This is a genomic window from Mammaliicoccus sp. J-M40 (assembly GCF_022386395.1).
GTDB classification, from domain to species: Bacteria; Bacillota; Bacilli; order Staphylococcales; family Staphylococcaceae; genus Mammaliicoccus; species Mammaliicoccus lentus.
Genome location: NZ_JAJNIQ010000009.1, coordinates 57672 through 100448, shown reverse-complemented (window position 1 = coordinate 100448; position 42777 = coordinate 57672). Strand labels below are relative to the sequence as shown.

Sequence of the window (42777 nt, the reverse complement as noted above, 5' to 3'; positions counted from 1 at the left end):
ATTAAAAATGGCCAAATCCATAGCTTAGCTATGAATTTGACCAAAAAGACATTTTTATTATTTAGTTGTCTACTTGACAGGGTTCACTTCAAAAGTTGGGACACGGCTTTTATTTTTTGAAGAAAATTATTTGTATTAGCGAACGTTGTTGACACGTTTAATAAGAATAGTCAACAAGGATAGCGTTATTGACACGATTGCTAAGAATAGTCATTAAGAGCACTAACAATAAAGGTTCTTTTCGCCATTCATGACGAAAAGAACCTTTATTTAATTATTCAATTTCATCTGTTAATGTTTCTAATTCGTCAATCAAACTACCGATATAAGCTATTGTTTCTTTTAACGGCTTATCTGTAGTAACATCAATTCCAGCTAACTCTGCTAATTCAACTGGAGATTTTGAACCACCTGATTTCAATACATTTAACCAATCATCAACAGCAGGTTGTCCTTCATTTTCTATTCTTTGACTCATTACTGTACCAATTGTTAATCCAGCAGAGTAAGTATATGGGTATAATCCCATATAATAATGAGGTTGGCGCATCCAAGTTAATTCAGCACCGTCAGTTATTTCGACTTCGTCACCCCAAAAATCTGAAATAACTTTCTTTTTAATTTCATTAAGCAGTGGGGCAGTTAAAGCTTCACCTTCGTCTACTTTTCTATAAACTTCTCTTTGGTACTTAGCTTCTAATAAGTGCGTAACCATATTATGATAATAAGTTCTTGAAATAATTGAACTTATCACCCAACGTTTGAATTTTGGATCATTTGATTTTTTTAATAAGCTATTTGCCATTAACATTTCATTCATTGTAGATGGTGCTTCCACAAAATACATAGAACAATCAGCTTGGTATACATTTTGATATTTATTCGCTAAATTAAAATGACCAGCATGACCTAATTCGTGGGCTAATACAAATACTTCAGTCATTTTACTTGTCCATGAAATGAATATAAATGGATTTACGCCATATGGGCTCGCACAATAAGCACCTGTTTGTTTACCTTTATTTTGAGGAAAATCAATCCAGCGTTTGTCATAACTATCATTTACCATTTGCATATAATCATCGCCAAGCACACTTAATGCGTCTTTAATATATTCTTTTGATCCTTCAATTGATACATCAGGTTCATAAGTTGGATCTAGCGGAATTCTTAAATCTTCAAAACGTATTTCATCTAAATTATTTGTTCGCTTTAGCAATTTAGCATAACGTCTCATATGTGGTGCTAATTCTTCAGAAATCACATCTATTTGTCTATCGTACATTTCTCTCGTAACATCTTGAGGTTCAAGCAAGAAATCTATAACAGAATCATATCCACGAAGTTCGGATTCTATTTTTTCTTTTTGAACATGAGCGTTGTATGTTGCAGCAGTCGTATTTTCATAGCGACGCAATGCTTCGCTGAATTTCTTAAACGCATTTCTTCTCACTTCAGTATTTGAGTGAACTTCAAAATCTCCTTCGAATGATACATAATCTAATGCAATTTCTTCGTTATTTGCTTCAAACGTACCAAACTCAATATCTAACATTTTCGTAATTCCATACAATTCAAACGGTGCACTAAAAGTAGGTGAGAACGTCGCTAAAGTTTTTTCAACTTCAGGATGTAACGTATGTGGTTTTTGTCGTTTTAGTAATGATAAATATTTAGGGTATTCTGATTGTTTAATTAAAGCATTAAATGTTTCCTCTTCTAATTGTAAGATTTCCGATTCTAAAAATGATAATAAACCTGCAATCTTCCCGTATGTAGTAGAAAATTGTGCTGCTACTTTTTGACTATCAGCGTCAGTCGTATCAGTAGAATACAATAGTTCTGCATATGTACTTAAATGTATTACATCAATAATAAGATCAGCTTGTTCATGTAAAGCTGATTCAATAGTCGATACATCCTTTAATTGATTGAGATACTTTTCATTAAAATCAGTCACTCTTTGAACTAAGTCAGTTAACGTTGAATAAAATGCGTTGTTATTTTCGTATAAACTCGATAAGTCCCATGTTTCGTTAATAGGTATTTCACTACGTAATTTTTGTCCCATTGTCTCATCCCTTTTTAAAATATTTGCAATGTTCACATAATTGCTCATTTTCATTATAATATTAATCATTTTAGAGTACAAATTTGCTAGGTTATAAAACATTTGTTAAATTCAATTATTTTTATAAAAATACTGCAAAACTTAATTAATATATTAATAATCGGGTATAATATTAGATATAGTTGTAAAGGAGGCGTAATAGTTTGAATATATTTGATTTCCCAAATTACTTATGGATATCATTTGTGATTGTCGTCGTTTTCTCAATATTGTCTTCATTAATATTAAAAAAATATGTTATTAGCGCAATATTAACATTTATAATATTAGGCATTATTGCTTTTATCTTACCTAATTTTTATGATATTACATACGAACCATTATTAGGTTACGCTGCCTTTATGGCCATTATTAGTTTATGCTTCAGTCTTTTAACATGGTATTTAGTCAAAAAGAATAGACAAAGAAGACTAGAAAAGTTAAGCGAAAAAGAAGGTATAGATAGCGGGCATCAATTTGAAAAATTAAAAAGACGAGAAAAATAATGATAAACAACATAATATAGAATAAAACATCGACCTGAATTTACATTTCAAGTCGATGTTTTATTTTATTATTTAAAATAAACTGGTGTAGCTACAGCATATAATACTTCATTTATTAGCTTACTACCATCTGAACTTAAATCTGAATTCTTTAATGTTCCTTCTAATTCATATCCACAACGCTCGATAGTTTCTATACTTTTAGTGTTTTGAACATCTATATAAGCTTCAATTCTAACAAAGCCATGTTCTTCAACTAAATATTTTGTAACATATTTTATAGCTTCAGTAGCAAATCCTTTTCCTAAACCAGAATTAACCATCCAATAGCCAATTTCACATGAGGGTAATCTTAAATTAATATCTTGTAAAACGATTGATCCAACGAAAGCTTCAGTTTCTTTATCGAAAATAAAATATCTTAAAAATTGTTTATTTAAGTTTATATCAGTAGTTTTATTAATAAAATCTGTAACTTTAAAATCGTCAAAATTATGATTAAAAAAGGAAACCCATTCTTTTAAGCGATCAACCGAATTAAGCATGCCTTGTTTAATAGTATCTTTATATGTATAAACACGTTCTCCAGCTAGTAAAAATAAACGATCAGTTTCTAGCTTTAAATCAAATTTTATGTTGTGACTCATAATAATGCTCCTATCTGATTCAATTTTTCTTATTTCTATAGTATATCAACTATAACATTATCTATATGACCAAAAATAATATTTTTTAATATTTGTTGTTGACCCTTACGTTACGTTAGACTTTATAGTAATAAGTAGGAGGAGGTCAGAGAAATGGAAATGACTGTAAAAGAAGTTGCAGATTTAGTAGGAATAAGCGTGCGCACGCTCCATCATTACGACTCAATAAACTTATTAAAACCAGATAATACAACTGAAGCTGGGTACAGGTTATATAACGATAAAAGTCTCGAAAAATTACAGCAAATTCTATTTTTTAAAGAACTAGATTTTCCTCTCAAAAAAATAAAAGAAATTCTCAATGATCCATCATTCGATACAAAAGAAGCATTAAGGTTACACAAAGAAATGCTTTTAGAAAAAAGATTGCGTATAGACAAAATGATAGAAACCATTGATAAAACAAATCTACATTTAAAAGGAGAGATTAATATGACAAAAGAAGAAAGATTCGAAGGTTTTGATTTTAGTCAAAATCCTTATGAACAAGAAGCTAAAGAAAAGTGGGGCGAAAAGACAGTTGATAAAGCTAATGAACAATTAGCAATTATGCCTAAGCAAGAAAGATTCGAAAAAGAAGATGAAATGAACACTATATTTAGAGAACTAGCTTCAGTTAATGATAAAGAAAAATCACCAGCATCAGAAGAAGCACAACAACTTATTCAAAATTGGTATGATTTCTTAAATGATAACATCAATTATGAGTATTCATTAGAAATATTTAAAGGTTTAGGTGAAATGTATGTAGCTGACGAACGTTTTACTAAAAATATAAACCGATTTGGTGATGGATTAGCACAATTTATGCATGAAGCTATTAATATATATGTAGAAAATCATCAATAAGAAAAACACCAATGATTTAAATCTGAATAATTACGATTTAAACTCATTGGTGTTTTATATTATGTTTATGTTATTGTAGCTTAATATTAAATTTTAAGGAGAATCATAATGATATACATACTTAGACATTGCAAAGCTATCGGTCAAGATAAACATGCAAATTTAACTGAAGATGGCCAATTATGTGCAGAACAATTAGTACAAGTATTAGCAAACCTTAATATTGATCAAATATACATTAGTAATATGAAGCGTACATATGAAACAATCAAACCATATATAAGTAAATATCAAGTAAATGTTATTACAGATTCAAGGCTCAATGAACGTCAATTAAGCGACATATCATTAGATAATTGGTTAAATGAGCTTAAATACACATTTGAAGACTTTGATTATCGTATACATAATGGCGAATCAAGTTCAGAAGCTCAAAAAAGAATTTTAAGCGTATATGAATCCATTAATCAATCATATAACAGCTTAATCGTTACACACGGTAATATAATGACATTGCTATTAAATCATTTTAATCACGAGATTGGATTTGAAGAATGGAAAGCATTAAAAAATCCAGATTTATATAGCATAGATAAATATAACAACGTTAAACATATAAGTATGTCGTTAAACGAATAGAAAAGGGTCCCCTAATCACAATATACATAACTTCCTATAATATATATTATGTAAACTAATATGTAGAAAATATATAGTTAACACGAATATCTGTGTTTATTACGTTTTTATATAGTTTTAACTCGATACTTAATATTATCAATTCTCATTCATTTAACTCATGCAATTATTAAACTTATGATTATAGAAATTACAACCATTACGACACTCCAAATTATTGATGCTTTTCCTGATAATCTGCTTGTTTCATATAACAAGATTGCTATTAAATATCCTTCTATTAATATTCCGAGATCAAATACGCCTAGATAAATGTTGTCTTGGTCAAATACTGCTAAGCTCGTTATTGAATATTGTTCCGGATCCAGCTTGAATAATGCTTGTATGCTTACTACAATTAAATCAATGATTGTAAAGATCAATGTGATAAATGTTGTCGCTGCAAACAAGCTTGATACTTTTACATCTGATTTCATTAATTTAGAAATGATTAAAAATATAATGGATGACATTACAATGCCTAAAATAACGCTTAATCCCGGAATTATGTATTCTAGTACTTTAACAAAATTTGTTAACATTTCATTATTTGGATTACTTATACCTTGTTCTTCAGTTAATGTGCCTGATTCTGATGTTGTCGACATCAATATCCATACTATGATTAATTCTAATACAATACATAATATCATGTTTACTAGCCACTTTGGTTTTTCTCTAAATTTATAAAAATTTTCAGCTAAGATCCCCTATTTAAATAAATTTATATTTATATAATATCACCATTTGCCTCGAATTCCATATATTTTTTTACAATATATGTTATTATTTTGGGGTAGACATTTTTAATATAGGAGTGAAAAATTTTGAAAAAGAAACTCATTTGGATAATCGGTATCATCGTTATTCTCTTATTAGTCTTGACTGCATATATTGTAAAACAGACTAGTAATGATAATGACAAGAAAAGTGACGGTTATGATACATATCAAGTTAAGGAAGAATCGCCTTTAAACATTTCTGGGAAAGCTTCCCCATCTAAAATAAAAACATATAATAACAATGATCAGTTAGGTGATTTAGTGAGTACTTTGGTTGAAGACGGAGAAAAAGTAAAGCAAGGCGATACTTTAATCAACTACAATATCAACGATCAAAAAAGACAGGACTTATCAAGTAAGGTTAACGACGCGCAAAATGTAGTTAATCAAGACTATCAAAATATTAATCAGCAACCGAACAACAACGATTTACAAAAGAAGTTAAATCAAGATTTAAACGCATTGAATGAAGCACAAAAAGAACTATCTCAGTATACTAAACAAATTAATGATAGTACTTATGCATCATTTGACGGTGTAATTGAAATGGACAATGATACAGATGCTGCAAGCGGAGAATCTATATTAAAATTGATAGCAAATGAAACTCAAATTAAATCTTCTGTTTCTGAATTCGATGTGAACAAAATAAAACTCGGAGATTCAGTTAACATCAAGGTTAATAGTACTGGCGAAAAAGGTCATGGTAAAATCACGAAAATATCTGAACTACCTAGTAACTATGAAGAAAAAGGTGCTACTGGTGCTGGTATGAGTCAAGGCGATAGCGAAGAAGGAAGTTCCCAGGCTTCAAATCCTGTGTCCAATAACCCTACTTTAAATAAGGACAACTCAAAATACCAAGTCACAATAGGAAAAATCGACTTACCTATTCGCAGTGGTTTTTCTACAGAAGCAGAAATCCCTATAGATGCTATTAAACTACCTAAAAGTGTATTAACTAGAAATAATGATGTTTTCGTATTAAAAAAAGATAATAAAGTTGAAAAACGTCATCTTAATATCGAACGTCAAAATGGTGAAATATTTGTTAAAAAAGGTCTTAAAAAAGGAGAGAAACTGATTGTTTCACCTAAAAAATCATTAAATAATGGTGATAAAGTTGAGGTATCCTCATGATTAATTTAGTAAATGTTAATCGACACTTTAAGAATGGCGAAGAAACAAACCATATTTTGAAAGATATTAATATTTCGATTGATACTGGTGAGTTTATTGCAATAATGGGACCTTCTGGTTCAGGAAAAAGTACATTGATTAATATTTTAGGCTTTATAGATCGAGGCTATACTGGTGAATATTTATTTAATCAAGAAAACTACCAAAATGTTTCGGATAATAAGCTTGCTGCTGTAAGAAATAAAACAGTCGGATTTGTCTTTCAAAACTTTAAATTAATACAAAATAATACGATATTAGAAAATGTGAGCATCCCCCTACTTTATTCAGGTATGTCCACAAAAGAAAGAAAGCGTCATGTAGAATCCGTTTTAAGAGAAGTTGGCATTGAAGATAAAAAGAATTTAGTACCTAGTAAATTATCAGGTGGACAACAACAACGTGTTGCTATAGCACGTTCGATTGTAAACCAACCGAAATTTATTATTGCCGATGAACCTACCGGCGCACTAGATTCTCAAACATCTAAAGATATTATGGATTTATTCGTACGGTTAAATCGTGATAAAAACACAACTATGATTATCGTCACACATGACCGCAAAGTTGCAGAACAAGCAGATCGGATCATACACATTTTAGATGGTCGTGTTCAACGAGAAGAGGTGGTTGAATGAAAAACTTACCTAACATTATATCAATATCTCTTAAATCGATTATGAAAAATAAACGTCGGAATATCTTCACGATGATTGGTATCATTATTGGTATCGCTGCAGTAATAACAATCATGTCATTAGGTAATGGCTTTAAAAAGACAGCTTCAGAAGAATTCGAAGATACTGGTGCAAGTAAAGGTCAAGCAGTGATAAGCTATATGCCTAGTAATCCAGATAACGCCACTAAAAATCCTTTTGATAAAGAAGATATGGATATGGTAAGTCAAATTAAAGGCGTTAAAAGCGTGAAAATTAAAGAAGACAAAAATCAAAGTTATTCAGCGAAATTAACAAATGCTCAAAAACAACAAAACGTTAACATTATTAAAAAAGAACAGTTTTCAAATACAACAGAAGGTCATGGATTTTCGAAAACAGATAATGAATTAAATGAAAAAGTTGTCACGGTAGATAAAACAATAGCGAAAGAAGTATTTAATAATGACGCTATAGGACAAACATTATTCATTGATGATCAAGGCTTTAAAATAGTCGGCATTGCTAATGATGAAATGAATGATTCAGCAGTGCATATGCCTAGCCAAACATTTAGTAAATACATGGGTAACTTAAATCAAAAGTTTCCAGAACTTGAGATTAAAGTAAACGATGATAGCGAAAAGAAAGAAATAGCGAATAAAGCTGCTAAACAATTAAATAAAAGCGGTTCTGGTAGTAGCGATGGCAATTACGAATATACAGACTTAGAAGAAGTTATGAAAAGCATTACACAAGTATTCGATGCCATTACGTACTTCGTAGCTGCAGTAGCTGGTATCTCCCTATTCATTGCAGGTATCGGTGTAATGAATGTGATGTATATTTCAGTAGCAGAACGAACAGAAGAAATCGCAATTAGAAGAGCATTTGGTGCCAAAGGAAGAGATATAGAAGTACAATTCTTAGTTGAAAGTATTGTATTATGTCTCATAGGCGGAATTATAGGATTGATACTCGGTATATTAATATCAAAACTAGTAGAAGCAGTAACACCTGATATGGTACAAAGTGTTGTCAGTCTAGGATCTGTAATTTTAGCAGTTGGCGTATCAACATTAATCGGAATAGTATTCGGTTGGATACCAGCACGCTCAGCATCGAAAAAAGAATTAATAGACATTATTAAATAGAATTGAAACAGGTTGAGACATTTATTTATGCCTCAACCTGTTTTTTATATAATTGAGGCTATGAATGTCGCACGTGCACCTCGTCTTGCAACATTCAGACAAATTACAAGTTGTGACAATATAGATATCCTTGTTGACACGCTTTACGAGTTGTGACAATATGACTACTCTTGTTGACACGTTTTACTAGTTATGACAATATAGCTATCCTTATTGACACGTTTCGCAAGTTGTGACAATATGACTACTCTTGTTGACACGTTTTACAAGTTGTGACAATAAGGACATTACACCTATAATGAAAGAAGCTGAGACATGTATTTATGTCCCAGCTTCTATATATTTTCTATCTTTTAATTTTTGAGCGCACTTTTTGTAATGTATTGTATAAGAAATACTTTTTCTTATTGATTGGTTTGTAGAAATCACCTATAAGTTCTTCGATTTGTACATTAAATCCTCGTTTGAATCGATATACACCGTAGTCTTCACTGTTTTCAGTAAAGTCTCCTGATAAACCGTAGAAGTTATATCTATCGAAGCCATTATCGAAACAATAGTTAATCATATACCAATGCATCATATATGGGCCCATGAAGTGATTGTATTTTTCGCTTGAACCACCTGAGAAATAGTTGATTTCATATGCGTTTTCAAAGAATACACCTGCAGAGAGATTTAATACTTCTCCATCTGTCTTCATTAACTCACTTGTTTCTAGTAATTCTTTTTGAGCATGGTCAATCTGTCTATCGGTTTCAGCGATTTTCTTAAGTTGCTTTTCTGATTTATTTTCTTTAGCCATCATTTGATCGCGTTTCGTTTCTAATTCAGTTAAGTTTTCTTGAGTAGATTGTATATATTCATTTAAATCTATATACGCTAATGGTACTAATGCTTTAGAACCGTATGTATTGATAAAGTTCATAAAGTATTCGTCTGTTTTAGATATAAAGCCTGCTCTCTCTTCAGTCTCTCTATATAATTTGAAGAATATATCTAATTCGTCTTCTTCTAGAAATCGAACTTTCACAACGTAGTTATGAGCTTTATTAACGTTACGTTTTCTCTGGCTATCGAACCCTTTTTTAACTTCTGCTAAAGTCTTGTCTTTTAAGTTTAGTACGCCCATCCATCTTACTTGGCTTGATGGATCATATTGTGTAGTAAAACCATGGTGTTGATATCCTAATGATTTTATTAAGTCGACAATTTGGTCGTTCGGGCCATCTTCTTTTATTGGATTAAGGTCTTTATCATAGATGTTATAAATCCAGTAAGGGTCTACTTTAACATATAAACATTGATGTTGTTTTAAATATTTTTCAAGCGATTTAAAATAGTATTCTACTAATTGTAAATCACTGTAATCCATCACTGGACCACGGTTTGAATAATAAACATAACTGCCTAATGTTGGTATTTTAGAGAACAAACTTGCTGCAACAACTTGGTTGCTCTCATCTTTAACACCTAATAATACGACTTGGAAGCCATCATTTTCTCTTGTTTTGATATTTTCTTTCACTTGGAAATAATGACTTTCATATTGACTATCAGATACAAAATCGTCGTATTCAGTAACGGTTAATTCTGTAAATTTCATATTATCTAAATTCCTCTCTTACTGAAAATCGTTTATTTTTTTAATACTTTTTTTAACACTTTATAAGCGGTATATGCTGGTTTATTAATTGGTTTCACAAAGTCACCAATGTATTCATAAACATCTGCATTATAACCCTTTTTAAATTTAATAACGCCAGCATCTGGTGCATCTTCAGAGAAATCTCCACTAATTCCATAGAAGTTGTAGCGATTAATATTGTGTTCTAATGCGTATTTAATCATTTCCCATTGTATTGCATAACTTCCTGCAAAATGACGATATTCATTTGATGAACCGCCTGCATAGTAAACAACTTCGAATGGATTAATGATGAAGAATCCTGCTGCGATTGGTAAAGTATCACCGTACTCTGCCTGTAATTGTTTAGCTTCGTCTAATTTAGCTTCGTTAGCTTCTCTTTGCTGTTTCAAGTTATTAATTTTATTGATTGCTTTTTGGTTGTCTGGTTTCTTTTCTAATTCTTTTTCAGCTTTTTCAATTTCTTTATTATGTTCCTCAAAGTCTTTTTCTAATTGAGGTATATACGTTTCGAAATCTATATATGCTAACGGTATTTTAACATTATCAAAGTATTTTAATCTGTTGTAGTAGAAGTCGTCACCACGGTCGTCGAAATCTTTCTTCTCTGTTGTATCTTCCATAAACCTTCTAAATATAGGCATTTCATCTTTAGTTAAAAAGCGAACTTTAACACCATTTTTTTGAACTTTTTTAGTGTTACGTTTTCTCAAGTTATCCATGTTTTTAATTAATGACTTTTCGTCCATACCTTCTAAGTCCAGTACAGAATGCCATCTAATTTGATGTATTGGGTGGAAACCAGTTGTAAAACCTTGATGTTCATATCCTAAAGATTCAAATTGCTGAATTAAATTATCACGTTCAAAGCTCTTTAGAACGTTACCGTCATGATCTCTTAATTGATATGGTAAATAAGGATCAATTCTAAAGAATAATGCTTTGTTCTTTTTTAAATACGGTACGATTTTTTTAAAAAAGAAGTCAACAAGTTCTTTATTATCAAAGTCCATTACTGGCCCTCGATTCGAATAAAAATAATTAAACTTTTTCATTACTGGCACACTTGTAAGCAAACATGCAGCCAACACCTCATCTTGGTCATTCTTTACACCAACTAAATGTGTTGAAGTGCCCTCTGATGTCTTTAGTTCATAGTTACCCACTGTCTGAGTAAAATGAGCATATGGCATGTTATTAGTAAATGTTTCAAATTCACCAGTCGTTAAATTTGTAAATTTCATTTATACAATACTCCCAATCTAATATTTATGTATTTAATACAATTATACATTATTTTACCTTTATTCTAAAACAATACTCATTACTATACCATTATTTTACTTCGCACTATAGAGTTTTATGACACAAATGTATAACTAATTGGTTATGAATAAAAAGGAATAGAACTTAACTTTATACATTTACACGTTAGAGATCTTCTAAAACAAACAGAGCTGAGACATTTATGTATGTCCCAGCCTGCTTTTTCCATCACTTTATTATTTTAAAACATTTACAATTTTTTCTGCTACTTCTTCACTTGAATTAGGATTTTGTCCGGTTACAAAATTACGATCTACTACTGTATGTGAGTCGAAATCACTACCTTTGACGAATCTTGCACCTTGTTTTTCTAGTTCAGTTTGTAATAAGAATGGAACGTCTTTTTCTAATCCCATTGATTGTTCTTCACTATCTGTGAACGATGTTAATTTAACGTCATTAACTAAATAATCGCCACTAGGTAGTTTGGCACCAATAAATGCGCTTGGTCCATGACAAACTGAACCAATCACCTTATTTTTCTCTTTATAATAAGCTAACATATTCTCTAAATCAGGATTGTTAGGGAAATCAAATACTGTCCCGTGACCACCTGGTAAGAATATGCCATCATAATTTTCAAATACGATATCTTTAATTCCGTAAGTTTGTTGAAGTTTTTCTAAAACATCATGATATTCTTTCGTTTCATCATTTTGTGTTGAGTTTGGATCGATTGGCACACTACCACCACTAACTGATGCGATGTCCACTTCTATTCCATTTTTGATGAAAACTTTGTAAGGAATTGCTGCTTCTTCTAGCCATAATCCAGTTGGTTTACCATCTTTAAATTGAGATGTATTTGTTACAACCATAAGTAATTTTTTGCTCATTAGAAACACTCCTTTTCTTTTGTTACATCCGATTATACATGATGTTAACTTCTATTTCTTGTTTGAAGGGTTTGTAAACTTTATTTTTCGTCTAAAGCATTTCTAATAGACTTTATATATTCGATTGTGTCCGTAGTTGGATCTTGTTCTAACCTTTTTACGATTTCACTACCTATAACAACCCCATCGCTAAACGATTTAATTTCTTTAACATGTTCCTCTGTTTTAATACCAAATCCACAAACAACAGGTACTTGAGAATGTTGTTGTATAAATTTTATTTTATCTTTAAGTGATTCATGGAATCCTCTACCATCACCTGTAGTTGCGTTCATCGTAACTGTGTAAATAAAACCTTCTGCATGTTCTGCAATTTGTTTAATTCGTTCATCACTTGATGTCATCGCAATTAAAGGTATTAATTTCACATTTGTTTTTGCTAATTTTTCTTTGAATCGTTGACCCAATTCAAATGGTAAGTCTGGAATAATTAATCCATATACATTAGCTTCATCTATACGCTCGATGAAACGTTCTACACCATAAGCATCAATTAAATTATAATAAGTCATAAATAGATATGGTGTATGTATGTCGTTTTTATGTTCGATTAATTCATCGATGATTTTATTTACATTCATACCTTGTTTAATTGCCTCTTGGCCAGCTTTCATAATTGTTGGTCCATCTGCTACAGGATCAGAAAATGGCAATCCTATTTCAATGTAGTTAGCTCCATACTTATCCATTAATTTCACATTTCCAATAAAATCTTTGTTAGCCATTATATATGGTATAAATAATTTACTCATTTTGTTCACCCTTTTGATTTTGCATATATTTTCTAATCGTTTCCATATCTTTATCACCACGTCCTGAAACTGTAACAACAATAATTTCATCTTTATCCATAGTTGGAGCTAGTTTTTCCACGTAACTTAACGCGTGAGCACTTTCGATCGCTGGAATAATGCCTTCAAGTTGAGTAAATTTAATCAATGAGTCCATCGCTTCTTTATCACTTGCATTCGGATATTCTACTCGACCAATATTGTTATAATAACTATGCTCTGGTCCTACACCAGGGTAATCAAGCCCTGCTGAAATAGAGTGCGCTAATTCTATTTGTCCATTTTCATCTTGTACGAGATACATTCTTGAGCCATGTAGTACACCAGGCTTACCTTTGTTGATTGCAAGTGCGTGTTTCTTAGTATCGACACCTTTACCTGCAGCTTCTACACCATACAATTTAACTTCTTCGTCATTAACGAACGGATAGAATGTTCCAATTGCATTTGAACCTCCCCCTATACAAGCTACAACTGCATCAGGTAAACGAGATTCTTTCTCTAAAATTTGCGTTTTAATCTCTTTACCAATAACGCTTTGTAAGTCTCTTACTATAGTAGGAAATGGATGTGGTCCTAATGCTGAGCCAAGTAAATAATGTGTATCCTCAACGTTTGAAACCCAATATTGTAAAGCTTTGTTAACAGCATCTGATAAAGTACCTTGACCATCAGTAACAGGTACCACTTTAGCGCCTAGTAGTTCCATTCTAAATACGTTTAACGCTTGGCGTTCAATATCTTCTTCACCCATAAATACTATAAGTTCCATGTCAAACAAAGCAGCGATTGTTGCGCTTGCCACACCGTGTTGTCCTGCACCTGTTTCTGCAACTAATTTTCTTTTGCCCATTTTTTGAGCGATTAAAGCTTGTCCTAATGCGTTATTAATTTTATGAGCACCAGTATGGTTTAAATCTTCTCTTTTTAAATAAATTTTTGCGCCACCTAATGCTTCTGTATATCTTTTTGCATAAGTTAAAGGTGTTTCTCGACCTACATAATCTTTTAAATAAGCATTCAATGTTTTATGAAATTCTGGATCATTTTTTAATTTTTGATAAGTTTCATTTAATTCTTGAATTGCTGGCATTAGTGTTTCTGGTACATATTGCCCACCAAATTCACCAAAAAATCCTAAATCGTCAGCTTCTAATTGTATTTCATCAGCCATTTTTATCATCCCTTCAATTGTGTTAATAATGTTTTAATTTTTGAGTTGTCTTTTTTACCTTCTGTTTCAATGCCGCTAGATATGTCATACCCTATATTAGATAATTCACGTTTTTCAATTTGTTGTATCTTTTCTAAATCTAAACCACCAGCTATTAAATATGGCACATCTTCTATATGCTCCAATATAGACCAATCATAAGATTTTCCTGTCCCACCATAATCTTTCGAAGGTGTATCAATTAAAAATAAATCAACTTGTCCTTTAAATAATTGAATATTGTCTTCTAAAGAATCATTGGCTGGCAATGCTTTAAAAATTTTTATATTTGGATATTTTATTTTCACTTTTTCAATGAAATCAACTGTTTCATCACCATGAAATTGTATTGTGTTTATGGAAGTACTTTCTACTAATGCTTCTATATCTTTAATTGTTGGATTTACAACAATTGCGACTTTATCGACTTTATCATCGATATCTTTACTTAAAGTGCTGATTTCTTCCACCGTTACATAGCGTTTACTTTTAGGAAAAGTGATAAAACCTATTGCATCAGCTTGATATTTAACAGCTGTTTCGATGTCCGATTTCTCTTTAAAGCCACAACATTTAATGTACATCCTGTTCACCCCTTTTTAACACTCGAATACTTGGTAGAAATGTTTCTAAATCTGGATGTTTCATTAAAGTTTCGCCGATAAGTGCGCCGTCTACACCACTCTTTGTAATTTCTACTATATCTTCTTCAGTGCGTATACCACTTTCAGAGATATACGTTACACCTTGTTTCTTCGTAGTTAATATTTCATTTGTATGTTTAACATCCGTTACAAAACGTTTTAAATCTCTATTGTTCACACCGATTAACTCGGCATTTGTTTTATGAGCAATTGCTAATTCTTCTTTATCATGTACTTCTACTAATACTTCTAAACCTTTTTGTGTCGCATATTCATATAAATCTTTCAATTGTGTTTCTGTTAATATATTAACGATTAGTAAGATAATAGAAGCGCCTACTTGATGAGCTAAGTCTATTTGTCTTTTATCGATTATAAAATCTTTACACAATACTGGTAATGTTGTTTTAGTTGTTAAGCTTTGTAAACGTTCATAACTGCCATCAAAGTACTTTTCATCTGTCAAAATAGAAATTGCTGAAGCACCATATTGTTCATACAATTTAATTTGTGTAGCCATATCTCTTTTAGGTATGTCTGAAACTGTTGGACTTTTTGCTTTTAATTCTGCAATGATATTCAATCTATCGTCTGTTTTTACACGATTTAAAAATGTTGTTTTATGTTGTACGTCTACTTTTTCTAATTCTTCCATCTTTGTTTCATAATAATTTGTAGCTAGTAATGATTTTTTATATTCAACGATTTCATCCAATATTGTCATATACTTGTCCTCCTACTTGATCTAGTATAGCTAGCGCTTCTTTGTTATCGATAATACTTTGAGATTTTTCTATACCTTCTTCAATCGTTTCAACTACTCCACCAATATATAATGCAAGTGCAGCGTTTAATACGACTACATCTCTTTTAGGACCATTGTCTTGTCCTGATAAGATATTCAACGTGATATGCTTATTTTCTTCAGCTGTTCCACCTTTTAAAGAATCATTTGATGCAGCTTGTAAACCAAAGTCTTCTGCGTTTATCGTATAATTTTTGATGCCTTCTTCTTGTGAAATTTCATAAATAATATTATCTCCAGATAAAGTTGCTTCATCCATTCCACCAGCACCATGTAGTACAATTGCACGTTTGCGACCTAATTTATATAGTGCTTCTGCAATAGTAGATAATTTTGATTCATCATATACACCCATCACTTGATAATCTAATTTGTAAGGATGAATCATTGGACCAATTAAATTAAAAGTAGTTGGTGTTGTGATTGTTTTTCTTACTGGTTGCACAGTTTTCATAATCGGATATGTTTCAGTAGCACTTAAAAAAGCTAAGTTTGTTTCATTAACTCTTTTAGTTGCTTCATTAATTGGTGTCGTTTGAATATTTAACGCAGATAATATATCAATGCTACCCGTTTTAGATGTGATACTTTTATTACCATGCTTCAATACTTTCAATCCAGCTGCAGCTACAACAAATGAAGCGGTAGTCGATATATTGAAACTACCTGAATGATCACCACCTGTGCCACAAACACAAATACTATCTTCTATATATGGTCTATTTTTATAAGTTGTCGCTATAAGGTTTTCTGTTAAATAAGATAATTCATCAGATGTTTCTCCTTTCATGCTTAGCGCAACTAAGTGAGCAACTTTCAATGAAACATCTTCTGTTTCATTCATCATTAATTGCACAAATGATTTCATTTCTTGTTGATCTAAATTACGATATTGGATGAGTTGTTTTAATGTGTTCATTTTGTGCACCTTCCTTTGTTATATTTACAAATGTATTAATTATTTTATCTCCATTATCTGATGCAAATGATTCTGGATGATATTGTATTCCGAAATGCGGGTTAATTTGATGTTCAAACGACTGTATTGCATCGGGTGTTCTCCCTGTTATTTTTAAGCAATTAGGAAAAGATTTTTCATCACTTATGAGCGAATGATATCTCATAATATTAAAACCAGTTTCACATCCTTGATACAGTTTGGATGATTCTACAAAATCAATTTGGTCTACTTTGCCATGTTTTACTTTTTCTCCTACAATTACTTCCCCATCGTAGTAACAAGTTAATGCTTGTGCGCCTAAACAAATACCTAGTATTGGTACGTCATGATATGCTTTAATAATTTTATTTAAATGGTCTGTATCTAACGGATGACCAGGACCCGGTGATATTACTAAACCGTCTATTTCCAGATCTAATGGTGCTTCATCCGGATGATGAATGATAACTTCATCATATTGCTTTATTAAATTGACTAAGTTATAAGTAAATGAATCATAATTATCTATCACTAATATCATGGCGATACCTCCAATAAACTTTTAGCTTTTATCTTCGTTTCTTGTAATTCTTTTTGTGGTACAGAATCATAAACTACACCGCATCCTGCTTCTACATTGATATACTCTGAATCAACAACCATCGTTCGAATTGTTAAAGCAAAGTCTAAATCATGATTACAATTTATATAACCAACGCCACCAGCGTATATACCTCTTTTTTGTTTTCTCGTTTCGTATATACGCGTTATAGCTCGCGTCTTCGGTGCACCTGAAACTGTACCAGCTGGGAGTAAAGCTGTAATCATTTGAAGCGGCGTTACTTCCGGCTTAATTTCTCCTTCAACTATTGACACAATGTGCATGACATGCTCAAATCTTTCAACTGTCATAAGTTTCGGCATATGGACTGAACCAGTTTTTGCTATTATGTTTAAATCATTTCTACCTAAATCAACAAGCATACGGTGTTCTGATAATTCTTTTTCATCGTTGATTAAAGCTTGTTCATTTGCTAAATCTTCTTCTTCCGTCTTTCCTCTTTTGTTAGTGCCTGCAATAGGATTTGTTGTAATAATTTTTCCTTCTTTTTTTATGAAACTTTCTGGTGAAGAACCTATAATCGTTCTTTCTTCATCATCGATGTAATACATATAAGGACTTGGATTTTGTCGTTTTAAATTTTTATACATCTGTAATTTCAAAGTGTTTTTATTTTCATTTTCAAAAAAGTGTTTATATTTATAGATACGAGAAGGAACAACTTGAAACATATCGCCTTTACTAATTAAATCTTTGTAATATGAAACTTCTTCCATAAAAGCTTCTTCAGAAATATTCGTTTCTAAATCACCTTTTTTATGATGATTAATTTTGTTTTCAAAAAGTTTAATATTTTGAAGCTCTTCTATCATGTTGTCTAATTCTTGATTCAATGCTTGTTCATCTCTATTACTGAAAAGATTACTCGTTATAACAAATAAATCTTCTTTAAAATGATCAAATACATATACTGATTCAACTAGGTTAAATGAAGCGTCTGGATATTCAGATGAAACTTCTATACTTTTTAAAATTTTATTTTGATATCTAATTAAGTCGAAGCTACAATAACCGATCATTCCTGAAACAAATGGTAAATGCTTAAGTGGTTCTGGAATATTATCTGCTTTCATTTCATTAATAAATTGTTCTAATGCTTCATAAGGTCCATCATGTGTAACCGATTCTTGTCCGTTTATATTTATTTGAAAATACTCATCAAAAAGGTTCACTTTACCGATTGCATCAAAAGCTACAATTGAAAATCTACCTTTCATTTGATTCGTACTTGCACTTTCTAATATCATTTTCTTCTTATCAATTTGTCCTAATGTTTCTGGTGTAACATCAGCATTTAATCTTTTATATTTTATGTTCATCCTCTTTACCTCCTAAATAAAAAAACCGCGCAACAACATCCTATACAACAGGACGCTTTTGCGCGGTACCACCTTCATTAATAAGTTAACACTTATTCACTCATTCTATATTTAGCTTTAACTACATGATCCCCAATTCTAAATTTAAGTGTGTTAGTTTCCATCAACCACTAACTTTCTTTAACTACATTCTTAAATTTATACTTATGACCACTGATATTTTTCTATACAAAAAAGACACCACAGTAACGCATTCTGTAAGGACGCGTTACCGTGGTGCCACCTTAGTTAACATTCATTATCATGTTCACTTTAAAAGTTACATTAAATTTTATAATTTGAAAGCCCAATTCTCTCACTGTGTGCAGTGCTAATTTACATCAACCATTAGCTTTCTGATTGCTACTAACATCACGAGATACTTATCTTTCAAATTCCGACAATTGCTTATCGGATTAATTTAAATACACTATACGAGATAATTTTTTTAAAGTCAACCCTTAATATTTAAATTAACTGTTAATTTCGGATAAGCAATAAGCTCTTAATAACTTTTCACTTTCTAAAATAGAATCTTCGTGTGTACGTTCTAAAGCGTGAGAAGACTCTATTCCAGGGCCAAATAACCCGTGACGAATATCTGCTCCAGCACGTAAAGCTGCTGATGCATCTGATGCATAATATGGATAAATATCTAATTTATATTTAATATCATTTTCTTTGCATAAATCAACAAAATGATTTCTTAATCCAACATGATATGGCCCAGAACCATCTTTTACACAAATGGATACTGTATATTCATCTGAAGCTTGTCCATCTCCTAGAGCACCCATATCAAATGCTATTAATTCAACGACTTTATCAGAAATATTTGAGTTTGCACCATAGCCTATTTCTTCGTTATTTGAAATATAAAATTGAGTCGTATGTGGTAATTCGACATTTTCTTCTTTTAAATATTTTAAAAATTGAATAATCATCGCGACGCTTGCTTTGTCATCAAGGTGTCTAGATTTAACAAATCCTGAAGCAGTATGTTCAAAGCGAGGTTCAAAGCTAACAGAATCACCAATCTCAATTCCTAAATTTCTAGTGTCTTCTGCTGAAAATACTTTTTCATCTATTCGTACTTCCATATGTTCAGCATCTCGAAGGATTTCAGTATTATTTTTATAAACGTGAACGCTTGTTTCATGTAAACATATTGTGCCTGATATTTCTAATCCACTTTGTGTCGTAATTGTACAATATTCCCCTTCGATAGCATTCCAACTAAATCCACCTATTAAATCTAATTTTAATCGGCCGTCTTCTTTTATATCTTTTACAATCGCACCGAGTGTATCAACATGTGCAGTAATAACACGTTGTTTATCATCATTTTTACCAGGTACATTAATTAATAATCCACCTTTATGTGTTAAACTTGTTTCATAATTAAGTGCTTCAGCGAATTTTTGGCAATATTCAATTGCTGGATCTGCAAAACCTGATGGACTATTAATATTAACAAGTTCTTTAATTGTTACGATTGTATCATTTACATTGATTGTCATTTTCTCCACTCCCTACTTATTTCATATTAATTAATATTTTAAACTTTTATAGAAATAAATCAATAACACTTGCTTTCATACACTAACTTGCTTTAAACTATTAAAGTATTGGAGGGATTTTATGCAACGTATATTTATAGTAGGACTAGGTTTAATTGGAGGAAGTTTAATACAAAATATTAAATTTCATCATCCACACATACATATAACAGGTTTTGACTGTTTTGATAAATTTTCAGAGATTGCCTACTCTATGGGCATCATTGACGAAGTTGCACATGATTTTGATTCAGCTGCAAGTGAAGCTGACTTAATTATTTTGGCAACACCCGTTCAACAATCAATAGAGTACAGTAAAAGATTATTAAACATTGATACGAAACCTGGCCTTATCGTCACAGATACAGGCAGTACAAAACTTGGTTTAAGTACACTTGAATCAAAATTATTAAATAAAGATGTTCATTTAATTGGAGGACATCCTATGGCAGGTAGTCATAAATCTGGTGTTGTAAATGCTAAGAAACACCTATTTGAAAATGCTTATTATGTCTTGATATATGACCAAGTTGAGAATGAAGCGGCTCATAGTGAAGTTAAACATTTATTAGAACCAACTAAAGCAAAATTTATTAAGATGTCTGCAAAAGAGCATGATTATGTTACCGGTGTAGTTAGTCATTTCCCTCATATTATCGCTTCTAGCCTTATTCATATGAATGAAGAAAATACACAAGTTTCAGAATATGTAAAAACGCTAGCTGCTGGAGGTTTTCGTGATATTACTCGCATAGCGAGTAGCAATGCGGATATGTGGAGAGATATTACTTTAGAAAATAAAGACCATCTTGTAACGTTAATGAATAATTGGATTGAACAAATGGAACAGACGAAAGAAGTTATCGAAGAAGGAAATCCAAGTTTAATTCGTGACTTTTTCCAATCTGCAAAAGAATATCGTGACAACTTGCCTGTTAAAGAACAAGGTGCCTTGACTTCTACTTTTGATTTATACGTAGATATCCCAGATAAACCAGGTATGATCAGTGAAGTTACGAGAATTTTAGGTCAACAGCATATTTCCATTACGAACATTAGAATTTTAGAAATTAGAGAAGATATCATGGGTGCATTGCGACTTAGTTTTAAATCAAATAATGATCGTGATAGAGCTATAGAAGCTTTGAATACTTTCGATACATATACTTTGTAATGTGCGATATTAAATTTTGATGATATAATATCACTATTGTATTGAAAGGGAAGATGACTGTGAAACTTAAACAAATCAGTAAGAATGTATATATATTACCTTTTGATAGTCATAGAGATAGACCTAATTTAGGATATATACATGGAGAAAAATATAGCATGTTAATAGATACAGGTAATTCGCCTGCACATTTGACAGAAATGCTAAATGAAATAGAAAAACTTAATTTACCTCAACCGAAAGTAGCATTAATTACGCATTGGCATTGGGACCATACTTTTGCTATGCATGCATTTAATGGTATAACAATTGCAGAAAAAGAAACAGATTTAACATTAACTAAATTAAAACAATGGCAATGGACACCCGAAACAATGGCAAAACGCTTAAACTCTGGTGAAGAATGTGAATTCTGTGATACACATATTAAAATCGAGTATGATGATATTTCAGAAATTAAAGTTGTCAATGCAGATATGACATTCGAAGATCATTGTTCATTTGATTTAGGTAATGTAACGCTAGAAGTACAACGCATTGTAAATCCCCATTCAGAAGACGGTGTAGTTGCTTATGTTCAAGAAGACAAAATATTGTTCGCTGGAGATGCTGATACCGGTGATTTCTATTTATTAGACGGTGGATACGACAAAGAAAAATACTATCATTATATTAAAACAGTAGAACAATATGACTATCAAACATATATTCACGGTCACTTAGAACCACTTAGTAAAGAAGGTATTAAAGAAGAACGATTAAATATAGAAGAAGAGTACTTATGAATAAAAACACAAATCTTAACTCAAAATAAATAAGCATATCACTTAACTGATTATTTCAGTTTGAAAGTGATATGCTTATTTTTTTATATAATCTACGATTTTGTTCGTGCATGCTTGCCTAGGGTATAGTTCGAGCCTGTAGTCTCTCACTCATACTATTCCCTCAGGCGTCAGCACTTTACAAAATCGTAGAAAATATCGCGCTAACGTGCTTGTTTATAATCACTTGCTCATTAGAAAATGTAACGAGCTTGTTTGAAATTTCTTGCACGTTAGCCGTTGATATCATATAAAATTTAAGGCAAATTAATAAAAATCAAAGCTTTTAATAGCGCTAACGGGCTTGTTTACTACCACTAGCTCGCTAGAAAATGTAACGAGCTTGTTTGAAATTTCTTGCACGTTAGCCGTTGATATCATATAAAATTTAAGACAAATTAATAAAAATCAAAGCTTTTAATAGCGCTAACGGGCTTGTTTACTACCACTAGCTCGTTAGACAATGTAACGAGCTTGTTTGAAATTTCTTGCTCGTTAGAGTATCTGTCCTCTTCTTATTCACTACAAAGTTTGTGAAACTTGTTTAGTGTAATACATTGTATTAACAAGATACAGCAGAATCATAAGTGTTACTGAGAAAAATTGATTATCATGTGAAGCCAATGAATATATAGATGCTAAAGCGATAATCGCAATGATGATTTGTTGATTCAGTGAATATGTTTTTTGTAATGCTAGCAATGTAATATACTGTTCACCACTATCCATCATATTTATAAGTTTTTCGTTTAACTTTTTATCGCCTGGCTTTGGATAATTACGTTCTGGATATAATTTTCTCATGGCAGACATGTGCATATATGTTAATGGTGCTGTTACAAATAGTGTTACTACTACCATTAACGTAGATAAAATACTTACTTCTTCTGCCATATTTATCGTTATATTTAAAATAGATAAAGCAATTGCAGTATTAATACCTAAAATGACTGGAGCTAAAATTAACGTTCGCTCAATCTGCATTTCTATTTCATCTTCATTATCAATATTTGTTTCTGTCTCTCTTAATCTTTGTGCTTTTTTATATACATTAAGTAGAGCGATTACTAGAATAATATATATAATAGCCAACACTACACTTGTTATATCTGTTTGCGTTTTTGATAATTTAAATTCAAACAGTTCATAATTATTGCTTAGTACAACCGATGTTAATCCACCTATAATACCGCCTATTATTAAATATAATAACAAGTTACCAAATAACATGATTTTACTCTTTTTCATAGTTCTTCCTCCTCGAATATGAAAACTTCTTCAACGTTTTCTTTCAGTATTCTAGCTATTCTCACAGCAGTCAGTATTGATGGCATAAAATTATTACGTTCTATTAATGAAACAGTTTGTCTAGAAATACCTGCTTTTTTAGCAAGCTCCGTCTGGTTATAACCCTCACGTGCTCTTAATTCTTTTACTCTATTCTTCATTAAACCACCTACCTACGACATCTAATATACATTATTATAGTCATTTTGACAAGTATATTAGTCAAAATGACCACTTTTATATACAAAAACATACTAAGATTAGCTATGAAGAAATCTATGACGATAGATTTTTTCATAGCTATTTTTTATAGTTATAGAGAGAAGTAGACTGTGCGATCTCTTGGGTTTGAAATCCGTAAAAAAAACTAGTCAGCTTTACTCTCGCCTTTTGAAATTCGATTGTAGTATGTTAGGTTCTCGAAACCGTGTATAGGAAAGTGAAATGAGAAAGGTTCAGTAAAGTTACAACTTCTCAAATTTATTAAGGAGGTTTTATTTATCGATTACTTAGGCATTGATATTAGTAAAAGAGATAGTGTGATTGCACACTATATCGATGAAAAATTCCAAAAGGAATTTACTATTCAAAATAACAAAAATGGTTATAATTATTTATTAAATTATTTGAATCGTGTAAATCAGCCCAAATTAATTTTTGAATCCACAGGTATATATTCAAGAGCTATGGTTCGGTTCTGTCGAGTTAACCAAATTAATTATATTGAGTTGAATCCTTTAGAAGCAAAGTTCAAAACAAGCTCTTTAAGGTCTTGGAAAACAGATCAATCAGACGCACATAAGTTAGCCCAAATAGCACCTTTTTTAAATGATTCCGATAGTTTAAATAATACAAATGATGATATTTACTTTGAATTACGTGAGCGTGCTCGATTTCATCTAGAATCCGAAAATGAACAAAATCGATTGAAAGTTGAAATTATTGAGATACTTCATCAAACATTTCCTGGCTTAGAAAAACTATTTAAAAATCGTTATTCAATGATTGCCTTAAATATCGCTGAAATATTTACTCATCCTGATTTTGTTCAACAGAATGATATGGAAAGTATCATTTCTACAATTTTAAAATCTACAGATAAAGGATTATCTCAACGAAAAGCAGAAAGTTATGGAGAAACACTTTTTAATTTAGCGAATGATAGTTACCCTAACGTCAATTCATCTTCGTTCCTAGTTAAAAAAGCACAATTATTAATTCAAAAATTGAAAAAGTCCATTGGACAATTATCACAATTAGATAAAGAAATGATTCAATTAGCTCAAGAACTTGACTGCTTTGAAATTATTTATTCTATACCAGGAATTGGAGATCTAACTGCAGCCATGATAATCGGTGAGCTTGGAGATATATCTCGATTCAAATCAAATAAACAGTTAAATGCTTTTGTAGGAATTGATATCAAACGATATCAATCTGGTGGGACACATTATAGAGATACCATCAATAAACGTGGTAATAAAAAGGCGAGACGCTTATTATTTTTGGTAATAATGAATATTATTCGTGGACAACATCGTTATAATAATCATATTGTAGATTATTACTATAAATTAAGAAAGCAGCCTAATGAGAAATCTCATAAGACTGCTGTTGTCGCATGTATTAATCGACTATTAAAAACATTTCATTATTTAATAATGAAACATAAACTATACGATTACGAAATGTCCCCACATTAAATCGTATAATCACATATAGTCTAACACCTTATTCAAAAAAATAAAATTGGACGGTCTTATTAAGTGATGACTATTTTAAACTTAAGCACTTGACTAATCGTAGGAAAGAGGATGAGACATAAAGATGTCTCACCCTTTCAACTCTTATTGGATTTTCTTCCTCATTAATCCAACTAACCATACTTTTATTGGATTTTCTAACTCATTAATCCAACTAACTACACTCTTATTGGATTTTCTAACTCATTAATCCAACTAACCATACTTTTATTGGATTTTCTACTTCGTTAATCCAACTAACCACACTCTTATTGGATTTTCTACTAACTCATTAATCCAACTAACCACACTCTTATTGGATTTTCTTACTCATTAATCCAACTACACACCTTCTTATTGGATTTTCTTACTCGTTAATCCAACTAACCATACTCTTATTGGATTTTCTACTTCATTAATCCAACTAACCACACTCTTATTGGATTTTCTACTTCATTAATCCAACTAACCATACTCTTATTGGATTTTCTAACTCATTAATCCAACTAACCATACTCTTATTGGATTTTCTTACTCGTTAATCCAACTACAATAAAAAACTATTACTATCCTTATATTTAACATTTTCATTTTATTACTTACGATAAATCAGTCGGAATATTTGTTCTGACTGTTGTTCTATTAAACTTTGTGCATTTTTAATAGCATATTCTAAACTAACTGGTTTTGAAGTAATACTGAATGCTGCTGTTAAACCTTGATTATGTAATTCTGATAAATCACTTTCTACAGAACCTCCTATTGCAATAACTGGAATATTATAATCAGAGGCTACTTTACAAATACCTGAAATAACTTTTCCTCCTGCTGTTTGACCGTCAATTTTACCTTCTCCTGTAAATATATAGTCAAAGTTTTGCGTTCTTATAAGGTCGTGAAAATTCACAAAATCTATTACAAGTTCGATACCTCTTTCAATATTTGTATTCAAGAAAGCCATTAATCCACCAGCTGTTCCTCCAGCTGCACCAGCACCTTCTATTTCTTTAATAAAAATATTTCTATCTTTTTCAATGATATGAGCAAAATGATTCAAAGCATGATCTAATTCAATTACTTGTTCGTATGTAGCACCTTTTTGCGGTCCAAAAATATGGCTTGCACCTTGTTTACCGACAAAAACATTCGTTACATCACAAGCAATATCAAAATGTGCATCTTTTAAATTTGTTAATACTTGAGACTCATCTATCGATTCAATATCTTTTAAATGTATGCCTCCAAATTTAATTTCTTGTTTGTTTTTATCTAAAAATCGATAACCTAATGCTTGTAATATCCCCACGCCTGCATCATTCGTAGCACTTCCACCTAAACATATGATAAAGTGCTTTATTCCTTTTTCAAGAGCATCTTTAATGAGTAATCCTGTACCGTAAGTCGTTGTCACATAAGGATTTAATTCATCAGCCGACAGCAAATCAATACCAGAACTTGTCGCTAATTCAATTATCGCCGTTTGCCCATCACCTGTAATACCATAATCAGCTTTCATTTCTCTATTCAAGGGATCTCTACTATTAATAGTCTTTATTGTGCCATTTGTTGCTTGCACAAGGTTTATCATAGTACCTTCTCCACCATCAGCCATAGGTAGTAATTCAGTTTCTACTGTAGAATCAACTTTATGAATACCCGACTCAATTGCTTTAGCAGCATTTAAAGCATCAATACTTCCCTTAAAAGAATCGGGTGAAATTAAAACTTTCATTTTTGCACCTCATTTATATTCACTTTATACCTTATGATACATAAAATAATTAAAATTGTAACTTTGTTTAATTTTTTGGACAATAAAAAAGCACACCGACTTTATAGCCGATGTGCTTTTTTATATTATTTATTCTTGATGGGTATATGAAAAATCCCAACCTACTCCAAATTTATCAATAACTTTAGCATAGGTTTGACCCCAAAACATTTTATCAAGTTCTACTTGTACTTGACCTTCTTTTTTAAATATTTCATAAACTTCTTTAATTTGCTCTTCTTGTTCAAAATCTAAAACAACATATATATTATGGTTCTTATTGAGAGACTCGTCATTATTAGGAACATCTGAAAACATTAATATATGACCATTTACCTCTAATTGTGCATGCAAAATTCTCTTAGGATCTTCTGCTATTATGCCAGCATCTCCATATGTTTGTGATTCTCTTACACTTCCGTCTAGCGCTTCACTATAAAATGCCAATGCTTCTTCGCAAGTTCCGTTAAAGTAAAGATAAGGTGTAACTTGTTTAATCACATGCACCACTCCCCATATTTGATTATCGGTCAAAATTAAGTATATAAATGTGTGTATAGTTTGTCAAATATTATATTTTTACACACATTTATATTATGTTTATAGATTTATTATATAAATTACTTTTTATGTCCTGCTATGAGTCCTGCTCTTTCTCTTGCTGTAGCTGCTGGTGTATATGACACAGCTCTAGATACAACATTAGGACCGTATTTTCTTTTAAGTTTATCGATTGTCTTCTCAAGTGCTTCATCTCGTTGTCTTTCAAATTCATCAATAAATAAATTAAGTTGTCTTGCTCTTTCTGGCACAAAGTTATTTAAAGTGACGCTTAATGTTCGATATTTTGCTTGTTTATCGCACAATTGTTCTGCAAAGCTCCAAATCACTCTAAATATATCCATAGTTAAATTCGTGCCATCTTTTAAAGTATATTGTTTATTAACGCCGCCTTCTCCACTATATCCCATTGAAAAAGATATGGTCTTAACTAATAAATCTCTTGATCTTAAACGCATCGCAACTTCTTCTACTAATTCTAATAATACAACTTTCGTTTCATGATAGTAGTAATCTCTCATCAGTATTTGGCTCTTACATATCGTCGGATTCATAATACGATGTTTTTCTTTAATTTTGCTTAAATCTATACCATTTGCATGCAAATGTAAATCCGTGCCAATTACACCATACTCTCTCTTTAAATATTGCTGTGGATAGTGCGCTAAATCTCCAATTGTGAAAATACCTTTAGCATTTAATTTCTTCTCAGTTCTATGATTAATCCCCCAAAATTTACTAAGTGGATTTATGGGCCATAACTTTGTCGGTACATCTTGATATCTCCACTCAGCAATGAAATCTTCATTTGTCTTTGACTCCATATCCAATGAAACTTTACTCAATAACATATTAGAGCCTATGCCAATTGCGCACTGTATTTGGGTTTCTTCTTTGATTTCTCTCATTAAACGTTGAGCAAATGCTCTTGGTGTAGAACTAAACTGTTTGTAACTATCCGTAATATCTATAAAAAATTCATCAATACTATATTGATGAAAATCTTCAGGTGCGACGTAACGTAAAGCTATCTTAGTAATTGCTACGGAATATTCTAAATAGCGTTTCATACTTGGATTAATAATGTAAATGTCATTTCTATGAGGTATTTCAAACAATCTTGAACCAGTTTTTACGCCTAATTTTTTCAAGGGCTCCGTAGCTGCTAACACGATAGAACCTTGTCGTTTAGTATCTGCTATAACTGCTAATTTTGTTGTTAACGGATCCAGCCCTTTCATAATACACGACACACTCGCAAAGAAGCTTTTCTGATCTATACATAAGATATCTCGGTCCTCACATAAATGATAATCATACATAACTTCACCTTCCCTCAATCGACTGAATATATTTTTATTATATACGAACATATGTTCTATTTCAATGTTAATATGCTTATTTCTTGTAAATAACGTTTTTAATCAACAAAAATGTTATATGTGTTGATATTTAAAAGAAAGTTTCATTCATTAATTCCAGCTATTCCAATATAAAAATAAAACACACCACAAAAGCTAAGGAATACCCTACTTTTGTGGTGTGTTTTTATGAGTTTCAACATAAACATTACAATACTAAAATAATAATATTTTTGAAAGTTATTATCGAACACTATCTTACTATAATTAATCTCTCTTCGTCATCTGCACCTACAGATTGATCAATATGAACATGTGTTTTTAAGAAGATTTCTTCAGGTTCACCTTTAAAATCAATCTGTTCTAATTTGAATTCAAATTCATATTCTTGTTGTGCACCTTTTTTAATAACGAAAGATTTATTAACTTTGTATTTATGCAATACATTATCAAATTCAGCAAAATCACTATCTTCATCTTTGTTGTTAACTCTTTCAATTAAAGATAACATAATATATTCTACTTTAATGTCACATGAACCACCATAAAAAATCACTTTACCTTTAATTGGTTCTTCTTCATTAAAAGTTAATTTTTCTAGTCTCGTATCAATTTTTAAATTACCGATACCAATAGAAGTTAGTAATTTTTCAAACATAGAGTGAACCCCCCTTAATCTTCATTAAGAATAGTTTAACGCGATTGGGTTAAAAGTTAAAGAGAATAAAATCAATTTTTATTTTAGAGTTAAAGAAATTTGTAAATTTGTTACATACGATTAAATATACAGATTATAAATACATGAAAATTATACGCTAATGTGCATGTATTTCGATACTTTCACATTATATTACCAAAAAAAGCTCCCTTCAAAGATTTCACTTTTTTAGAGTGTGCTTTGAAAGAAGCGTATCAAAATTTTATAGTTCTATTATTTATATAATCCTAATGCTTTTGAAGTTGATGTATTAATTTCATCAAATACTTCAGGATTTTCAGACAATTGTACTTCATATGAAGGTATCATTTGTTTAATTCTTTGTTTCCATTCTGGGAATTGTTCTGGGAAACTTTTTTCTAATAACTGCAACATAACATGTACTGCTGTAGAAGCACCTGGAGAAGCACCTAGTAAAGCTGATATTGAACCGTCTTCACTTGTGACAAGCTCAGTACCAAATTGAAGTGTCCCTTTCCCGCCTTCATCTGTGTCTTTAATTACTTGCACACGTTGGCCAGCAATTACAATGTCCCAATCTTCTAATTTTGCAGTTGGAATAAATTCTTTTAACTCTTCTAATCGTTTTTCATCAGATAAAAGTACTTGCTCCACTAAATATTTCGTTAATCCCATTTCTTTTAATCCAGCAGATAGCATTGTTAAAACATTATTAGGTTTAACAGATTCAATTAAATCTAAATTTGAACCTGTTTTCAAGAACTTAGGTGAAAATCCAGCAAAAGGTCCAAATAATAATGTTCGTTTACCTTCAATGTATCTTGTGTCTAAATGTGGTACTGACATTGGTGGCGCGCCGACTTTAGCTTTACCATAAACTTTGGCTTCATGTTTAGCAATAACGTCTTCATTATTACATACCATGAATAAACCACTAACTGGGAAGCCACCTATATTTGTAGATTCTTTAATACCTGTCTTCTGTAACAGCGGTAAACTGCCGCCACCAGCACCAATAAATACAAATTTAGTGTTGTGATATTCAGTTTTCTTCGTTTCACTATTATAAATTTTTAATTGCCATGTGTTATCTTGATTTCTTCGAATATTCTGAACAGAATGATTGTAATATAACTCTACACCTTCATCTTTTAAATTACTTAAAAGTGAACGTGTTAAATTACCGAAGTTTACATCTGTACCAGATTCTATTTTAGTTGCTGCAATTTCTTCAGTAGTCGGACGTCCCTCCATCATTAATGGCATCCAATGTTTTAATGTTTCAAAATCATCAGTAAATGTCATACCTGTGAATAAAGGATTATTCGATAAAGCATCACAACGTTTTCTCAAAAATTCTATGTTTTTCTTTCCATAAACAAAACTCATATGTGGAACAGGACGAATAAATGATCTTGGATCAGCTAACTTACCTTGATTTACAAGATAAGTCCAAAATTGTTTTGATAACTGAAACTGTTCATTGATTTGGATTGCTTTATCAATATTAACGGAACCATCCGCCTCTTCTTTAGTGTAATTCAATTCACATAAAGCAGAATGTCCTGTACCTGCGTTGTTCCATTCATTAGAACTCTCTTCAGCTGGTTTAGATAATTTTTCGAATAATTTAATTTCTAAGTTTGGTGATAATTCTTTAAGCATTGTGCCTAAAGTCGCACTCATTATGCCACCACCAATTAATATTACATCTGTTTTCTTATGTATTGAATTCATAATTAACTACAGAGCCCCTTTCAATATTAATTTACTCATCTATATATGCCCATAACAAATATACAGAATTTCAGTTATTAAATTTGTTTACATAATTTTATGTATTAACTCTATTATAAACCTAATATCTATATTAAAAAAGTGTCAACTCATAGATAAGGTGTAATAAGACATTTAATGTATTAAGCTACATTAATATAGTAATCAAATAGTATGACATATTTAGATATTATACATTTATAGTATAACACATTCCTAGCTAATGGTCTTAAGAAATTTCAAACAACACTTATAGTTTACATAATAAAATTATAAGTATCTAAAATGATTAGCAATATTAAATTATGGGAATTAAGATGTTATCATTATAAAAATTTAATATGCAAAGGAGCTTGTTATGAGCAGATTTTTCAATTTACTTAAAAAAGGTAGCATGTCTTCTTTATCTGCTGCTATCGTTAACTTCATTCTTGGTTTTTTAAAGCTCTTCGCTTTTATTTTTACAGGCAACATCGCTATGTTTGCTGAAATGATGCATTCCTTTGGGGATGCAGCTAATCAATTATTCGTGTTTCTCGGTTCTGCTTTTTCAAAACGTAGTCCTAATGAGAAGTTCCCACTTGGATATGGTCGACTTATTAATCTAGTATGTTTAATAGCAGTTATAATTGTTGGGATTCTATCATACGAAACAGTAAAAGAAGGTTTTCACCATATTATTCATCCTAATGATACTGATGGCCGACTTTTATTTTTCTGGATTAATATCGGCGTACTCGTTATCGGTATTGTTTTAGAAGGTACAGTGTTAAGAAAAGCTGGCAAAGAAATTTTAGAAGAAGCTGGAGAATCTAGCAAAGGTTTATTAACACCTTTCACTAAAAGTTATTTAAATATCAGCAAAGCAAAGCCCGCTACAAAACTTGTATTTATGGAAGATACAGTAGCAGCTGGTGGCGGTATAATCGCTGTATTATCCATTATCATTGCTCGATTAACTGGCTTAGGTATGCTTGAAGGTATTGCTTCAGTCATAATCGGTATCATGATGTTTATTATTGTCGGTATTATATTTGTTGAAAATGCCCAAGGTGTTCTTGGTATCGCTGATCACGAATCAGAAATACATGCTTCACGTATCATTCTAGATGAAAAAGCTGTATCCGATATTAAACGATTAGCTGTCATTAAAGAAGGAGAAGCATTGCATATTGAAGCATTATTAGAGTTAAACAAGAACTTTACGTTAAAAGAGTTGTCAGATATCAGAAAACGGATTATATTAAAGTTGTTAGACTTATCACATGTTGAGGATGTTAATATCGAATTCATTGAAGATGATGGCCAGCAAGACTGGCGCGGTGATACAGGTCCTTCAGCAAATATACAATATAATGAGGAGAGACAATAATGCCAATCGTAAATGTTAAATTAATTGAAGGTAGATCAGATGAACAGTTAAGAGGTCTAGTTAATGATGTTACCGAAGCAGTACATAAGAATGCTAAAGCTCCAAAAGAAAATATACACGTTATCATTGAAGAAATGAAACCTGAACACTATGGTGTAGCAGGCGTTCGTAAATCAGATTCTTAATTTTTAAATATATTAAAAAAAGGGAGCGAGACTATGAAATCTTTAAAAATAAGATTTCTGTCTCGCTCCCTCTCACTTTCAATACGGATAATATGCCATACTCATCTACTATTCATCAAGAAATTCTTTTATTGCTTTTTTATTCTGTTCTTTATCAATACTTAAAACAGCACCATTTTCAATATCATTTTCATTTGTATAAGAGCCTTTTACTGGCACTGTTAAAGTCTTAATATCTTTATCGCCTCTAGCTATAAAGCTAGCTCCCGTTTTATAAATTGTTTGATCATCTAAATTTGTATTAACATAACCTCTTGCAATACCTGCAATTTTAGGTGCTTTCAGAACTGAATTTACACTTAATAGTTCTGATTTCAGTCCTGTCATAACTTGTTGTTGTCTTCTTACTCGTCCAAAGTCGCCTTCTTCGTCATTTCTATAACGCGCATAACCTAATAATTCTTTCCCGTTTAAGTTATGTTGACCTTTTTTCAGAGAAACACCAATTTTTTCAGACATGTCCTTTTCAACATTGATTGGAACACCGTCTGGTGCAATTTCATCAACCATCTGCTCGAATCCATCAAAGTCTATGATGGCATAGTACTCTGGATCAAGACCAAGGTTTTTCTTCAATGTTTTACGCAATAATTCTGGTCCACCAAGTGAGTATGCAGTATTGATTTTGTAATTTCGATAACCACCAGGTATTTCAGAATAAATATCTCTCATGACCGAAACGATTTTTAAATCTTTCTTTAAGTAATCATATTGAACAACCATAATTGAATCGGTTCTAGGCTGTGAGTTATCAACTTTACGATCTTCCCCTAACACAAGCACATTAACCTTACCATCATTTCTGGTAGAACTATGGAACTTATGTAATTGATGGTCCTTACCATTCTCAGTTGAAACCTTCAAGCCAGACTTATATGAAGCAGTTATATAGAATACTAACCCGATTAATAGCAAAATGATACCTAAAAGAATAAAAGGCCCTTTTTTAATTCTACGCTTTTTCGTTCTTCGTGGTATATCTGTTTGACGATTGTCATCTGTTTCTGATTGATTTTGCGAAGTCATTGTTACCAACCTTTTATCTTCAAAATTGATATTAATTATATTATAATTAATATCATACACTAAGTTAACCAATTTATGGTTTAAAAATCAAGAAAAAATTGTGAAACTATCGGAAAATAAGACTTGAGACTGAATAAAGGATGGTAAAATTATAATGAATATGAATAAAGCGTATTTCGCAGGTGGATGCTTTTGGTGCATGGTTAAACCATTCGATGAGTATGAAGGTATTGATAAAGTCACTTCAGGTTACATGGGTGGAACAACAGAAAATCCAACTTATGAAGAAGTAAAGACAGGAGAAACAGGGCATCTCGAAGTTGTTGAAATCCAATACGATGTTGCATTATTCTCATACAATAGATTATTAGAAATATTTTTTGCAATTATAGATCCTACTGATGCTCATGGGCAATTTCAAGATCGTGGCTCCCAATATCAAACAGCTATCTTTTATACAAATGATGACCAAAAGAAATTAGCTGAAGAATATATCACACAGTTAAACGATAAATTACCTGAAAATCAAACAGTTGTAACAAAATTATTACCATATCAAACATTTTATGAAGCAGAAGATCATCATCAAGATTTTTATAAGAAAAATCCTGAAAGATATAAAGAAGAGCAATTAGAAAGAAGTCGTTTTAAAAAATAAATATACCTTTAGTTAAATAGCAGTAAAGTATGTACAATAGTGTACTGTACTGTTATTTTTCTGTTTAAAGTTAATTATATTTTTGACATGAATCATTACATAAGGAGTTAATTATGGAACAATGGATTACTGATTTTATGACCCAATATGGATACGTAGGTATCTTTATACTCGTGTTTTTAGAATATATTATACATCCCTTCCCTTCTGAAATTGTATTAACATTTGCAGGATTTATGACAACACAATCTAATTTAAGTATTGTCGTCGTATGTATATTAGCAGTTGTTGGAGCGGTGCTTGGTGCGTTAGTATTATACGGCATCGGTGCTTGGATTGGCGAAGAACGTATATATCGTTTAATACATAAGCATGGTAAGTATATAGGAATTAAAACTAAAGATTTAGATAAAACAATTACTTGGCTAAATAAGTACGGAAATTGGGCTATATTTATCGGAAGATTTATTCCTATAGTAAGAACTTTGATATCTTTACCTGCAGGAATCACAAAAATGAATATACCTTTATTCATTGTATTAACAGCAATCGGTACTGGTATGTGGAATATACTACTGATTGTATTAGGCATGACATTAGGAAGTCATTGGCATAAAATAATTGAATTCGCAGGTATATATTCTAAATTATTTATCATCATTATTGCGATTATTGTATTATATGTTCTATATCGTTGGTTTAAACGTATAAAAGAAACACGTGCAGATTAAAAATATTTTGTATATAAACGCCTAATCCTTTGAATTTCACCTGTAAAGGTGTACATCATTTAGGATTAGGCGTTTTTTATTATATATTTTATTTTGAAAGTGTATGCTCATATAAGATATTGTTATAAATTGTCTAATATATATTTATTTAATTTACCTGTCTTGCATAAATCATCAATTTCAAGTAATACGGATAAATGTTTAACAGTATTATCTAGTGTTAATAAAATAACGTTTTTTACAATTCTAGATTCATTCGCAATCTTTATGTAACAAGGATAATCAATTTTAGCTATTGAAACACTACATTTACTGTTCGCAAAATGTTGATTTGTATACATGAGTAATACACCTGGATAAATGAAAGAATAATTATTTTTGTTATCTTCGTTTAATACTAATTGTTCTAATATTGACCTACTTGCATAACCACTAGTAATAATATTTTCTTTCATTTTATTAATAATATCTATAAACTTTTCTCCCTCTGTAAATACATACTTAAAATGCTTAGGGCAAGCTTCTTGTAATGTAATAGCCATAACTTCTTCATTATCATTCAGCTGATTATATATTTCGTGAATTTTTTTAGCCTTTTCTTTATTAGTTAAACCATCGTAGTCAAGTATTTTTAATACATGACGGTTATAATCTAATGAAGATAATTTATTTTGATTCAAAATTGATAATTGATGTATATCTTTATTTGTTAGAAATTTACTAACGTGTATAGTCTGGGCATTAGGGTGATTATAACGTTGTGCAGTCGTTATACAATAATCTGCATGGTTAATATAATTAATCGCTTCTTCAATGGGCATATGCTTAAGTAAGTATGGTGTTTTCAAAAATCTTTTTAATTTCAATAAAAATATTTTACTTTCAGATTGAGGTAAAGATGTAACGACAATAATATTATTAACTTGTTTTTCTAACATTTCTTCGTTATATAGTGCTTGAATAGCTATCGCACAATCGTAAATATCGCGATGATGAAACTGTCTCTTAAATTGCGCTTTGTAAACCTGTGTTGGATAAATATGATTGAATACACATTCTGTAATTCTAATAAGTAATTGTAGTTCTTTATCCGTTATTTCGTTTTGTATATATTGATTTGCATAGTTAAATTGTTGTCTAAAGAAGAAAACCTTAAATTGAGTTTGTATTAGCTCTATAAATTTCTCTCTGTTTTTTATACATATACTAGAAATGCTTTCAAATGTATCAATAAATAATTCACTCAACTCAAATAAATGTGTAAATGTATGACTCTTATAATAATGATCTTCATCTTTATCTATACAAAGTAATTGAGTTGCTAAATAAATCACTTCTTGGTGCTCTATTTTTATTTTAGGATTTAATATTTCATAAATATGTTGAGCAACTTTATATTCTATACGTTTTTTTACAATATTTAGATTATACTCCATTGATAATTCATGCTTAAAGTATTTCATGATAAAAAAAGATTTGCCTAAAATGAGTTTATTTTGATAAGCAATTTTTTTATTCAAGAGTGTTTCCGACATATTTAGTGCATCGATAAAAGTATTTATTTTTTCATCTAATGTCGTGATATCAAAATCATCAATATTAAATTCAAAAATATTTTCCTGTAAAACATAAAACTCATTCTTTTCAGTAATATCAATTATTTCAAATAATAGATTTCTACGAAAACAATTTGTACATTCAATATAATAACCATATTGTTTAGAATTTTTTAATGTTAAATTATAAATAGCAAAATATGCTTTAACTGATTTCAAATCACTCAGAATCGTATTTTTACTTACTTTCAAATGTTCGGTTAATAACTTAATCTGTAATTTCTTAGTTTTAAAAATAACTGCCGCAATGATAAATAAAATACGCTCTTTTTGTGATAGTACATATAAAGTATTTTTATTTATATGTTCTTCAATTAATAATATTTGTTCATCATTTAATTGATATTGGTTATTCTGAAATTCAGAACTTAATGTTCGATCATATTTTGTTAAAATGTCATTTGATTTTTGAATATAATAATAAATAACTCTTCTTGATAATCCTAATGACTTTGCTACTTGAGTAATACTTGGAATACTTTTATGTACTTTATAATATTCAATAAAAACTATAAAATTTTTATCAAAAGCATACATTTCAATCACAACTTTCATGTTGATATAATAGCTGAATTCAATTTTTATTTAATTATAATTTATAGTAATAAAATGAGAAATATAACTTAATCTACTATTAGTTTAAAATTATTTACTAAGTAAAATATGATAACCCAATATGCGAAAATAAGAACAATAATATACAAAATCAATTGATTTTGACATCATTGTTCTTACTCATTATAAAGTGCAATACTCTGAAAACATGTTCTTATCCTTGTCCATAGTATGCGTGTTTGCCGTGCTTTCTATAATAATGTTTATCCAATAAATATTGATGAATTCTTTTTATCTCAGGGTTTAATAATTCAGTTTTTAATGCCATTTCAGCCACTTCTTCAAGTATAATTGTGTGTTCAATCGCTTTATCAACTGTTTCACCAAATATAAATGGTCCATGGTGTCTCGTATTAATAGCAGGTATTTCTTTTGGTGTCACATTCAATTCTTTAAATTTTTCGATTATGACTTTACCCGTTGAACGCTCGTAACAACTATCCACTTCTTCTGCAGTTAAATCTCTTGTACACGGGATTGCTCCGTAAAAAGTATCAGCATGTGTTGTACCTAAAGGAGGTATTTCCTTACCGGCTTGAGCGTAAACAACCGCGTGTAATGAATGTGTATGTACGATACTATTAACGGTTTTATAGTGCTTATATAATACTATATGTGTATCAAGATCTGATGATGGCTTTAATTGATTCTCAAAAGGTCGACCATCTAAATTCGTTATAACCATATCTTCAGGCTTCATATTGTCATAAGGAACGCCACTTGGTTTAATACAGATTATACCTTCTTCACGATTGATTAAACTCACATTTCCCCAAGTTAATCTAACTAATTGATGACGTGGTAAAGCTAAGTTTCCTTCAAATACTTTCTGTTTCATTTCATTTATTATCATTTTCTTACACCTTACTCAATTGATATTGTTTTTCTATAAATTGCACTGCTTCTTTAATTTCTTCAATAGCAAGCTTGCTATTTTCAGACCACATTTCAATTAAATATGGGCCTGTATAATCTAATTTATCCAATGTTTTAAACGCTTCAACAAAATCTACACATCCATCGCCAAAAGTTACTTCTTTAAACTTTCCTGGATAATCTTCAGTTACAGATTTAGTATCTTTCAAATGTATAGCAGCAATATCACTAATACCTTTTGCTAATTCACTCTTCACATTATTCTCTGGCCATGCTGAAAGATTACCGATATCAGGATAAAATTGTAACATAGGATGATTAATTTGCGATTTAATTTTTAAATATTTAGTTATAGAGTTCATATACTTATCATCCATAATTTCTATCGCAAGAAGAATTTGCTTTTTATGAGCATATGATAAAGCATTTCTTAATCCTTCTATGAAACGTTTATGTGTTAAATCACTTTTTTCTTCATAATAGACATCGTAACCAGCTAATTGAATCACACGTACACCAAGTTTTTCAGCTAAATCGATTGCTTTAATCATAATGCTTTCTGCTTGTTTTCTATTTTCATCATTTTGTGAACCAAAAGGAAATCTACGGTGGCCACTTAAACAGATGCTTTGAATTCTAATATCATGTTCTAATTGAGTGTTTAATATATCTTCGATGTCTGAAGCTTTCCAATTTAGTCTTGCAAGTCTCTCATCAGTTTCATCAATAGACATTTCGATAAATGAAAAGCCTAAACGTTTAGCAAGCTTTAATTTTTCAGTAATAGATAAGTGTTTTGGAAGTGCTTTTTCATAGATGCCTAAACGTTCAATCATGAAAACACCCTCTGTATTTCTTGTTTAAATTCAATTGCAGCTTGTTTAGGATCTTCTGCATCTCTTAAACTTCTACCAGCGATAAATGCCTCGACATCTAATCCCTTAAATAATTTGATTGTATTAACGTCTAATCCTCCTGTTACAGATACTCTGAACCCCATTTCGATTAGTCGTTTTATTTTTTCTAAATCACTATCATCCCAAGATTTACCCGATAATAAAGCATCTCTACTTTGATGGTAGACCACTTGCTTAATATTTGATTGATACCATAATGCTGCTTGTTCAAATGTCCAATCTCCGTATAATTCAACTTGTAACTCTTCAACAACATTGTTAGCAGCAATCATTGTTTCAATGCTAGCTGAACATATAACTGTCATCCAGTTTGCTCCTGCATCTCGACAGTTTTGGGCTACTGTTTTACCTGCATCTGCACATTTTGTATCTGCTAAAATGATTTTATCCGGGTATAGAGCACGCATCACCTTTATAGCTTCACTACCCTCTGCTAAACATAAAATTGTGCCCACTTCGATAATATCTACTATATCCCCTAATGCTTTGATAGATTTAATCGCACTTGGAATTGTATTGTTATCTAATGCAACTTGTAACTTTGGTAGAGTCATAAACTCACTCCTTTAATTTAGATAGACACTAGGGTCTGATTGATTGATAATTTCTAATACTTCTTGTTCACATGTAACATTCATAAGTTTTGCAATAATGTCAGGTGTATCAAATACTGCAACTATTTGTGGAATTGCAATACTTGTATGAATTTCTGAAGATGTAGCAGCTAATACAACAAATACACTAGCTAATTTACCATCCGAAAAAGGAACACCTTCTTTAAATGTCAGTAAACTAAAAGCATTTCGATACACTCCGTCTTCTGGCCTTGCATGAGGCATAGCCATGCCTTCCATCAATACATAATACGGTCCATATCTTTTGGTACTTTCTATAATTGCATCTACATATCGCTCTTGAATTGCGCCACTATTAACGAGTGGATTTGCAGCAATACGTACTGCTTCTTCCCATGTACTTGCTTCTTGATTCAATAATATTGATTGTTCTTTAATTAAAGATTCTTTAAAAGACACCATATGATCACCTTATATAATCGTTTCTAAATTCTTTTTAATTTCTGCATCATCCATTAAATTTTCTAATCCTAATAATTTAGCTGAGCTACGACCTTCTAATTCATGAATCAAATGTTTGCTAGCAAACACAACGTCATAAGATGATTGCTGTGATTTCGCTTCACCTACACTACATGAATCTACAACAAAGTCTGAAACGTTTAATTCACGTAAACTTTTTTCTATTTTCATCTTAATAACCATAGAACTTCCCATACCATTTCCACACGCTGCTAAAATTTTTAACATTTTTATTACCTCTTTTCTAAATTATTCTAATCCTGCCTCATATGAAGCTTTATCTTTAGCTCTCAAATATTGTAATTGTGGAATTGCAATTAATATTGCAATAATCAATGCATATCCGAAGACGCCTAAATGATTCATAAGTAATCCAAATCCTGGCCATACTAATTCAAAGTCAATATTGCCATGCCAACCACCGAATTTATATAAATCAAATATCATAACTGCAATGGCACCAATTGTAACTTGTAAAACACCACATAAGAATGAACAAATTAATGCTGCTCTTGTGCCACCTACTTTATTTGCAAATACAGCTATCGTTGCGTTATCAAAAAATACTGGAACGAAACCAGTTATAATGAGTATCGGCGACTTGAAAACGAGTAACCCGATAATCGTAATAAACTGTCCGATTGAACCACAAATAAATCCAAATAGAATTGCATTTTGTGGAGTAAAATTATAAGAAGCAGCGCAATCAACTGCTGGTAATGAACCTGGTAGTATTTTATTTGATATACCTTGGAACGAATTTGTTAATTCTGAAACGAACATACGTACACCCATCATTAAAATAGCTAAATATACTGCGAAAGATAATGAACTGGATAATATATATGTAAAGAACGATAATGTTTCTGGAAACTTCTTTGGATCCATAGTTCTTAAGAAATCTTCTCCTAAAATCAATAAAATTGTTCCGTAGAATATAAGCATCAATGTACCTGTTGCAACAATGTTATCGTGAAATATTGATAACCATTTTGGTAATTTTATATTTTCTAAATTTTTATCTTTATTTCCTAATTTAGGTGCAATTTTATCAACTAACCAAATCGCAAACATTTGTTGATGACCAATTGCAAATCCTGAATTATTCGTTAATCTTTGTGTTGGTCCCACAGTTAAATTCGAGCCTACTGCCCAGTATAAACCTACAATAACCCCGACCATTATTGCGCCACTTACATCACGAAATTCTGGGAAAGCAAAGAATACGAGCCATGTAACAGTTGAAGCTTGTTGTACCATAATATGACCTGTAATAAATAACGTTCTGATTTTAGTGAACTTTTTGAATAAAACAAGTAAAATATTAAGTAAAAATCCAACTAATAAAGCCATCATCGTATAAGATGTAGTTAAACCGATGGACTTTAACGCACCATCAACGGCATTTAAACCGAAATACGGATCTATAACTGCTGCTTTTAAGCCAAAGCGTTCACCTAAACCTGCAAGAATAGGTCTAAAAGTTGTTACAAGCCCGCCTGCTCCAACCATCAAAATCATATAACCAACTGTTGCTTTAATAAATCCTGCAAAACATTCATAAATTTTCTTCTTGAGTAATGCATAGCCAACAAATACGATAATACCTATAAAAAATTCTGGTTTCGATAATATGTTATTACTAAACCATTCAAAACTTTTAATAAAAATATCCATCACTTGTCCTCCTCTACTTGACTGTTATAAAAATGATGGGAATGGTAAATCATCATCAGTTGAGAATACATCATCAAAACCTCTAGGATAATGATATTCAAACTTATCTTTATCTTCAGGGAAAGTGAATTTACCTCCGACTTGCCAAATATATGGTTTAAATTGATATTGTAATCTTTTGTGCTTGTTCTCCCATAAAAGCAATAATTCTTTAGGATCAGCTTGGAAATTAGACCAAATATCATAATGTACAGGTATAACAACATCTGCCTTTAAACTCTCAGCCATTCTTAACATATCAACAGAAGTAACTTTGTCAGTAATTCCTCTTGGATTTTCTCCATATGCT

At 31.0% G+C, this 42777-nt stretch carries 43 protein-coding genes (1 of these 43 cut by a window edge); 13 read left to right on the top strand and 30 right to left on the bottom strand.

What is annotated here, in order from left to right:
- Positions 1–274 precede the first annotated feature (274 nt).
- Positions 275–2071, bottom strand: coding sequence for an oligoendopeptidase F (pepF, locus tag LQ688_RS10670; protein WP_135032493.1), 1797 nt, complete (start codon positions 2069–2071; stop codon positions 275–277).
- A gap of 203 nt (positions 2072–2274) precedes the next feature.
- Here pepF and LQ688_RS10665 point away from each other — a divergent pair, with 203 nt between their 5' ends.
- Complete coding sequence (locus LQ688_RS10665) at positions 2275–2616, top strand: hypothetical protein (protein WP_017000590.1); 342 nt, start codon at positions 2275–2277, stop codon at positions 2614–2616.
- Between the two features lie 68 nt (positions 2617–2684).
- Here LQ688_RS10665 and LQ688_RS10660 read toward each other — a convergent pair whose 3' ends face one another.
- Positions 2685–3263: a GNAT family N-acetyltransferase gene (locus LQ688_RS10660; RefSeq protein WP_239725122.1), complete on the bottom strand. Its 579-nt coding sequence runs from the start codon at positions 3261–3263 to the stop codon at positions 2685–2687.
- Between the two features lie 153 nt (positions 3264–3416).
- Here LQ688_RS10660 and LQ688_RS10655 point away from each other — a divergent pair, with 153 nt between their 5' ends.
- Positions 3417–4172, top strand: coding sequence for a MerR family transcriptional regulator (locus tag LQ688_RS10655; RefSeq protein ID WP_239725121.1), 756 nt, complete (start codon positions 3417–3419; stop codon positions 4170–4172).
- Between the two features lie 108 nt (positions 4173–4280).
- A complete protein-coding gene (locus LQ688_RS10650) occupies positions 4281–4811 on the top strand; it encodes a histidine phosphatase family protein (RefSeq protein WP_064205246.1) in 531 nt (176 codons plus the stop codon).
- 158 nt (positions 4812–4969) lie between these two features.
- Here the strand turns inward: LQ688_RS10650 and LQ688_RS10645 are convergent, their stop codons facing one another.
- The gene (locus tag LQ688_RS10645; protein WP_345773003.1) at positions 4970–5557 is read right to left on the bottom strand and encodes a YIP1 family protein; all 588 of its coding nucleotides are present in this window, start codon (positions 5555–5557) and stop codon (positions 4970–4972) included.
- Positions 5558–5677: 120 nt separating this feature from the next.
- Between LQ688_RS10645 and LQ688_RS10640 the strand changes: the two genes are divergently transcribed.
- From LQ688_RS10640 to LQ688_RS10630, 3 genes are read left to right on the top strand one after another with little or no spacing between them, the layout of a single operon-like run.
- Entirely contained in the window at positions 5678–6772 is a 1095-nt protein-coding gene (locus LQ688_RS10640; RefSeq protein WP_239725119.1) for a permuted SH3 domain-containing protein, read from the top strand.
- The gene (locus LQ688_RS10635; protein WP_017000596.1) at positions 6769–7449 is read left to right on the top strand and encodes an ABC transporter ATP-binding protein; all 681 of its coding nucleotides are present in this window, start codon (positions 6769–6771) and stop codon (positions 7447–7449) included. Before LQ688_RS10640 ends, LQ688_RS10635 begins: the two co-directional genes overlap by 4 nt.
- Positions 7446–8621, top strand: a complete 1176-nt coding sequence (locus LQ688_RS10630) for an ABC transporter permease (protein ID WP_239725118.1) — start codon at positions 7446–7448, stop codon at positions 8619–8621. Before LQ688_RS10635 ends, LQ688_RS10630 begins: the two co-directional genes overlap by 4 nt.
- A 346-nt stretch (positions 8622–8967) precedes the next feature.
- On the opposite strand, the gene LQ688_RS10625 is transcribed toward LQ688_RS10630, so the two are convergent.
- From LQ688_RS10625 to LQ688_RS10575, 11 genes are all read right to left on the bottom strand, one after another.
- Positions 8968–10227, bottom strand: a complete 1260-nt coding sequence (locus LQ688_RS10625; protein ID WP_214269871.1) for an aminoacyltransferase — start codon at positions 10225–10227, stop codon at positions 8968–8970.
- Positions 10228–10259: 32 nt separating this feature from the next.
- A complete protein-coding gene (locus tag LQ688_RS10620; RefSeq protein WP_239752764.1) occupies positions 10260–11513 on the bottom strand; it encodes an aminoacyltransferase in 1254 nt (417 codons plus the stop codon).
- A 258-nt stretch (positions 11514–11771) separates the two neighbouring features.
- Positions 11772–12431, bottom strand: coding sequence for a type 1 glutamine amidotransferase domain-containing protein (locus LQ688_RS10615; protein ID WP_064205250.1), 660 nt, complete (start codon positions 12429–12431; stop codon positions 11772–11774).
- An 80-nt stretch (positions 12432–12511) separates the two neighbouring features.
- Positions 12512–13243 carry a tryptophan synthase subunit alpha gene (gene trpA, locus LQ688_RS10610; RefSeq protein ID WP_216683753.1) on the bottom strand — a complete coding sequence of 244 codons (732 nt, stop codon included), beginning with the start codon at positions 13241–13243 and terminating at the stop codon, positions 12512–12514.
- Complete coding sequence (gene trpB, locus LQ688_RS10605) at positions 13236–14456, bottom strand: tryptophan synthase subunit beta (protein WP_239752763.1); 1221 nt, start codon at positions 14454–14456, stop codon at positions 13236–13238. Before trpB ends, trpA begins: the two co-directional genes overlap by 8 nt.
- Before the next feature lie 5 nt (positions 14457–14461).
- Positions 14462–15079 carry a phosphoribosylanthranilate isomerase gene (locus tag LQ688_RS10600; RefSeq protein ID WP_064205253.1) on the bottom strand — a complete coding sequence of 206 codons (618 nt, stop codon included), beginning with the start codon at positions 15077–15079 and terminating at the stop codon, positions 14462–14464.
- Positions 15069–15863, bottom strand: coding sequence for an indole-3-glycerol phosphate synthase TrpC (gene trpC, locus LQ688_RS10595; RefSeq protein WP_016999554.1), 795 nt, complete (start codon positions 15861–15863; stop codon positions 15069–15071). Before trpC ends, LQ688_RS10600 begins: the two co-directional genes overlap by 11 nt.
- The gene (gene trpD, locus LQ688_RS10590; protein WP_147641197.1) at positions 15847–16863 is read right to left on the bottom strand and encodes an anthranilate phosphoribosyltransferase; all 1017 of its coding nucleotides are present in this window, start codon (positions 16861–16863) and stop codon (positions 15847–15849) included. Before trpD ends, trpC begins: the two co-directional genes overlap by 17 nt.
- On the bottom strand, positions 16829–17425 hold the full coding sequence (locus LQ688_RS10585; RefSeq protein ID WP_214269870.1) for an anthranilate synthase component II: 597 nt from the start codon (positions 17423–17425) through the stop codon (positions 16829–16831). The genes trpD and LQ688_RS10585 overlap by 35 nt, the downstream gene beginning before the upstream one ends.
- Positions 17422–18825, bottom strand: a complete 1404-nt coding sequence (locus tag LQ688_RS10580) for an anthranilate synthase component I (protein ID WP_239752762.1) — start codon at positions 18823–18825, stop codon at positions 17422–17424. Before LQ688_RS10580 ends, LQ688_RS10585 begins: the two co-directional genes overlap by 4 nt.
- Before the next feature lie 512 nt (positions 18826–19337).
- Positions 19338–20384 carry a M42 family metallopeptidase gene (locus LQ688_RS10575; protein ID WP_239725115.1) on the bottom strand — a complete coding sequence of 349 codons (1047 nt, stop codon included), beginning with the start codon at positions 20382–20384 and terminating at the stop codon, positions 19338–19340.
- Positions 20385–20505: 121 nt separating this feature from the next.
- Between LQ688_RS10575 and LQ688_RS10570 the strand changes: the two genes are divergently transcribed.
- Both LQ688_RS10570 and LQ688_RS10565 read left to right on the top strand, forming a co-directional pair.
- A complete protein-coding gene (locus tag LQ688_RS10570; RefSeq protein WP_016999549.1) occupies positions 20506–21597 on the top strand; it encodes a prephenate dehydrogenase in 1092 nt (363 codons plus the stop codon).
- A 59-nt stretch (positions 21598–21656) separates the two neighbouring features.
- Positions 21657–22382 (top strand): MBL fold metallo-hydrolase, encoded by a 726-nt coding sequence (locus LQ688_RS10565; RefSeq protein ID WP_218708737.1) that lies wholly within the window; start codon positions 21657–21659, stop codon positions 22380–22382.
- Positions 22383–22943: 561 nt separating this feature from the next.
- Here LQ688_RS10565 and LQ688_RS10560 read toward each other — a convergent pair.
- Together LQ688_RS10560 and LQ688_RS10555 are read right to left on the bottom strand one after the other, a co-directional pair.
- Positions 22944–23669, bottom strand: coding sequence for a DUF3169 family protein (locus tag LQ688_RS10560; protein ID WP_214269867.1), 726 nt, complete (start codon positions 23667–23669; stop codon positions 22944–22946).
- A complete protein-coding gene (locus LQ688_RS10555) occupies positions 23666–23869 on the bottom strand; it encodes a helix-turn-helix transcriptional regulator (protein WP_016999561.1) in 204 nt (67 codons plus the stop codon). The genes LQ688_RS10560 and LQ688_RS10555 overlap by 4 nt, the downstream gene beginning before the upstream one ends.
- 339 nt (positions 23870–24208) lie before the next feature.
- On the opposite strand from LQ688_RS10555, the gene LQ688_RS10550 reads away from it, so the two are divergent.
- On the top strand, positions 24209–25411 hold the full coding sequence (locus LQ688_RS10550) for an IS110 family RNA-guided transposase (RefSeq protein ID WP_345773183.1): 1203 nt from the start codon (positions 24209–24211) through the stop codon (positions 25409–25411).
- 634 nt (positions 25412–26045) lie between these two features.
- On the opposite strand, the gene LQ688_RS10545 is transcribed toward LQ688_RS10550, so the two are convergent.
- The 5 genes from LQ688_RS10545 to mqo form a co-directional block, all read right to left on the bottom strand.
- Positions 26046–27182, bottom strand: coding sequence for a glycerate kinase family protein (locus tag LQ688_RS10545; RefSeq protein WP_214269866.1), 1137 nt, complete (start codon positions 27180–27182; stop codon positions 26046–26048).
- Between the two features lie 129 nt (positions 27183–27311).
- The gene (locus LQ688_RS10540) at positions 27312–27722 is read right to left on the bottom strand and encodes a VOC family protein (RefSeq protein ID WP_214269865.1); all 411 of its coding nucleotides are present in this window, start codon (positions 27720–27722) and stop codon (positions 27312–27314) included.
- 119 nt (positions 27723–27841) lie between these two features.
- Positions 27842–29104, bottom strand: a complete 1263-nt coding sequence (locus LQ688_RS10535; protein WP_016999567.1) for a Y-family DNA polymerase — start codon at positions 29102–29104, stop codon at positions 27842–27844.
- A gap of 292 nt (positions 29105–29396) precedes the next feature.
- Positions 29397–29801 carry a sporulation protein gene (locus LQ688_RS10530; RefSeq protein ID WP_016999568.1) on the bottom strand — a complete coding sequence of 135 codons (405 nt, stop codon included), beginning with the start codon at positions 29799–29801 and terminating at the stop codon, positions 29397–29399.
- A 273-nt stretch (positions 29802–30074) separates the two neighbouring features.
- A complete protein-coding gene (gene mqo / locus LQ688_RS10525; protein WP_064204978.1) occupies positions 30075–31559 on the bottom strand; it encodes a malate dehydrogenase (quinone) in 1485 nt (494 codons plus the stop codon).
- Positions 31560–31956: 397 nt separating this feature from the next.
- Between mqo and LQ688_RS10520 the strand changes: the two genes are divergently transcribed.
- Together LQ688_RS10520 and LQ688_RS10515 are read left to right on the top strand one after the other, a co-directional pair.
- Positions 31957–32970 carry a cation diffusion facilitator family transporter gene (locus LQ688_RS10520; RefSeq protein WP_239724890.1) on the top strand — a complete coding sequence of 338 codons (1014 nt, stop codon included), beginning with the start codon at positions 31957–31959 and terminating at the stop codon, positions 32968–32970.
- On the top strand, positions 32970–33155 hold the full coding sequence (locus LQ688_RS10515; RefSeq protein WP_016999571.1) for a 2-hydroxymuconate tautomerase: 186 nt from the start codon (positions 32970–32972) through the stop codon (positions 33153–33155). Before LQ688_RS10520 ends, LQ688_RS10515 begins: the two co-directional genes overlap by 1 nt.
- Before the next feature lie 108 nt (positions 33156–33263).
- Here the strand turns inward: LQ688_RS10515 and LQ688_RS10510 are convergent, their stop codons facing one another.
- Positions 33264–34241, bottom strand: a complete 978-nt coding sequence (locus LQ688_RS10510; RefSeq protein ID WP_016999572.1) for an LCP family protein — start codon at positions 34239–34241, stop codon at positions 33264–33266.
- Between the two features lie 154 nt (positions 34242–34395).
- On the opposite strand from LQ688_RS10510, the gene msrA reads away from it, so the two are divergent.
- A complete protein-coding gene (msrA, locus tag LQ688_RS10505) occupies positions 34396–34899 on the top strand; it encodes a peptide-methionine (S)-S-oxide reductase MsrA (RefSeq protein ID WP_064204980.1) in 504 nt (167 codons plus the stop codon).
- Positions 34900–35012: 113 nt separating this feature from the next.
- Positions 35013–35630, top strand: a complete 618-nt coding sequence (locus LQ688_RS10500; protein ID WP_064204981.1) for a DedA family protein — start codon at positions 35013–35015, stop codon at positions 35628–35630.
- A 122-nt stretch (positions 35631–35752) separates the two neighbouring features.
- Here LQ688_RS10500 and LQ688_RS10495 read toward each other — a convergent pair whose 3' ends face one another.
- The 8 genes from LQ688_RS10495 to ulaG all read right to left on the bottom strand — a co-directional run.
- A complete protein-coding gene (locus tag LQ688_RS10495; protein ID WP_167751222.1) occupies positions 35753–37783 on the bottom strand; it encodes a BglG family transcription antiterminator in 2031 nt (676 codons plus the stop codon).
- Positions 37784–38015: 232 nt separating this feature from the next.
- Positions 38016–38714: an L-ribulose-5-phosphate 4-epimerase AraD gene (gene araD, locus LQ688_RS10490; protein WP_275589622.1), complete on the bottom strand. Its 699-nt coding sequence runs from the start codon at positions 38712–38714 to the stop codon at positions 38016–38018.
- A gap of 4 nt (positions 38715–38718) precedes the next feature.
- A complete protein-coding gene (locus LQ688_RS10485) occupies positions 38719–39573 on the bottom strand; it encodes an L-ribulose-5-phosphate 3-epimerase (RefSeq protein WP_239752761.1) in 855 nt (284 codons plus the stop codon).
- Entirely contained in the window at positions 39570–40208 is a 639-nt protein-coding gene (locus LQ688_RS10480; protein WP_135020182.1) for a 3-keto-L-gulonate-6-phosphate decarboxylase UlaD, read from the bottom strand. Before LQ688_RS10480 ends, LQ688_RS10485 begins: the two co-directional genes overlap by 4 nt.
- A 12-nt stretch (positions 40209–40220) precedes the next feature.
- Positions 40221–40691 (bottom strand): PTS sugar transporter subunit IIA, encoded by a 471-nt coding sequence (locus tag LQ688_RS10475; protein ID WP_239752760.1) that lies wholly within the window; start codon positions 40689–40691, stop codon positions 40221–40223.
- A 9-nt stretch (positions 40692–40700) separates the two neighbouring features.
- Positions 40701–40979 (bottom strand): PTS sugar transporter subunit IIB, encoded by a 279-nt coding sequence (locus tag LQ688_RS10470; protein WP_135020178.1) that lies wholly within the window; start codon positions 40977–40979, stop codon positions 40701–40703.
- A 21-nt stretch (positions 40980–41000) separates the two neighbouring features.
- On the bottom strand, positions 41001–42428 hold the full coding sequence (locus LQ688_RS10465) for a PTS ascorbate transporter subunit IIC (protein WP_239752759.1): 1428 nt from the start codon (positions 42426–42428) through the stop codon (positions 41001–41003).
- Between the two features lie 24 nt (positions 42429–42452).
- A protein-coding gene (gene ulaG, locus LQ688_RS10460) for an L-ascorbate 6-phosphate lactonase (protein ID WP_135020174.1) crosses the window boundary here: on the bottom strand, positions 42453–42777 show its 3' portion. The gene runs 740 nt beyond the window's last position; the window shows 325 of its 1065 coding nt (coding positions 741–1065); its start codon lies off the right edge, out of view; it ends in the stop codon at positions 42453–42455.

Bases quoted from the DNA above. Each gene is read 5' to 3' on its own strand.
- LQ688_RS10570 (WP_016999549.1), top strand. From the start codon at position 20,506: ATGCAACGTATATTTATAGTAGGACTAGGTTTAATTGGAGGAAGTTTA.
- LQ688_RS10515 (WP_016999571.1), top strand. From the start codon at position 32,970: ATGCCAATCGTAAATGTTAAATTAATTGAAGGTAGATCAGATGAACAG.
- LQ688_RS10535 (WP_016999567.1), bottom strand. From the start codon at position 29,104: ATGTATGATTATCATTTATGTGAGGACCGAGATATCTTATGTATAGAT.
- pepF (WP_135032493.1), bottom strand. From the start codon at position 2,071: ATGGGACAAAAATTACGTAGTGAAATACCTATTAACGAAACATGGGAC.
- LQ688_RS10630 (WP_239725118.1), top strand. From the start codon at position 7,446: ATGAAAAACTTACCTAACATTATATCAATATCTCTTAAATCGATTATG.
- araD (WP_275589622.1), bottom strand. From the start codon at position 38,714: ATGATAATAAATGAAATGAAACAGAAAGTATTTGAAGGAAACTTAGCT.
- LQ688_RS10620 (WP_239752764.1), bottom strand. From the start codon at position 11,513: ATGAAATTTACAAATTTAACGACTGGTGAATTTGAAACATTTACTAAT.
- LQ688_RS10600 (WP_064205253.1), bottom strand. From the start codon at position 15,079: ATGTACATTAAATGTTGTGGCTTTAAAGAGAAATCGGACATCGAAACA.
- LQ688_RS10510 (WP_016999572.1), bottom strand. From the start codon at position 34,241: ATGACTTCGCAAAATCAATCAGAAACAGATGACAATCGTCAAACAGAT.
- LQ688_RS10575 (WP_239725115.1), bottom strand. From the start codon at position 20,384: ATGACAATCAATGTAAATGATACAATCGTAACAATTAAAGAACTTGTT.
- mqo (WP_064204978.1), bottom strand. From the start codon at position 31,559: ATGAATTCAATACATAAGAAAACAGATGTAATATTAATTGGTGGTGGC.
- LQ688_RS10625 (WP_214269871.1), bottom strand. From the start codon at position 10,227: ATGAAATTTACAGAATTAACCGTTACTGAATACGACGATTTTGTATCT.
- LQ688_RS10530 (WP_016999568.1), bottom strand. From the start codon at position 29,801: ATGTTTGAAAAATTACTAACTTCTATTGGTATCGGTAATTTAAAAATT.
- trpA (WP_216683753.1), bottom strand. From the start codon at position 13,243: ATGAGTAAATTATTTATACCATATATAATGGCTAACAAAGATTTTATT.
- LQ688_RS10475 (WP_239752760.1), bottom strand. From the start codon at position 40,691: ATGGTGTCTTTTAAAGAATCTTTAATTAAAGAACAATCAATATTATTG.
- LQ688_RS10500 (WP_064204981.1), top strand. From the start codon at position 35,013: ATGGAACAATGGATTACTGATTTTATGACCCAATATGGATACGTAGGT.
- trpD (WP_147641197.1), bottom strand. From the start codon at position 16,863: ATGAACACATTAAAACAACTCATCCAATATCGTAATTTAGATCAACAA.
- LQ688_RS10495 (WP_167751222.1), bottom strand. From the start codon at position 37,783: ATGTATGCTTTTGATAAAAATTTTATAGTTTTTATTGAATATTATAAA.
- LQ688_RS10560 (WP_214269867.1), bottom strand. From the start codon at position 23,669: ATGAAAAAGAGTAAAATCATGTTATTTGGTAACTTGTTATTATATTTA.
- LQ688_RS10580 (WP_239752762.1), bottom strand. From the start codon at position 18,825: ATGAACATAAAATATAAAAGATTAAATGCTGATGTTACACCAGAAACA.
- LQ688_RS10555 (WP_016999561.1), bottom strand. From the start codon at position 23,869: ATGAAGAATAGAGTAAAAGAATTAAGAGCACGTGAGGGTTATAACCAG.
- LQ688_RS10615 (WP_064205250.1), bottom strand. From the start codon at position 12,431: ATGAGCAAAAAATTACTTATGGTTGTAACAAATACATCTCAATTTAAA.
- LQ688_RS10650 (WP_064205246.1), top strand. From the start codon at position 4,281: ATGATATACATACTTAGACATTGCAAAGCTATCGGTCAAGATAAACAT.
- LQ688_RS10520 (WP_239724890.1), top strand. From the start codon at position 31,957: ATGAGCAGATTTTTCAATTTACTTAAAAAAGGTAGCATGTCTTCTTTA.
- LQ688_RS10585 (WP_214269870.1), bottom strand. From the start codon at position 17,425: ATGATATTAGTGATAGATAATTATGATTCATTTACTTATAACTTAGTC.
- LQ688_RS10635 (WP_017000596.1), top strand. From the start codon at position 6,769: ATGATTAATTTAGTAAATGTTAATCGACACTTTAAGAATGGCGAAGAA.
- LQ688_RS10660 (WP_239725122.1), bottom strand. From the start codon at position 3,263: ATGAGTCACAACATAAAATTTGATTTAAAGCTAGAAACTGATCGTTTA.
- LQ688_RS10465 (WP_239752759.1), bottom strand. From the start codon at position 42,428: ATGGATATTTTTATTAAAAGTTTTGAATGGTTTAGTAATAACATATTA.
- LQ688_RS10470 (WP_135020178.1), bottom strand. From the start codon at position 40,979: ATGTTAAAAATTTTAGCAGCGTGTGGAAATGGTATGGGAAGTTCTATG.
- trpC (WP_016999554.1), bottom strand. From the start codon at position 15,863: ATGACAATATTGGATGAAATCGTTGAATATAAAAAATCATTACTAGCT.
- LQ688_RS10655 (WP_239725121.1), top strand. From the start codon at position 3,417: ATGGAAATGACTGTAAAAGAAGTTGCAGATTTAGTAGGAATAAGCGTG.
- LQ688_RS10485 (WP_239752761.1), bottom strand. From the start codon at position 39,573: ATGATTGAACGTTTAGGCATCTATGAAAAAGCACTTCCAAAACACTTA.
- msrA (WP_064204980.1), top strand. From the start codon at position 34,396: ATGAATATGAATAAAGCGTATTTCGCAGGTGGATGCTTTTGGTGCATG.
- trpB (WP_239752763.1), bottom strand. From the start codon at position 14,456: ATGGCTGATGAAATACAATTAGAAGCTGACGATTTAGGATTTTTTGGT.
- LQ688_RS10480 (WP_135020182.1), bottom strand. From the start codon at position 40,208: ATGACTCTACCAAAGTTACAAGTTGCATTAGATAACAATACAATTCCA.
- LQ688_RS10545 (WP_214269866.1), bottom strand. From the start codon at position 27,182: ATGAAAGTTTTAATTTCACCCGATTCTTTTAAGGGAAGTATTGATGCT.